50 protein-coding genes and 2 tRNA genes (1 of these 52 running past the window's edge) are annotated in these 57671 nt (G+C 33.3%); 20 read left to right on the top strand and 32 right to left on the bottom strand.

The window, feature by feature from the left end; genetic code table 11:
- The 3 genes from ACL9RH_RS02575 to ACL9RH_RS02565 form a co-directional block, all read right to left on the bottom strand.
- A protein-coding gene (locus tag ACL9RH_RS02575; protein WP_422691764.1) for an SDR family NAD(P)-dependent oxidoreductase crosses the window boundary here: on the bottom strand, positions 1 to 6176 show its 5' end (the start). The gene continues 19648 nt to the left of window position 1, outside the view; 6176 of the gene's 25824 nt are visible here — the first part of the coding sequence; the start codon lies at positions 6174 to 6176; the stop codon falls past the left edge of the window.
- A gap of 881 nt (positions 6177 to 7057) precedes the next feature.
- Positions 7058 to 8263: an MFS transporter gene (locus tag ACL9RH_RS02570; protein WP_422691763.1), complete on the bottom strand. Its 1206-nt coding sequence runs from the start codon at positions 8261 to 8263 to the stop codon at positions 7058 to 7060.
- 1 nt (position 8264) lies between these two features.
- Positions 8265 to 9101 (bottom strand): oxidoreductase, encoded by an 837-nt coding sequence (locus ACL9RH_RS02565; RefSeq protein ID WP_422691762.1) that lies wholly within the window; start codon positions 9099 to 9101, stop codon positions 8265 to 8267.
- Positions 9102 to 9384: 283 nt separating this feature from the next.
- Here ACL9RH_RS02565 and ACL9RH_RS02560 point away from each other — a divergent pair, with 283 nt between their 5' ends.
- On the top strand, positions 9385 to 10314 hold the full coding sequence (locus ACL9RH_RS02560; protein WP_422691761.1) for a helix-turn-helix domain-containing protein: 930 nt from the start codon (positions 9385 to 9387) through the stop codon (positions 10312 to 10314).
- A gap of 22 nt (positions 10315 to 10336) precedes the next feature.
- Here the strand turns inward: ACL9RH_RS02560 and ACL9RH_RS02555 are convergent, their stop codons facing one another.
- Positions 10337 to 11188 (bottom strand): AraC family transcriptional regulator, encoded by an 852-nt coding sequence (locus ACL9RH_RS02555; protein ID WP_422691760.1) that lies wholly within the window; start codon positions 11186 to 11188, stop codon positions 10337 to 10339.
- A gap of 90 nt (positions 11189 to 11278) precedes the next feature.
- On the opposite strand from ACL9RH_RS02555, the gene ACL9RH_RS02550 reads away from it, so the two are divergent.
- Entirely contained in the window at positions 11279 to 12445 is a 1167-nt protein-coding gene (locus ACL9RH_RS02550; protein WP_422691759.1) for an MFS transporter, read from the top strand.
- Between the two features lie 139 nt (positions 12446 to 12584).
- On the opposite strand, the gene ACL9RH_RS02545 is transcribed toward ACL9RH_RS02550, so the two are convergent.
- The gene (locus tag ACL9RH_RS02545; protein WP_422691758.1) at positions 12585 to 13499 is read right to left on the bottom strand and encodes a hydrogen peroxide-inducible genes activator; all 915 of its coding nucleotides are present in this window, start codon (positions 13497 to 13499) and stop codon (positions 12585 to 12587) included.
- Between the two features lie 109 nt (positions 13500 to 13608).
- On the opposite strand from ACL9RH_RS02545, the gene ACL9RH_RS02540 reads away from it, so the two are divergent.
- Positions 13609 to 15099 carry a catalase gene (locus tag ACL9RH_RS02540; RefSeq protein WP_422691757.1) on the top strand — a complete coding sequence of 497 codons (1491 nt, stop codon included), beginning with the start codon at positions 13609 to 13611 and terminating at the stop codon, positions 15097 to 15099.
- Between the two features lie 270 nt (positions 15100 to 15369).
- Here ACL9RH_RS02540 and ACL9RH_RS02535 read toward each other — a convergent pair whose 3' ends face one another.
- The 5 genes from ACL9RH_RS02535 to ACL9RH_RS02515 form a co-directional block, all read right to left on the bottom strand.
- Entirely contained in the window at positions 15370 to 16200 is an 831-nt protein-coding gene (locus ACL9RH_RS02535) for a thiopeptide-type bacteriocin biosynthesis protein (protein ID WP_422691756.1), read from the bottom strand.
- A gap of 5 nt (positions 16201 to 16205) precedes the next feature.
- Positions 16206 to 18425: a lantibiotic dehydratase family protein gene (locus ACL9RH_RS02530; protein WP_422691755.1), complete on the bottom strand. Its 2220-nt coding sequence runs from the start codon at positions 18423 to 18425 to the stop codon at positions 16206 to 16208.
- Between the two features lie 115 nt (positions 18426 to 18540).
- Complete coding sequence (locus ACL9RH_RS02525; RefSeq protein WP_422691754.1) at positions 18541 to 20784, bottom strand: CocE/NonD family hydrolase; 2244 nt, start codon at positions 20782 to 20784, stop codon at positions 18541 to 18543.
- 9 nt (positions 20785 to 20793) lie between these two features.
- A complete protein-coding gene (locus ACL9RH_RS02520; RefSeq protein WP_422691753.1) occupies positions 20794 to 20958 on the bottom strand; it encodes a hypothetical protein in 165 nt (54 codons plus the stop codon).
- 115 nt (positions 20959 to 21073) lie between these two features.
- Positions 21074 to 22807 (bottom strand): helix-turn-helix domain-containing protein, encoded by a 1734-nt coding sequence (locus ACL9RH_RS02515; protein ID WP_422691752.1) that lies wholly within the window; start codon positions 22805 to 22807, stop codon positions 21074 to 21076.
- A gap of 327 nt (positions 22808 to 23134) precedes the next feature.
- On the opposite strand from ACL9RH_RS02515, the gene ACL9RH_RS02510 reads away from it, so the two are divergent.
- The 6 genes from ACL9RH_RS02510 (at position 23135) to ACL9RH_RS02485 (ending at position 29554) form a co-directional block, all read left to right on the top strand.
- A complete protein-coding gene (locus ACL9RH_RS02510; RefSeq protein ID WP_422691751.1) occupies positions 23135 to 23320 on the top strand; it encodes a hypothetical protein in 186 nt (61 codons plus the stop codon).
- A gap of 444 nt (positions 23321 to 23764) precedes the next feature.
- Positions 23765 to 24070: a type II CAAX prenyl endopeptidase Rce1 family protein gene (locus ACL9RH_RS02505; protein ID WP_422691750.1), complete on the top strand. Its 306-nt coding sequence runs from the start codon at positions 23765 to 23767 to the stop codon at positions 24068 to 24070.
- 1 nt (position 24071) lies between these two features.
- On the top strand, positions 24072 to 25274 hold the full coding sequence (locus ACL9RH_RS02500) for a hypothetical protein (RefSeq protein WP_422691749.1): 1203 nt from the start codon (positions 24072 to 24074) through the stop codon (positions 25272 to 25274).
- A gap of 14 nt (positions 25275 to 25288) precedes the next feature.
- Complete coding sequence (locus tag ACL9RH_RS02495; RefSeq protein ID WP_422691748.1) at positions 25289 to 26080, top strand: tetratricopeptide repeat protein; 792 nt, start codon at positions 25289 to 25291, stop codon at positions 26078 to 26080.
- The gene (locus ACL9RH_RS02490) at positions 26071 to 28266 is read left to right on the top strand and encodes a peptidase domain-containing ABC transporter (RefSeq protein WP_422691747.1); all 2196 of its coding nucleotides are present in this window, start codon (positions 26071 to 26073) and stop codon (positions 28264 to 28266) included. Before ACL9RH_RS02495 ends, ACL9RH_RS02490 begins: the two co-directional genes overlap by 10 nt.
- Position 28267: 1 nt before the next feature.
- Entirely contained in the window at positions 28268 to 29554 is a 1287-nt protein-coding gene (locus ACL9RH_RS02485) for an HlyD family secretion protein (protein WP_422691746.1), read from the top strand.
- 285 nt (positions 29555 to 29839) lie between these two features.
- Here the strand turns inward: ACL9RH_RS02485 and ACL9RH_RS02480 are convergent.
- The 3 genes from ACL9RH_RS02480 to ACL9RH_RS02470 form a co-directional block, all read right to left on the bottom strand.
- Positions 29840 to 29924 (bottom strand) — tRNA-Ser (locus ACL9RH_RS02480).
- A 528-nt stretch (positions 29925 to 30452) separates the two neighbouring features.
- Positions 30453 to 31496, bottom strand: coding sequence for a hypothetical protein (locus ACL9RH_RS02475; protein WP_422691745.1), 1044 nt, complete (start codon positions 31494 to 31496; stop codon positions 30453 to 30455).
- Positions 31497 to 31545: 49 nt separating this feature from the next.
- A complete protein-coding gene (locus tag ACL9RH_RS02470) occupies positions 31546 to 31806 on the bottom strand; it encodes a hypothetical protein (protein WP_422691744.1) in 261 nt (86 codons plus the stop codon).
- 510 nt (positions 31807 to 32316) lie between these two features.
- On the opposite strand from ACL9RH_RS02470, the gene ACL9RH_RS02465 reads away from it, so the two are divergent.
- The 4 genes from ACL9RH_RS02465 (at position 32317) to ACL9RH_RS02450 (ending at position 37344) form a co-directional block, all read left to right on the top strand.
- Positions 32317 to 33123 carry a helix-turn-helix domain-containing protein gene (locus tag ACL9RH_RS02465; protein WP_422691743.1) on the top strand — a complete coding sequence of 269 codons (807 nt, stop codon included), beginning with the start codon at positions 32317 to 32319 and terminating at the stop codon, positions 33121 to 33123.
- A 202-nt stretch (positions 33124 to 33325) separates the two neighbouring features.
- Positions 33326 to 34729 (top strand): MFS transporter, encoded by a 1404-nt coding sequence (locus tag ACL9RH_RS02460; protein ID WP_422691742.1) that lies wholly within the window; start codon positions 33326 to 33328, stop codon positions 34727 to 34729.
- Positions 34730 to 35022: 293 nt separating this feature from the next.
- Positions 35023 to 35946, top strand: coding sequence for a helix-turn-helix domain-containing protein (locus ACL9RH_RS02455; RefSeq protein WP_422691741.1), 924 nt, complete (start codon positions 35023 to 35025; stop codon positions 35944 to 35946).
- Between the two features lie 432 nt (positions 35947 to 36378).
- Complete coding sequence (locus tag ACL9RH_RS02450; RefSeq protein ID WP_422691740.1) at positions 36379 to 37344, top strand: hypothetical protein; 966 nt, start codon at positions 36379 to 36381, stop codon at positions 37342 to 37344.
- Positions 37345 to 37596: 252 nt separating this feature from the next.
- On the opposite strand, the gene ACL9RH_RS02445 is transcribed toward ACL9RH_RS02450, so the two are convergent.
- The 4 genes from ACL9RH_RS02445 to ACL9RH_RS02430 form a co-directional block, all read right to left on the bottom strand.
- A complete protein-coding gene (locus tag ACL9RH_RS02445; protein WP_422691739.1) occupies positions 37597 to 38460 on the bottom strand; it encodes a GLPGLI family protein in 864 nt (287 codons plus the stop codon).
- A 173-nt stretch (positions 38461 to 38633) separates the two neighbouring features.
- Positions 38634 to 38720, bottom strand: coding sequence for a bacteriocin-like protein (locus ACL9RH_RS02440; protein WP_422692650.1), 87 nt, complete (start codon positions 38718 to 38720; stop codon positions 38634 to 38636).
- 550 nt (positions 38721 to 39270) lie between these two features.
- Complete coding sequence (locus ACL9RH_RS02435) at positions 39271 to 39819, bottom strand: hypothetical protein (protein WP_422691738.1); 549 nt, start codon at positions 39817 to 39819, stop codon at positions 39271 to 39273.
- A 579-nt stretch (positions 39820 to 40398) separates the two neighbouring features.
- A tRNA-Ser gene (locus tag ACL9RH_RS02430) sits at positions 40399 to 40483 on the bottom strand.
- Between the two features lie 291 nt (positions 40484 to 40774).
- Here ACL9RH_RS02430 and ACL9RH_RS02425 point away from each other — a divergent pair.
- Entirely contained in the window at positions 40775 to 41629 is an 855-nt protein-coding gene (locus ACL9RH_RS02425; protein ID WP_422691737.1) for a hypothetical protein, read from the top strand.
- A gap of 121 nt (positions 41630 to 41750) precedes the next feature.
- Here the strand turns inward: ACL9RH_RS02425 and ACL9RH_RS02420 are convergent, their stop codons facing one another.
- From ACL9RH_RS02420 to holA, 4 genes are all read right to left on the bottom strand, one after another.
- Entirely contained in the window at positions 41751 to 42128 is a 378-nt protein-coding gene (locus ACL9RH_RS02420; protein ID WP_422691736.1) for a VOC family protein, read from the bottom strand.
- Between the two features lie 204 nt (positions 42129 to 42332).
- Positions 42333 to 43274, bottom strand: coding sequence for a thioredoxin-disulfide reductase (trxB, locus tag ACL9RH_RS02415; RefSeq protein WP_167029263.1), 942 nt, complete (start codon positions 43272 to 43274; stop codon positions 42333 to 42335).
- Positions 43275 to 43464: 190 nt separating this feature from the next.
- Positions 43465 to 44364, bottom strand: coding sequence for a hypothetical protein (locus tag ACL9RH_RS02410; RefSeq protein ID WP_422691735.1), 900 nt, complete (start codon positions 44362 to 44364; stop codon positions 43465 to 43467).
- Between the two features lie 60 nt (positions 44365 to 44424).
- Positions 44425 to 45462 carry a DNA polymerase III subunit delta gene (holA, locus tag ACL9RH_RS02405; RefSeq protein WP_422691734.1) on the bottom strand — a complete coding sequence of 346 codons (1038 nt, stop codon included), beginning with the start codon at positions 45460 to 45462 and terminating at the stop codon, positions 44425 to 44427.
- 7 nt (positions 45463 to 45469) lie between these two features.
- Between holA and ACL9RH_RS02400 the strand changes: the two genes are divergently transcribed.
- The 5 genes from ACL9RH_RS02400 (at position 45470) to ACL9RH_RS02380 (ending at position 47670) form a co-directional block, all read left to right on the top strand.
- Complete coding sequence (locus tag ACL9RH_RS02400) at positions 45470 to 45901, top strand: type I restriction enzyme HsdR N-terminal domain-containing protein (protein WP_422691733.1); 432 nt, start codon at positions 45470 to 45472, stop codon at positions 45899 to 45901.
- Between the two features lie 94 nt (positions 45902 to 45995).
- Positions 45996 to 46418 (top strand): hypothetical protein, encoded by a 423-nt coding sequence (locus ACL9RH_RS02395; RefSeq protein WP_422691732.1) that lies wholly within the window; start codon positions 45996 to 45998, stop codon positions 46416 to 46418.
- 102 nt (positions 46419 to 46520) lie between these two features.
- On the top strand, positions 46521 to 46709 hold the full coding sequence (locus ACL9RH_RS02390) for a hypothetical protein (protein ID WP_422691731.1): 189 nt from the start codon (positions 46521 to 46523) through the stop codon (positions 46707 to 46709).
- Complete coding sequence (locus ACL9RH_RS02385; RefSeq protein ID WP_422691730.1) at positions 46696 to 46854, top strand: hypothetical protein; 159 nt, start codon at positions 46696 to 46698, stop codon at positions 46852 to 46854. The genes ACL9RH_RS02390 and ACL9RH_RS02385 overlap by 14 nt, the downstream gene beginning before the upstream one ends.
- A gap of 72 nt (positions 46855 to 46926) precedes the next feature.
- Complete coding sequence (locus ACL9RH_RS02380; RefSeq protein ID WP_422691729.1) at positions 46927 to 47670, top strand: dienelactone hydrolase family protein; 744 nt, start codon at positions 46927 to 46929, stop codon at positions 47668 to 47670.
- 37 nt (positions 47671 to 47707) lie between these two features.
- Here ACL9RH_RS02380 and ACL9RH_RS02375 read toward each other — a convergent pair whose 3' ends face one another.
- The 5 genes from ACL9RH_RS02375 to ACL9RH_RS02355 form a co-directional block, all read right to left on the bottom strand.
- Positions 47708 to 48079, bottom strand: coding sequence for a cupin domain-containing protein (locus ACL9RH_RS02375; protein WP_422691728.1), 372 nt, complete (start codon positions 48077 to 48079; stop codon positions 47708 to 47710).
- The gene (locus ACL9RH_RS02370; protein ID WP_422691727.1) at positions 48076 to 48603 is read right to left on the bottom strand and encodes a GNAT family N-acetyltransferase; all 528 of its coding nucleotides are present in this window, start codon (positions 48601 to 48603) and stop codon (positions 48076 to 48078) included. The genes ACL9RH_RS02375 and ACL9RH_RS02370 overlap by 4 nt, the downstream gene beginning before the upstream one ends.
- Before the next feature lie 2 nt (positions 48604 to 48605).
- Positions 48606 to 49208 carry a DUF2911 domain-containing protein gene (locus ACL9RH_RS02365; protein ID WP_422691726.1) on the bottom strand — a complete coding sequence of 201 codons (603 nt, stop codon included), beginning with the start codon at positions 49206 to 49208 and terminating at the stop codon, positions 48606 to 48608.
- A 178-nt stretch (positions 49209 to 49386) separates the two neighbouring features.
- A complete protein-coding gene (locus tag ACL9RH_RS02360) occupies positions 49387 to 50430 on the bottom strand; it encodes a bifunctional transcriptional activator/DNA repair enzyme AdaA (protein WP_422691725.1) in 1044 nt (347 codons plus the stop codon).
- A complete protein-coding gene (locus ACL9RH_RS02355) occupies positions 50430 to 51206 on the bottom strand; it encodes an isocitrate lyase/PEP mutase family protein (RefSeq protein ID WP_422691723.1) in 777 nt (258 codons plus the stop codon). The genes ACL9RH_RS02360 and ACL9RH_RS02355 overlap by 1 nt, the downstream gene beginning before the upstream one ends.
- Before the next feature lie 138 nt (positions 51207 to 51344).
- On the opposite strand from ACL9RH_RS02355, the gene ACL9RH_RS02350 reads away from it, so the two are divergent.
- Positions 51345 to 52202 carry a hypothetical protein gene (locus ACL9RH_RS02350; RefSeq protein ID WP_422691721.1) on the top strand — a complete coding sequence of 286 codons (858 nt, stop codon included), beginning with the start codon at positions 51345 to 51347 and terminating at the stop codon, positions 52200 to 52202.
- Between the two features lie 76 nt (positions 52203 to 52278).
- Here the strand turns inward: ACL9RH_RS02350 and arsB are convergent, their stop codons facing one another.
- From arsB to ACL9RH_RS02320, 6 genes are all read right to left on the bottom strand, one after another.
- On the bottom strand, positions 52279 to 53310 hold the full coding sequence (gene arsB / locus ACL9RH_RS02345) for an ACR3 family arsenite efflux transporter (RefSeq protein ID WP_422691720.1): 1032 nt from the start codon (positions 53308 to 53310) through the stop codon (positions 52279 to 52281).
- Between the two features lie 4 nt (positions 53311 to 53314).
- On the bottom strand, positions 53315 to 53929 hold the full coding sequence (locus ACL9RH_RS02340) for a low molecular weight phosphatase family protein (RefSeq protein ID WP_422691719.1): 615 nt from the start codon (positions 53927 to 53929) through the stop codon (positions 53315 to 53317).
- Between the two features lie 58 nt (positions 53930 to 53987).
- The gene (locus ACL9RH_RS02335) at positions 53988 to 54317 is read right to left on the bottom strand and encodes an ArsR/SmtB family transcription factor (protein ID WP_422691718.1); all 330 of its coding nucleotides are present in this window, start codon (positions 54315 to 54317) and stop codon (positions 53988 to 53990) included.
- Between the two features lie 143 nt (positions 54318 to 54460).
- Positions 54461 to 55516, bottom strand: coding sequence for an alpha/beta hydrolase (locus ACL9RH_RS02330; protein WP_422691717.1), 1056 nt, complete (start codon positions 55514 to 55516; stop codon positions 54461 to 54463).
- A gap of 668 nt (positions 55517 to 56184) precedes the next feature.
- Positions 56185 to 56682, bottom strand: coding sequence for a hypothetical protein (locus ACL9RH_RS02325; protein ID WP_422691716.1), 498 nt, complete (start codon positions 56680 to 56682; stop codon positions 56185 to 56187).
- A gap of 127 nt (positions 56683 to 56809) precedes the next feature.
- The gene (locus tag ACL9RH_RS02320) at positions 56810 to 57388 is read right to left on the bottom strand and encodes a hypothetical protein (RefSeq protein WP_422691715.1); all 579 of its coding nucleotides are present in this window, start codon (positions 57386 to 57388) and stop codon (positions 56810 to 56812) included.
- Between the last annotated feature and the right edge of the window lie 283 nt (positions 57389 to 57671).

Below are 57671 nucleotides of genomic sequence, written 5' to 3'. Positions count from 1 at the left end.
TCTCCACTTCTGATACTTTCACAAGCGTAATGTATGGCTGTTAACGAAGCTGAACAAGCCGTATCTATCGCCATACTAGGTCCTGTCCAGTTAAAGAAATAAGATACTCTGTTAGGAATACTGTATAAAAGTCCGCTTGGTGCGACAGGATTTCCCTTGGCTGTTTCTTCAACCCCAAGATTAACGTAAGGCTGCCATAATGCACCTACGAAAACACCTACTTTTTTAGATTGTTCCGTCAATTTTTCGCGGGTAATTCCGGCATCTTCCAATGTTGACCAAATGACTTCCAAGAATAACCTTTCCTGAGGATCGATTTTCTCAGCTTCTCTTGGAGAAATATTAAAAAATAGCGGATCAAATTTATCAACATCATTGATAAAGCCTCCCCAACGGGCATATAACAATCCATTCTCTCTGTCTTCATCAAAATGATCTTTATATTCAAAACGATCCTGCGGAATTTCTTCAATGCAGTCGTCTCCTTTTTTCATCAAATCCCAGAAATCGGAAAGGGTATTCGATTTTGGATATTTTCCGCTCACTCCAACAATTGCAATGTCTCTGTTGTTGCTTTTTTCTGCGGAATTATCAACGGAAACAATCTCTTCTATTCTTTCCTGTGTTGAGTTTATTTCCTCAGGTTCTCCCAGCAGATCTTTTAAGACTGCGGAATGTTTTTTCTGGAAATATCCTGCTAATTCATTGATATTACGGTATTCGAAAAACAGGGTTTTGGATAAGTTTCCGAAAGTTTTGGCTAATAATCTGTTCAGATCGATGATCATCCTTGAGTTGATTCCCAGTTCTTCAAAGGAAGTTTCAGCATCCATCTCATCTTCTTCCAACCCAACACCTTCATGTAGAAGTTTTTTTAAAAGGTTCTCAATCTTTTCTATTGCCAGCTCACCACTTTCGGCAGTTTTCACTTTCGGAGTTCCTGATTGCGCTGATGTATTGACATTGGCAGCATTGGTTGTTTCTTTAATGGAAAATCCATTAAGCCTGGCTATAATATTACCTTCAACATCCATCACCTGCGCATCAAATTTTCTGATGCCGCTTCTGGTTTTATTGGCTTCGTGCGCTACGGTATGTACGTAACACTCACCAGGAATCTGGCCTGTAAAAACAATCTCATCTATGGCAACCGGAATATATTTGGAGTTTTCCAAACCATTAGGCTTATTGTTAATAATTGCAGTCTGGAATACTCCTGTCAGCATACTTGGATGTAAAATATAATCCGGTAACGTTTCTGCCACGTGTAAAGGAAGGATCAGATGTCCTAATGCCTCTTCTTTGTTGGTCCATAGTTCCTTCATCGGCATAAAAGAAGGTCCTACATGCAAGCCTTCTGCGATGATTTGTTCATAAACGGTTTCCCTGCTTATGGGTAGGTTTAATTTTTCTTTGGCAGCCTGAATATCGAAAGTTCCCAGCTCACCAGGTTCAATAACGGTTTCCATGTTAACATCCCCCATTGCATGTACCGTTTTTCGGCCATTCATATCCTCACTGAATATTTCGTAAGCATATTGGTCTCCTTTCGGTACCATCTGAATAAAGGCATTGATGGCAGGCCCAGAAGAAGATAATACCTCTGGCCAGTAATTATTGGATAAGCTACATATTCTTTTCCCAAGCAATGTGGCGGCCTGTCTGCCCATTTCAATATAGCAGGCTCCCGGAACATTGTATTTTCCATCCACCACATGATCCTGCATGAAGAATTCTTCGTTGCTGTAGCGTTTTCTAAACAGTAAGTTGTTCAGGTCTGATTTTTCTGCATCTACCAGTGAAGTTGTTGCTAAATAACTTATTGTAGCGTTGTTGGCTAAAGATTCCGTTATTTTTTCAGGATCGAAAGAAGGAACCTCAGCGGCAATATTAGCTGCAAGATCTTTAATGGTATTATACTCGATCAGTAGAACCGGATTGATTGTCGCTCCAACATGTTCTGTCAATTTTGCAGAGAGCTTTACCAATCCTGCAGAATCCAATCCTAGTTTATTGAAACTGTCTGTATCTGTTATGACTGAATTTTTAGGCAAAATATCAGCAACCATATTCCTCAATACGGATGAAAAATCTCCTTTTTCAGCATCTTTGTTTTCACTTTGAACATTATTTAATACATGTTCTACGCTAAGGTGGGACTCTATTTTGGCAGCAATTCCTTCAATCAAAACGGCCTGACCGGATTTTGAGGTATTGTCTGCACTTAATAATTTCAGGAACCCTTTTAATGCATCTTCGTTAAGCATTGGTTTCATCCCGAAAACCTGCCATAAATGTTCTCGTTCTTCATCGGAGACGGTAATTCCTCCACTTTCCCACAATGGCCAGTTGATGGCCAGGCTGATTCCCTGATTTCCTTTTGCTGTTTCTCTTCTGTTTCTGATTTCCATCATATGATCGAGGAAATTATTAGCGGAAGCATAGTCACATTGTCCCTGATTAGGCATTAATGAAGCAATGGAAGAAAATACGATAAAGAAATCTAGTTTTTCTTTCTGAAGGCATTCGTCCAGATGAATGGTTCCATATACTTTTGGAGTGATTACTCTTTCAAACGAATCTGCTTTTTTGTTGATGATAAAAGAATCTTCAATCAGGCCCGCTGCGTGAATAACTCCATTGATGGCTTTCCATTTCTTTTTGACTCTGGAAAGCGCTGCCGAAAGTGCTCTCTTATCCGCCACATCCGCTCTGTAATATGCTGCATTTCCACCAAGCTGTTGCAGTTTATGAAGTTTTTCATCAATGATTTCGTTCTTCGCGCTTCGACCGATTAATACGATATTTGCTTTATAATGTTCTGCCAGATAAGCGGCGAATACCATTCCTAAGCCTCCAGTACCTCCAGTAATGATGTAGCATCCTTTTTCCTTTAACAACAGCTCTGATGAGGTGTTGTTAAATTGTTTTACCGGAACAATGGTTCTCTCCTGCCTTCTTCCATTACGGTAAATGACTTCAAGAAGAGGAGCCATAATATAATGAGTCATCTCCTGAATTATAATTTCCTGATAAGAAGATTTATCCTCTTCGCTGATCCCCAGTGTTAGAATGGAAATTCTTGGGTTTTCATACGCTAGTGTTCTGGCAAACCCTCCGGCCATTTGTTGTATCGCTGCAGATTTTGTATCGGTATGGTTGTAGGCAAACAGCAACTTAATTCTTCCTGAATATTCAGCGGTAATTAAAGCTTGTGAGAGATATAATAATGCATAGATGTCCTGCATATTTTCGGCTACCTGTTCGCTACGGCTCATGCTCCATCTGTAGATCCAGGTATCTGTAACGATTCCGTCTTCAGCAAGATCTTTAGTCAGACTTTTGAAAGAAGTGGCGTCTGTAACATCAAGCTGGTAAGTATATTGATCTTTTTTCTCATAAAAACTTCCCGGCAGAACTAAAACCGGTATTGTGTAAGGCTGTTTTTCTTTTATACTTTTATATAAGGATTCGTTCGTATCAAAAATAATAATGGAAGCAGGTCTTTCTGCACGAATTCCCAATGGTCTCTCCAGCCAGTCTGCTGTATAATGCAGACTTTCTACAACAGGTACAGCTGTTTCCTCGATGGTTGCTGTTCCCGACTTGTAGGATCTTTTTACAAATTCATTAAATTCCAGAATGATATTTCCCTGCTCATCACAAAGAAACATATCAAAAGAAAATCGGTTTCCGCTCTGATAGGTATCTGATTTTCTGACATAGGCGTAATGAGCGTCTGCCAGATTACCATAACAACGAACTGCCTTTAAATAGAATGGCAGTAATTGATGCTGATTGTCGACATTTCCCCAAATGCATAATCCTACCACTGTTTGAAAAACCCCATCAAATAAAGACGGTTCCCAGACTTTTGAGGAGAGCAGATTTTCTTTTGTAGTGGGTTTTATTACGCATATTGCTTCGTCATCTGTAAAGAAACCATGCGTTATCGTCTGGAAGGTCTCTCTGTAAGATAAGCCTTCTTTTTTGAACTCCTGATAGATTTCTTCTGCTGTCTTTTCAATGGAGCAACGTTGTTTTATTTTTTGTAAATCAATAGCTCCAGCAACATTGGTTTTACTTTTCAGCGAGATATTTCCATTGGAATGAACGCCTTCTTTTGTGGTGATTTCAAATGAAAATCCTGTATTTACCGGTGTAAGTTTGATCTGTAAAGGAACATTTTCCTCATATACTTTTACTGAATGCATCCAGCAAACATCATTCAATTCATGAACCGTGCGGCCACTTGCCTTCTCTGCAACAAATCTTGCGATTTCGAGATACGCAACTCCAGGCATCATGCATTCTCCCTGTACGACATGGTCATGGATGAAATAATCTGCAGGTTTTAAAAGTGTTTCATATTCCCATTGCTGTTGGTCTTTATTTGAAAACGGCATCAAAGGAACCTCAACCTCCTGAACTACAATTGAATTTGCAGCTACTGCAGACACAGAAGTCGCATCCATCCAGCATCTTCTTCTTTCAAAAGGATATCCCGGTAAAGAAATTCTCACTCCAACCGCTGATTGATCTTCACTATTGATCTCTTTCTTTTCAATTTTTTCTGTGGAAATATATTCTTCCAACTGGCCAATAAGATTTTCTATATCAGAAGCAACAAAAACAGCTTTAGCAGCCATTGCGTCTCTACCATTTTGTAAGGTAAATGCAATATCCTGAATGTGTAATGTTGTATTATTTTTTCTTATAAAGTCTGTAATTCTTTCAGCATATGCTTTTAATTGTTTTTCTGTTCTTGCTGATAATGGGATGATATAATTTTTTACTTTCTCATTTGTATTTCTGATTTGCTCTCCTTGATAAGCCTGCAAAATAACGTGTGCGTTTACTCCACCCATTCCGAAAGAACTCACCCCGGCTGTTAATGCTCCGCTTTGAATTCCGGCTTCAGAGGGTTTCCATTCTGTTGCTTCAGTGGAAATGATAAACGGACTTCCTTTTAAATCGATATAAGGGTTTAGCTTTTTATGATGTAAGATTCCCGGTGTTTTCCCATGCTGCATACACAGTAAAACTTTAATAAGTCCGGCAATACCGGCAGCACTTTCAAGGTGGCCGATATTGGTTTTTAATGCGCCCAGAGTACAATGGATGTTTTCTTCTGTTCCGTATTGGCTGAATACTTTTTTCAAAGCACTGATCTCGATGGGATCTCCCAAAGGAGTAGCAGTACCGTGGGCTTCAATATAGCTTACATTTCCGGCTTCCAGTGCAGCATCTTCCAAAGCTGCATTTACCACTTCAGCCTGTGCGCGTACACTTGGAGATGTCAATGAGTTGGATCTCCCGTTATGATTAACTGCAGTTCCTTTAATCACTCCGATAATATGATCATTATCTGCTATGGCCGCCGTTAAAGGTTTTATAAAAATACAGCCTACACCCTCTCCCCGTACATATCCGTCTGAGCTTTCATCGAATGTTTTACATTTTCCCTCGGAAGAAAGCATTCCGGATTTTCCGTGAGACAAATACATGGTAGGGGTGATCAATGCATTCACTCCTCCAACCAGTGCCGATTCGCAATTTCCTGAACGGATATCACGAATAGCGTTATGCAATGCCACAAGAGAACTTGAGCATGCTGTATCTACTACTTCACTTTTCCCCCTGATATCAAGAAAGAAAGAAACCCTGTTCGCCAAAATAGAATGCACCGTACCTGTAGAAACAAACGAACTGATCTCCTGATGGGTAGACTGGAGCATTTCTGCATAATCATTTTTGGAAACGCCCACATATACTCCTACTTTTCTGCCTGATAAACTTTCTGTGCTATATCCTGCATCCTCTACTGCATGCCACGCCGCTTCTAGAAACACCCTGTGCTGGGGATCAATATATTTGGCTTCCTTAGGCGATATATTAAAAAACAAAGGATCGAATTTATCCATATCATTGATAAATCCGCCCCATTTGCTATTGGTTTTAGGTATATCTGAAGCGGGATCACCATAGTAATCGCGCCAATCCCAGCGAGACTCAGGAATTTCTGTTACGCTAAAGGTTCCATTCATGAGGTTTTCCCAAAAATCATGGTAATTATCCGCCCCGGGAAATCTGCATGACATTCCAATAACAGCTATATCATTATTCTTAAGCTGATCGTCCAGCTGAAGATGAGTTTTTGAATTATTATCTTCCATGTTTTTATATTTTTAAAATAGAAATGAGCTATCCTGCCCAAGTGATTATACAATCATTGGGTATGGTGAAAAAATAGTCTCACCCTAGGTGAATTCTATTGTTTGTTTAGGAATAAATGATCAATGCCTTTTTATACTTAATAGTTGGGAAGAGCCGATTTGGTAAGTAAAGGAAATTTTGATTAGGTTGGGATTAAAAATCTCATCCATCCTGAACAGGTGTTTAAGATTTTTGTGGGTAGGCACATTTTTCATAGAAGTTTAATTTTGTTCATTTAGTTTTAATATACGAATCCCCTATGGTTAGGGGGTTTTAATAGTTTTTCGTTATCTATGTCTCAATTTGGTGATATGCTAATGTAAGTCTTTTATTAATATAAACATCATTAAAATAATATTAATTTATTAGGATGTTTAATTAAATTACCCATAACAAATCAAGAAATATCACTTATTTTATTCATTATAAAGCTTTTACATTGATGCTATTCTAAACATAATAATAATCACATAAACGTGAATTTCACACCCTTTGTAAAGCACTAGTGTTTAATAAAATAAAACGAAAAAAAACTCTTCGAAAATTTCCCATGGAAAATCATAAATCTAATAAAAAAGGTACATTTTGATTTTTAATCTTTATTAATATAGCCTCCTTCTTTTTCTTAAAAATGCTGAGAGGTCAATTCACAAAACAAGGAGCTATTTGGGGTAAATTGAAATTTTATATAAAAATTTATAGGATCATGATGCGTGAAAAAATTTATTATTCCTGTCAAATTTTATGAACCTACAAACTAAAATACCCCATAAAATTCTTTGTAAATTTTATGGGGTATTCTAATCATCTAAATAAGGCGACCTAGCCGTTACATTATTATTTAGTGTGCCAACTGTTCTGGACTTAAATAAGATTCTTCATTTTCTGATAAATTATTTTCCTGATACTTCCCTCTTACTCTGGGATGAATAAACGTTAAAGCAAATGCAGACAGCAAAAATGCTGCGCTAATCCAGATGATGTTGTGAACTCCGGTAGATTTAATAACCCACCCACCGGCAATGGTTCCAAAGGTTACACCTAAATTAAAAAAAGACGGTACAAAACTATTCGTAAACTCCAATGTTTCTCTGGGTATTTTATATGCGCCTCGAGTATTACCAATCAGAAATCCTGAGGTATGAACAAATCCCCAAATAAAAATAATAACCGTCATTGGGATAAACCAGGTTCCAAAGAAATACGCTAAAACTTCTACAAGAATAAGAGCCACAGGAAAATAGCGAAATCCTAAATGTACATTTCTACTTACGATTTTACCTACAATCCAATTTCCCAGAATACCGGCAATTCCAAACAGCAATAACATTAAGCTTACTTGTGCACCATTCATGTGTGTTATTTTGGTAAAGTAATCGGCAAGGTAGCTATAGGTGGCAAACATTCCTGCTATTTTCAGCAGTATATATAGATAATTGATCCACACAAAGGGCTCTTTCAATATGGCCAGGTTTTGGGTATTGCTCTTCTTTTTTTCAACCGGAGTAGACGGTACAGCTAAAAGCAAGCTCAAAAAAGCAATAATATTGACAATTCCGGAGATGATAAATGATGCCTTCCAATTGAACAAGTCAGCAAAATAAGTCGTCAGCGGTACTCCTATCACCGTGGAAATACTAAGCCCCATCATGACCACAGATATAGCCTTCGGAGCATCTTTTGGAGCGACTTGTTTCATTCCCAACGTAAGTGCAATAGCCCAAAAAGCAGGGTAAAATATGGCTGGTATGATTCTGGAGATTAATAAAACTGTAAAATTGGTTGATAACGCGGACATAATATTAGAAATCACAAAAGTTGCAAGAACGAGAAGCAATATTGTTTTTCTGTTGATATTCTTTGTCAGTGCAGTAATAAAAGGACCGCAGAGTGCTACTGTAAGTGCAAAACCACTCATCAGCCAACCTGCCGTATCAATAGAAACATTAAACGTTTTGGCCAAAACAGGTAATATTCCTATGACACAAAATTCACTTGTGGCTACGCCAAATACACCAAGTGAGAGTGCATAAATTGTTTTATTCATTTTAATTTATAAAATCTGTTGAAAATGTAATTTCCTTATATCGTTCAAACTCTTCATTGAGATGTTGAATCTTAGTTTGAACCCTGTTATAAGCATCAGTTCCTAAAAGTAAGCGCAATGGAGGTTCTTCCATTTCTGTAATCTTTACGATTGCTTCCACTGCTTTTTCCGGGTTTCCGGGTTGTTTTCCATTATTTCCCAAGAAAATATTTTTATACTTCCCTGCAGTGTCTGCATAATCTGAGATTTCATTTTCTGCGATACCCAGGGAGCTCCCTAAAAAATTGGTACGAAATGCACCAGGCTCTATTAATGTAACCTTTATTCCCAGTCCTTCTACGTCAAGCTTTAAAGCCTCTGTTAATCCTTCAATAGCATATTTACTTGCATTATAGATTCCAAATCCTGAAGAACTTACCAAGCCTGAAGCAGATGAAAAATTGATGATATGCCCGTTTCTCTCCTTGCGCATAAAAGGAAGAACATAACGCAAGAGATTAAGCGTTCCCATTACATTCACGGCAAAAACCTTTTCTATTTCTGATGAAGAAGCTTCTTCAACAGCCCCAAGGAAGCCATAACCGGCATTGTTGATCAGAACATCAATTTTTCCGTATTCCTTAATAATGGTATTCACTGCGACTTCTACATCATTTTCTTTGGTAATATCGAGACTGATTACTGTTAGATTATGATGTTCTAATAGAGATGAATCAAATGTATTTCGGTCCCTTGTCGTTGCAATCACAATCTGATCTTTTTCTAAGAGATATTTCACGGTTAGCAATCCCAATCCTTGTGAGGCTCCTGTAATAAGCCATGTTTTTTGATTTTTCATATTTTTATTGTATTTAAATTATTATTGTGTTTTAGGATCATCATATATCCTCAACTTGACAGGTCAAAATTAGGCAGTTTAAGATTTCTAGACCTTATTAAAAACATGAGATCATTTATGAAAATCAAACTGTAGTATTTTAATCTGAATGCACGAATATATTTTCGTCTCATCTTGAAACAGTTATATAAAATCAATTTGATTTTCATAAATTATACAACATTATTCATAAAAAACTACAGCCGGCAGTTTTTTATCTTTGTAATTATTAAAATAATAGATCATGGCGCAATCTTCTGAAAATAAAAAAATAGATCTGCTAAAAAATATGAGTGATATTTTACCCGTATTTCATGAATCTTTTAACAGCAGTAATATACAGGTCGTAAGCCGAAGAGACGATCCCTGCAAAAATTACCTTTCTCCTAACCGTAGAGATTTCTATAAGATTCTTTATTTTTCAAAAGGATTAAGTGTCCTTACCATTGGTATGAATACCTATTATCTGGACCAACCGGCCATTGTTTTTTTGCATCCTAACGAGATCGTGTCATGGAAAAATCTAGGAGAAGAAGCTGAGGGTTATTTCGTTCTCTTCAAAAAGAAATTTATCGAATCAAAACCGATACTGAAACTGGCAATGGAACAATATGAACTATTCACAAAATCTGAAAAAAATGTTATTCAGCTGAAAAATGAGCATATTCCATTATTCGATCGCTGGCTTGAGGAGATGATGAGCGAAATGAAAACAAATGACTCTTTTACTGAAGACAGGCTTCAAACTTATATACAAATGGTGATGATTGAAGGTGTTAAAGTCGGTAATTTTCCTGCTCCAAGTATGGTATCTCAAGAGTACAGACACGTTCATGATTTTTTTCAATTGCTGGAAGATGAAACTTCCCAGATCAATGTCAACAATCCTATTAAAATTAAAACAGCAAAAGAATTTGCTAACTCCCTGTCTATACATCCTAATCAACTGAATACGCTTTTAAAAAGACATACAGGCCAGAATGTGAGTACCCATATTAAAATACGGCTTCTGGAGGAAACAAAGGCTATGCTCATACAAACCGATCTAACGCTGCAGGAGATTGGATATAGTATAGGTTTTGCTGATCAGCCCAATTTCACCCAGTTTTTCAAGAAAAATATAGGTGTTTCTCCACAAGCCTTTAGAAAAAATTATCAACAGACAGCCGGATAGCATATTTTTTATTCTTTTACAATCAAAGGTTACTAATAAGGTTCTCTTTACGGTAAAACATAGGAGTATATCCCGTATGATGAACAAAAAAACGGTGGAAATGACTTGGATCTGTAAACCCGAAATCACGGGCTATCTCGGAAAAGGTAGAACTGCTGTTAACGATGCGTTCTTTAATAAGCTGTGTCTTCAAAGAATGAATATATTCCCGCAACGGAATGCCCATTTTCTTTCTAAAAGTGATTCTTAGCCCTGATTCTGACATTTTAAAAACTTCGCTCAACTCTTTTACAGAAAGTTTATCAGGATAACAGATGTACGCGTGGATATAATTCTGTATCCTGTCTATGAATGAATCTCCTAATCTCAGGATATCTTTTTCTTTGTTATCTTCAAAAGAATTATTCAGAATCAATAAAATACTGCGCAAAAGATGAGTATGTAATTCGCCTGTTTTTTCGCCGCGCTGTCTCCAGTCTAAAATAAGAACTTCAATAACAGATCTAAGCTTTTCCAACTGAAATGCCGGAATAGGGGTTTCATAATTCAACTTTAATTTTCTCGCCAGGCCGTGCAAAAAATTATCCCAAAAATCTGTATTGTTGGTATTTATTCCTCCTTTTAAAATACCGGGAAGAAATTTTATCACACTAAAATGGGTTTCTTCTTCAATCTGAAAATCGTGTTCATCTTCAGGAAGCAGAAAAAATACCGAATCGGAAAAGTAGTTTGATTTTTTACCATTTAAAATATGGACTCCTCTACCCTTCCTTATATACATCAGTTCAAAATGATTATGACTATGTAAAGGAAATGGCCAAAGTTCTGTACTAAAATCTCTTATAAATAACGCTTCAAACTGAATGAGCTTCATTGTTATATTTTATCTAAAATTACAAAAAATATATCGAAACATACAATTTTTGATTTTTTACGGAATGTAAGTTTGCAGATAAAAAATGTAATGAAAACAATTCAAAAAAGTGGACTTGTTATTCCTGTAATGGCTTTCTCTGCAGGGGCTATTGTTGCCAATGTTTATTATAGCCAGCCCATCCTGAAAGATATTGCAGACAGTTTGGGAAGCTCCGAAAATGCGGTTGGAAAAATTGCCATGCTTTCACAACTGGGTTACGGACTTGGAATGTTTTTCCTTCTTCCTCTCGGGGATAAAGTCAACCGAAAGAAACTAATTTTGTCTATATGTGCACTGTTAGTGGTTATGCTTTTGATATTAGCAAACTCGACTCAACTTTCTGTGCTTCTCCCATTAAGTTTTATCATTGGGGTATGTTCAACTCCGGCACAAATAATTCTTCCTATGGCAGCTACTTTAGGAAAGGAAAACAGAGGTAAAAATGTCGGAATTGTTTTCAGCGGAATTCTATGTGGCATACTAGGTTCCCGACTCATCAGCGGATGGCTTACTGATCTTTGGGGATGGCATAGTGTTTTTATTTTCTCAGCCATTCTGGTATTCATCAGCAGCGTACTGTTATATTTTATATTACCTGAAGTTCCCGTTAAGTTCAAGGGAAACTATGCTGGTCTTTTGAAATCTACAGTTTCCTTAATCGGAAAGTACAAAACACTGAGACAGGCATCTATTTTAGGCTCTCTGACTTTTGGGGTATTCTGCTCTTTCTGGACAACTCTAACTTTCCGTCTGAGTAGTGAGCCTTTCCATTATACTGCCTCGAAAATAGGTTTGTTTGGCATTATTGCGATTGGAGGTGCTTTGGTTGCTCCTTATTTTGGAAAATTAGCAGATAAAGGACAAGTCTTCAAAAACCTTTTTTTAACAGTGGGTATGGTGTTTTTAAGCATTTTAGCGATGCGTATATTTCCCAGCTCTCTGTATGTGCTTATCGGTGCTATTTTATTTCTGGATATCGGTGTGCAGGCTACACAGATCACCAATTTTACACGGATCTATTCTCTGGATGAAGAAGCTCACAGCAGGCTCAATACCGTTTATATGACTACCTATTTCATTGGCGCAGGAATAGGAACTTTCTTTGGACTTCTCAGCTGGTCATTGGGAGGCTGGAATCTTGCGTTGATCCAAATGTTATGCTGGAGCGGAGCCGCTTTACTGGTCGTTTATCTTTCAAGTAAAAATTCTCTCTAAATGACAAACTATAAGGTGCTTCTATGAGGAATAATCTTCGTAGAAACACCATTATCACATTAGGGATTAGGGATTAGGGATTAGGGATTAGGGATTAGGGAAAAATACTTTATGACAGGAAGATTATTTGTACGCTATATCAATTATTAATATCTATATGCTTGCGAACTGCATCTAGGATCTCTTCCTTAATGATTTTCAGGAGTTTTTGCTTCACAAAATGTTTATGCGTCAACAAACCGATTTTTCTGGCAGGCACAGGATCCATGAATGAAAATAAATATTTTTTCTCTTCTTCCGTAAAATCAATCGTAGACAAATAGGGTAAGAGAGTAAGGCCTTTGGTCTGCTTTACAAGTCTTATCAGGGTATCTATACTTCCAGCTTCATAATTTAAGTTTTCCCACTCCTTTACTTCCCGGTTCATTGAGCACAGTTCTTCAATTTGAGTACGCATGCAATGTCCTTCGGCCAATAACCAAAGCTTTTCTTTGTTAATATCTCTAAGGTCTATCTTTTCCTTTTCTATCACTTCATTTTCCACATAACTATACAGTTTATAATGTTCGTCATACAATGGCGTCTGTACAAGGTCGTTACTATCGATGGGTAGAGATAAAAAGCCAATATCCAACGTTCTGTTCAGAAGATCTCGTTTTATGTTCTCGGTGACATCTTCACGAATTGTCAGAGTTATCATCGGAAATTTCCTCGAAAATTCATACAGAAATAACGGAAAAACAAAGGGAGCAACAGTAGGAATCACTCCAATCTTAAGTTCTCCCGAAAGTTCTCCTTTTAATTCTTTAACTACTTCCTTAAAATCATCTACCTCCCTGATAATCAATTTCATTTTCTCTACGAGAAGACTTCCCTCTTTTGTCAGCTGCACAGGTTTTGTCTTTCGGTCAAAAATTGAGATTCCGATTTCTTCTTCCAGTTTCAAAATCATTGTACTCAAGGTCGATTGTGTCACATTACACTTCTCGGCAGCCTCCATAAAGTTTTTCTCTTCACACACTGCCATCACATATCCTAACTGATGAAAATTCATAAAAACAACAATTATCTATTCCATCAATAAAGGTATTGAAATATTCGTTTTTATCAATTATAATTTCTAAATACTTTTGACAAAAGTTTTAACAAAAAAGATAAACGTAATGAAAAGCAATTCAAAAATAACAACCAATGCCGGTGCTGCAGTTGAAGGATACCAAGACTCAAAAACAGTGGGCCCTAGAGGCCCCGTATTATTGGAAGACTATTTCCTTCATGAGAAAATGGCTCAATTCAGCCGAGAAAGAATTCCGGAACGTATTGTTCATGCAAAAGGTACCGGAGCATTCGGAAAATTCGTAGTAACCCATGACATTACGAAATATACCAGAGCAAAAGTATTCTCAGAAGTAGGAAAAGAAACAAAAATGTTTGTGAGATTTTCAACTGTAGGTGGCGAAAAAGGTTCAGCAGATGCAGAAAGAGATCCCCGTGGTTTTGCAGTGAAATTTTACACTGAAGATGGCAATTGGGATATTGTTGGTAATAATACCCCCGTATTTTTTATCAAAGACCCGAAGAAATTTCCAGATTTCATCCATACTCAAAAAAGAGATCCTCATACCAATTATAAAAGTGCTACCATGACTTGGGATTTCTGGTCTCTAAACCCCGAATCATTACACCAGGTACTGATCGTGATGTCTGATAGAGGTACTCCTCGTTCTTATCGTCATATGCACGGATATGGCAGCCACACCTTTACGATGATCAATGCGGACAATGATCTTGTCTATGTAAAATTCCATTACAGATCTGCTCAAGGGATACAAAATTTTACAAATTCCGAGGCTGTAAAAATCAAGGGGGAAGATCCTGATCATGCGCAAAGAGATCTCGTCAATGCTATCAAACAGGGCGATTTTCCGAGATATAATATGTTCATCCAGGTTATGACAGAAGAACAAGCCGAAAAATTTCAATGGAATCCATTTGATGTGACAAAAACCTGGTCACAAAAAGAATATCCTTTAATTGAAGTAGGCTACTTTGAATTGAATCAGATTCCTCCCAATTATTTCAGAGATGTTGAACAGGCTGCCTTTGCCCCAGCAAATATAGTTGACGGGATTGGCTTTTCTCCCGATAGAATGTTACAGGGAAGAATTTTGGCATATCCTGATGCCCAACGCTACAGAATAGGAACTAATTATCAGGATTTACCTGTAAATGCTTGCCCATTTATGGTCAACAATTATCATAGAGACGGTGCCATGAAATTTACTGATAACGGAGGAGATTCTCCGAATTATTTCCCGAACAGCTTTGATGGAAATTTTGAAGATCCATCATACAAAACAAGACCACAGGTGCTCCAAAGTAATGTTGCCGGGTATTTTGACAGAAACGAAAATGATGACGACCATTACACACAACCCGGAATTCTGTTTGATCAGGTAATGAACGATACGAATAGAGCAAATACAATCCATAATATTGTTGAAGCCATGAACGGAATAGAAGGACCTAAAAGGGATGAGATTATATTGAGACAGTTGTGCCACTGGTTCAGAGCCAGCGTACAATTAGGAATGGGCGTTGCCCGAGGATTGGGGATCAATATGAACGAATTACAAAAACATATGCCAAGATAGTTTTCTAATTAAGATATGGAATAACTGCAAGAATAATTGCAGCCTCCATCATCCAACATTTATTTTATATTTTTTTTAAATTTGTATTCAATGAATTGATACAAATTATACCTGGGCAGCTTTGTTGTCCAGGCTTTTATTTTAGTTTTGATTGATATGAGATATTTTGGATGAGATAGCCTCTTTTTTAATATAAAGGCTCATAATATACTGTATTTTTAACTCCGTGAGATAATAAAAGAAGCTATATTATTGGTCACCAGAAATTTATCAAGGAATGTACAATTTCATTTTATAATACCTTACTAGATAATCATAAATGAGCATCTCAAATAAACGCTGGTAAGAGACAAAAATTCTATTGATATTCATATGAAATATACTTTGAAAGAAACTTTGTAAAGTTTGGCCTTCGCAATGAAAAATAATATTCTGTATTACAGGATTACTTTTTTCAATATTAAAAAGAATAGTATTTCTCTCTTCTAAAAATTCTTCAGATGTAAGAAAATCTATTAATTTTGGTTTAAAATCTCTGTATTTTTTATCCAATTGGGAACTAAGTTTTTTATCCGTGTTAAATTCCTTTTTAAAAGTGATATTAAAATCTTTGATCCAATCTAGTTTTTCCTGAACAGAAAAATTGAGTTTGTTTAAAAGTTCATCAATATAAAAAATAGAAACGATGATTTTTTCTTCATCATCATAACATAAACATTGTAAAGCATATTCACTATTTATGTAGAATAATGTCTCAGCATGTTGTATCGTATTCTCACCATAACGTTCAATTTCTCTATTATAAGTATCAATTACGATATTTGAAACTTCACCACTTTCTATATAATTTTGTAAAACTTCCTTGGTTCTTTTAAGAATTTTGCTGTAATCATCAATATTATCCAATTTAAACCTTATCCTCAGATGCGGTTTGGGATCATTATAACGAATAAAAAACCATTTTGAAATATATTTATTTTCTTGGAAATATTCTATCAAAGGCTGTAATGCTTCTTCTAAAATAATATCACAAGTTTTCACACCCGTATAAATTTTCAGATACAGCCATTCACTTCCAGGAATAAACTTTCTTTTCATCATAGCAGCTATTTATGTTTATACATAGGAAAAATAAATTCATGTTTAAAATCATCGTTTTTATTAGATAAAAACTCTTCAATAAGAATTGATTTTTCACTTTTTACTGTTTGGATAAAGAGCTTGGCCATATCATAATTTTCCAAATTCATAGTTAAAGTATTGTCGAACTTTATCCATTGAATCCATACAGGAATTTTTCTTTTATTTCTCCAGTTTTTTAGTTCCAGTAAAAAATCTTTCTTTTCCGAAATTAATAAACTTAAAGAAGAAATATCTTTTTCTAAAACCTTCCATCGCGCCTTTGAAAGAATAATACCCTGACATTCTACCCTTGGTAAGAATTTATAGATATGTTCTAATCCACCCCAACTGAAATGAAGTCCAGATCTTATATTCTGAGAATATAAATCAGATAGAAAATGATAAACAGGAAGAGTATTTATAGAGTAATTATGGGCATTTGTTAAATAAGGAATAATCTTCTTCTTCAATTTCTTTGAACGTAAAATAATCTCATCGTTTCTCAAAGAAATATACAAATCATCCACTGGTATTTGGTTTTCTGCTGGTAAAATCGATTGAGCCAGATAAGGAATTTCATATTGTCGTAAAGTTGGTCTTCTTATTACATTCCCTATTCTTGCTTCTGGTAAATGGATAATTTCCGCCAAAATCCAATCAGGATTCAGCTCTTTCTCTTTATCAGCAATGGTCTTTGCTAAATTCTGAACTCCCAATTTTTCAGAACAAAATCTCCCTAGAAGAATGGCTGCGCTACTTCTCGTAGTTCCGTTTAAAAATAACTTTTTCTGATTATTATCTGAAATGAGTTCTGTCATTATGGAAATTGTATCGGGTAAATCATCCCATTTCTCGTCAAAATCTTTAAAATCTTCGTCTGATAATTCAATACTGTATTGATTATCTAATAAGGCTTCCTGTACCTTTTCATTAAGGATTTGATGAACCGAAGTAAGCTCAATATTCTTATCTTGGCTTTTTTGTGAAACCGGAAGTATCAGGTCTTCTAAATATGGATGAATACCTTTTGTAGAAACATTTTGTCTATACCCAATACCTACTTCTTTATCTAGGACATATAGTAATGGTAATTCCTGTGTTTCGAATCTTTCGGTAAATGCCTTTTTAAATTTTGAAAACTCATTTTCTCTTTGGCTCAAAGTAATCTTATTCAAAAAGCTTACTCCTTTTTTTAATTGTTTTTTCCATTCAAATGACAAATGAAACAAAGTTTTTTTATAAAGATCGGTTTGGAAAAGATACTTTGGATCATATTCTATTTCGAAGGATTTTATTAACCCTTCGATTTCAGCATACTTAGAGATTGGATTACTAATATTTTGGTCTATTTCATCCAGTTTATTTTTTATCAAAATTAAAATTTCGGCTTCGTTTTTAATTTCTCTTCTTCCTAAAATAGTAATAATAGTATCCAAGAAATCATTTCCTGAAACATTAGGCTCCAACTCGCTTACAAGTATTTGATTATTGATGAGTTCCTCCACAAATTCTATGGCTTCTTCTTGTGTGATTTCTTCATCAATCAAAATTTCTGCAATTTGTTGTATAGTTTTTCCTTCTTTTGAAAAATTCAATATTTGCTGGAGTTCCTCAGAAATTGGTACTAAAGAAATAATATACTCCCTTTTTCCTCCGGTGTACTGATATTCTATATATCGAATTTTATTACCTATTTTATAAATACTGTTATTAGGATAAAATAAAAGCCTGTTTCTTATCTCTGGTTGCTGTGTAAAATGTTGGGCTAAAGAAACAAGAAAGTACATGTCCAATTTTGTATCGCGCAAGAGATCATCAGTTGAGAATTGATGATTTTTAGTTTTGTTACTGAAAATGTTTTGAATGTCCAAACTGAAGTTTCCCAACCCAACAGATGAAAATAAGCCGAATGGAGTACAGCGTGTACTTATTCGACTATAGTATTTTAATATGGTCTGTTTTAGTTTTTGAAGTTCTTTTTTGGAAAACTCTTTTTCTGAATTAACCCATTTAACGAGCTCATCATGTAAATTTGGTGAAGCTAAATAAATAGCTTCCTGAAATATTGGATTAGAGATGATTTTTTTCAATTCTAAATCCGTAATTTCATCTTTACTACTTATTGCCTGTTGAAAGTTTTTGCGTGAAAATAAAGGAGTACGCACTACATACTCATTAAAAAACTGGTAAGGAAAGCGTGACATTTATTTTCTTTGGACTGGTAATATGGAGGTTATTCTCTGTTGAAATTATTTGTACGGCCTCCTTTAGTTGAATTTAGAATTGGTAGTTTTTGATTAATTGCAATTTTTTAGATGGCTATTCCTGAATAATAGGAACATCTATATAGCTATCATTATATAATTTAACTTCCAGTGGTTCTTTTGCATCAAGAATAGTTTCATCACTTACGTCTTTTCCTGTACCATAATTTATTTGATAATATGGGGTTTTCACAAGCCCTACCATCGCAACGAGTTTACTTCCTTTTTCTATTTTTTTACTTATAAATTTATTATTTGATATTGATATTGTTTCTTTTTTATTAGGGGTAAGTAAATTTCTTTTTTCGTTATTTTTATTATAACTAGCTCTTTCTAAATAATTTGATAATAAAAAATATCTTCCATTGGGCATTAGCTCATATAAATAAATATAGATATCTATATCCTTTTTATTAATTGAAAATCTAAATTTTCCAGAAAAATTACCTGAGAATTCAAAAGACTTCTCAAATGTATTACTTGTGAATATTAAACTGTTCTTAGTGTATATTTTATTTTCAACTATATCATTCTTTAGATTTAATAATTCATCGGCATCAGATCTATCTTTGAGATCTACTTTTAGGGATGAGAAACTTTCATCATTTATTTTTACATCTGATAATAAACCGTTATTTTCTAAATAAAATTTTAATTTATTTTTATTAAAATTCTCAACAGAATTTACATTTTTCCATTGATTAGTACCCATAACCTGGTAATTAATCTTATTCTTCAAAAAAGAAGGTTTTTTACCATCTTTTAAAATATAATCAAACCAATCAATCCAAATCTTACTAAAATCTATATTTGCAACAGAATCAATTGTATATCCTTTTAGTTCGCTCTTTATGTATCCTTGTGCACCAGAATGGTCATAAGGGCCTATTATTAGATAGTGATCAGCACTTGTATTGTATTTATAATGATTTTTGAGATAATATAATGCTCCCAATTGGTCAGCATCAAAATATCCTGTAATAGTTAATATTGGAATATTAATTTTAGAAAAATCTTTTTTATAAGGAATCATATTTTTCCAGTAACTGTCAAAGCTTGGATGATTAAGCCATCTTTGGAAAATGATACTAGATTTTCCACTTATAGAATCTAGTTGCCTAAATGGCTTCCCAGTTATATACCATTGCTTGTATGTGGAGTTCCATTTTTTTACATCACTAAAGTCTGCATAATCAGTCATTTTTGAATTCACTACATAATTTAACCATCGTATAGCATAAGATGTAAAGATATTATTATTCATGGGAAAATCTTCTGTACCTATTCCTACAGCAGCCTGTGGTATTATCGTTTTTAATGCGGGATGGAGTTTTTTTGTAGCTGCCCATTGGCTGAATCCCAAGTAGCTCCCACCAATCATTCCCACTTTTCCGTTACTCCAGGGCTGCTTTATAATCCAATTGATCGCTTCATTAATATCTTCAACTTCATGTTCAAAAGGCTCTATACTATTATTGCTTAAATATTTCCCTCTTGTATTTAGAATAACTCCAATATAATTATCTGAAGCTAACTTCTTAGCATCATTAATATTTTTTGGATCTGAATATATGGTATTTATAAGTATTGTGCTTTGAGATTTTGGAGCTTTATTATTTAATACAACGCTTAATGTAAGAATTCCATTATCTTTTGTGGTAATTTTTATACTATCATATATTGTAAATACCTCTTTTTCAGATTTTTTAATTAAATATGCCCCTAATTTGAATGTTTTATTTCCTACATCATATATATTGTATTTTCTACATAATTTTATAGCATCCGAAATATCAATACTATCCTGCTTTATATTATTTGTAACGATTCCATTAATATCTTTTTTTAAAGATATTGGATCATAAGTAAAATATTGGGATAGAATAATTTGTGATTTTAAAGGTAACTTTTCATACTTTTTTTTGAATTCTTCTTCATATATTTTATCAAAATTGTCTTTATTAGGTGCCCGTTTAACGGTATTAATATAAATTTCAAATTGACTTCCCATTGCGCTAGCTATCATAGAATTATTTTTCATTGTAATATTTCTAAGAGAATCTAGCTGTGAAAGAGATAAATTATAATTTTCATTAATAATATTTATTCTGAAAAGATCATCATAATAAATACCCTTATCTTTTTTTTCGATATATCTATCTTTAAGTTGATTGGCTAAATATTTTACAATATTTTCTGTATTTGATACATTTTTAATATCAATTTGTTTTAAGCTTATTTTTTGGCACCAAACAAATTGTAAGCAAAAGACAAAATATATAAAGAAGAATTTTTTCATTCAAAAAGATTATCCGTTATTATTACCAAGAATAGTCTGCTCTACAATTGTTTGATTGTCATCTCCTACATAAGCAGCACGTCCCCCTTTAATAGAATTCAAACCATTTGTAATTTTAACTAACTGTAATTTTTTTAATGATAATTTTTTTTCTGTTTTTTGTTGTTTTTTCATTTGTGTAAAAATTAATAATTAAAGTTGCAAATTAAATTCCTTCGTTTCGTTTGTCAAAAATAATGATATCGAAATTGGTCAATTTCTTATACAAAATTTTACAAGATGCTCATTATCATTCATTTTGTTTTTCTACTTGTTCTTGTAATAACTTAATATAATAAGAAGGTAAAGTACCCGTGATCTTCTTAACAGCATTTGCAAAAGACTCAGAATTATTATATCCTATATCATTAGCAATCGATAAAATAGTGTGTTTTCTTAATTTTTCGTTATCCTTTAATTCTTGTATTATATAATTAATTCTCACTTCGTTCAAATATTGTGAAAAATTCTTTCCTTTCAATTCATTTACTGATTTTGATAGGTAGTCACGATTTGTTCCTAAATCTTTTGCTAAACTATCTATAGTAATATTTTTTCGCAAAAATTTCTTACTTTTTTCAAACTGCTCTAATTTTGTTTTGAGATCCTGTAATTTATCATCTGGCAATAAACCTTTAGTTTTTTCTTCTAAAGAAATCTTTAGTTTTTTGGTTTCAGAAGATGGAACAGATGAAATTATAGAAGATGTTGACTTCTTAATTAATAGATCTGCCTGCTTTTGGTATTCTTTAATTCTTTTTTTATATACATATATTAAAGAAAAAATAACTAAAATGCCACTTCCTAAAAACCAATATAATATTGAATTTTTATTATTCAAATCAGATATTATTCTTTCTTTATCCTCTAGAAGAATAGGAGTATCGTATTTTTTATAAATTTCCTTGGATAAATATTGCTTGCTATTATTAATAATGCTGTCTGCATAAAAAAGTTTATTAATGAACTTTAATTGCTTTTTTTCATCTCCAGTCTTTTTATAATAATCAATTAAAATTCCATATTGGTCTCTTACTATGGGTACAAAATCATTAGATTTGAATGACAATGAGTCAGATTTTATAAAATATTGTATTGCTACATTTTCTTTATTAAGTTCGTAATTAATTTTTCCTAAATAGTAATATAAAATTGATAAATTAGCATAGTCTTTATTTTTTAGAAGATCTTTCTCTATTCCTTTTAAGTCTGCATACGCAATAGCATAATTTTTCAGATAGTATTCTGCAATACCTTCAGACATAATAAAATAAACATATTGGCTATAATCATTATATTTTTCACATTCGGCAATACCTATTTTATTATAAAGTTTGCTTTCCTTATATTTTTTATTTTTACTATAAGAATTTGATACAGAAAAAATTGAACCTATATAACTTTTAATGTCTTTATCATTGGTTTGCATTTTCCCCTTTTGATATTGGTAATATTCTAAAAAAAGAGGAAGTGCTTCATCATTTTCATCGGTAGCAGTCTTTAAAATTCCAACTAATTTTTTTATATAGTAAAACTGGTCTGAATTTTTATTTTTAGATAAACTTTGTGCTTTTATGTATTGATTTAATGCATCTTTATATTTAAATTCATTATTCAGTAAAATTCCTTTGATAATATATGCTTTTGCAGGGTATTCTTTTGTATTGACTTTTTGTGTTATTTTTATTAAAGAGTCTGCATAAGTAAGTCCATTTTTGGAATTCAATCCTTTTGCATGAGCTAATTTATAATAACCATCATATATCTGATCATCATTTTTTTCTTTTTTTGCTTTACTAAGAATAATATTTGCGTACAATTCTGCCTTCTCATTATCTATTCTGAGGACTTTATTGTAGTCATGGATCAATTGTTCAAAGCTTTTTTTTCTTAAAGAGTCCGGTATACGAAAACCATCCATACCCTGTGAAAAGAATAAATTTTTCCAAAGGAAAAAAATAAATAATAAAGTTTTTTTTTGCATTGTGTGTTTTCTGCCACAAAAATACAAATTCTAATACTTATTCTCTAATGAGAAATCATTGCTTTTTAAGCAACTTATAATCAACATTTTAATCATATTTATTTTGTCGAATTTGATCAATTACGCATTATAAGAGTATTAAATTTGATCAATTCCGATATACTTTTCTTTTATTAACAAAAAAGCTACTGCATCTTTGCTCCAGATAAAAACACAAATGTTTGTTTTGTATGTGCGCAGTACAAAATATAATATGAGGTGTTCATGTTGAAGCCCATGTCAGGGTTATATGACAAAGTAATATTAATCATCATAAAAAATCAAAAGATGGAAAACAAAAAATTAAGCCTTGATGCTTTCAAAGCAATGGCGGAAAAAGTACAAACAGAAGAAGTAATGCAAAAGATTGAAGGAGGAGATGCCGCTGAATGCCATGGTTTTGCTGGACAGGCTAGAAAAGTTGCTAGAGAAATATCTAAGGCTATTCTTAGGTCTCAAGGTATTAATCTTTAATAGGAAGGGCTTATAAGCCCTTCTTTTTAATTGAATTTATTTTAATGATTTGATGATTTATATAAAGAACTTCGTATACTTTTATTTTAAGCCATATAAAGAAATAGTATTTTCACTTACAATTAGATCAAAAATAATTTCTTCAACTGTACTACTGGTATTAAATTATTTGATACTTTTTTTATTTATAAGTATAAGATATTTTCTACAAACCAAAGGTATTCTTGAGCCACTTAAGAATGATGAAGAAATGAGGTCTATAACAAACTCTATATTTCTTTCAGTATTGCTAGGTCCCTTGCTAGAAGAAATTATATTTAGATTATGGATTGTATATAGTAAAATTAATGTTAGTATTTCAATTACATATTTGCTAGTTTGGATGGTTTCCTTAATATTTAACATTGAATGGTTTAAGAGTCAGATATTTATATTTTTTTTACTGTGATATTTTGCTCAATATTTTTTCTTTTATTTTTTCTTTTAAAAAAATATGAAAATGAAAAACTAATCAACTTTTGGTTGAATAATCAAAAAAAGTTTATTATTATATCCAGCATTTTATTTGGTGCTATTCATTTTGATAACTACACGAATACTGATAATTCTATACTTTACTACCTGATAACATTCGCGCCTCAAATCTTTGCTGGATTTATTCTATGCTATGCGAGAGTTAGAATGGGTTTTCTTACTTGCCTTGCAATTCACTCTTTAAATAATTTTATCCCGTTAATTCTTTCTAAATAATATGAATAATCCTTTACAACCTATATTGCTACCTTTTCTCGAGCAGGGATTGGAAACACAGAATCAAAACATTAAGCTTTTACTTTACAAAAAAGATGCAGATATTTTTAATTCTTTAGATTTTGAAAGTGAAACAATTTATCAGGAACCTTTGTTTTTTGCTTATTTTAATAATAGTGACAGTAGTATTGTACAATTAGAACAAATACTGGCCGGATTTTCTAGTGGAAATAAATTTCAAATACAAACTGATAACTTTGGGAGATTTTATATACCCAATATAGGCTGGTTTATTACTGATAAAAGTGATACAAACCTTGTATTTTATAAGAATGAAATGCTTTTAGAAGAGAACGGTATAAAAGTAGACTTCACATTAGATACTATTTCTTTAATAGAAAACACTTCAATAGAAGTATTAAAGTATCCTATTCCTCTTTTGGAACAATGCTTTTTTAATGTGGATAAAAAATTAATAGAGGTAGAAATAGAAAAAGTAACGAAAGAGCATTTGGAGCATCTTACTACAGCTTATCAACTCATTAAGAAGAATATACCGACACAATTTCAGTTAATTGAAAAATATGCTAATAAATGCATGATTTTCAATGTGGATACTTACGAAAGGAATTCTTTTGCAACTCAGAAAGCTGTTGGTATAGGTTTTTATAATGCATATCAAGAAGATTATGATGAAGTTTTTTTTATAGATGATATTGCACATCAAACAGGTCATATTATCTTTTATACCTTGCTGTCCAATATTGAAGATTTTTTCAAAATTCCTAAAGAAACAGTTTTAGAAACTCTTGAATTGTCAGATGGAACTTTTATTGAAAATAGAGACTTCTATATATTATTCCATGCTCTTTATACCTATTATACGAGCTTTATATGTTTAAATGCTTGTCTTGATGCTGGAGATTTTAATAAAAGACAAACTCACGAAGCAAAAGGAAGAATTGCATTCTATATTAATAAATGTTATAATGATTTAATTTTAATTGATCATGACCCATTTAAAGCAGAAGAAAATGCATTAAAATATTTTACTGAAAATGGTTTAAGTATATACAAAGAAATTAAAAATACTTGGTTAGAAATGTCAAAAAAATGGTTTGATGAAGTTAAAGTCTATGATTTAAGCAATCAGCCCTATAATTTTACCTACTCCAAGTTTATAGAGCTAAATCCATTAACATAAATAAAAAGGACTTAATGAAGGTAGCATTTTTATTTAGTTTTTTCGTCTTTTCTTTATTTTCATCCCAAGAAAAAGATGCAAGAAAAATTTCACAACAGGAAATTATAAAAGAACATTTAGAAAATGGTGCATGGAACCATATGCTTTTTTCTAAAGAGTGGCAAGATAATATTGATGCTGGTCTGAAAAAAGACAGTACAATCGCTTACCTATGGCAGCAAAAAGCAATGCCTCTGTTTAAGCAAAGAAAATATGAACTAGGCATGCCCTTTATAAATAAAGCCGTGCAATATGACGCAGAAAGTTATCAGGCATATCGAGCTTTTATCCTGTGTATTTTTGTCAAAAATTATTCTAAGGCTATAGATGATTTTAAAGAATGTGTAAAAAAGTATGGAAATCAATATGAAATGGATCATACTTATAACTTTTACATTGCTTTGTGTTATCTTCAGTTGAATCAGTTTGATAAAGCAGAAAAATTATTATCGGATGATATTAAAACAATGGTCAATAAAAACGGTGAAGATTGGGTAAATCCAGTTACTTTATTTTATTACGGTATTACAAAATATGAACAACAAAAATGGAAAGAAGCAATTGTAGAATTTGATAGAGCTCTAAAACTATATCCTAGATTTTCAGATGCTAAATTCTATAAAGCTATATGCCTAAAATATTTGAATGATAATATTAAAGCTAATATTCTTTTAGCTGAAGGTAAAAAAGATGCAGAAGAAGGTAATACAATTAGTGAAAGTAATGCTATTTATGAAAAATATCCTTATCAGGTAATATGGCGATAAAAAATAAGTTCCCATTTTATAAACAACTAGACAGCAGGGATTGTGGCCCTACTTGTTTACGAATGATTGCTAAATTTTACGGCAAAACATTTTCTAGAGAATTTTTACGAGAAAAAGCCAGTATTACAACAACAGGTGTGACAATGGCAGGTATAGCAGAAGCTGCGGAGGCTATTGAAATGAGGGCTTTAGGGGTACGAGTTTCAATGGAAAGCCTAGTTAGTGAAGCGCCAACTCCCTTTATCGTGCCCTGGAGGCAAAAGCACTTTGTAGTAGTATACAAAACCGATGGAAATAAAATTTCTGTAGCAGACCCAGCGCAGGGTTTGCTAAGCTATTCTCATGAGGATTTTAGATTAGCCTGGACGAATGCAGCAGATGAAACTGGATTTTGTCTTTTACTAGAACCTAATACAAAATTCGATAGTCAAGAGGACAATAAAATACAACCTAAAGGTTTTTCATTTTTATATCCTTATTTTAAACCTTATAAAAAACTGATCAATCAACTATTTATCGGTTTGCTAGTGGCTACTGTTATTCAATTTATTTTACCTTTTCTAATGCAGACGGTTGTGGATGTTGGGGTAAATAACAAGGATATTCCATTTATATATTTGATTTTAGCATCACAATTCATTCTTATATCAACTCAAACGTTGGTCAGTATTTTTAGAGAATGGGTACTTATACATATTACAAGTAGGTTTAATATCAAAATGATTTCTGATTTTTTGTATAAAATGCTTAAACTTCCGGTTAATTATTTTGACACCAGAAATGCAGGAGAACATTTACAAAGAATCAGTGATCATACTCGTATTCAAAACTTTGTTTCTTCTTCAACGCTCAATATGTTGTTTTCGATAGTGACTTTTATTGTTTTCAATGGCATCTTAGCATATTATAGTCTTAAAATATTTTTAGTTTTTCTAGCTTCTGCTATTTTATATACAGGTTGGACTTTCTTTTTCTTAAAGAAAAGGGCGGAATTAGATTTTAAGCGTTTTGACCAAACTTCACAAAGCCAAAACAATTTATTGCAAATAATTAGTGGTATAAAGGAAATTAAGCTAAATAATTCACAACGTAAAAATCGATGGAAATGGGAATTTACACAAATTACATTATTTAAAACCTCCTTAAGTTCTTTAAAATTATCACAATATCAAAGTGTTGGAGCAAGTACGATTAATGAATTTAAAAATATTTTCATCACTTTTCTTTCTGCAAAAGCAGTAATAGATGGAGATCTTACATTAGGGATGATGACTTCGATACAATATATAGTAGGACAACTGAATGTTCCACTTACTAACTCTATAACTTTCATCCAGAACTGGCAAGATGCTAAAATTAGTCTAGAAAGACTTTCTCAAGTACATACCAAGGAAGATGAAGATGTAGTATCTGAAAATAAGCTAAAGGAATTACCTAAAGATAAAAGTATTATTCTTCGAGATGTATCTTATAGATATGGTGGTAAATCTACACCATTTGTGTTAAAAAATATTAATTGTGTAATTCCTGAAGGAAAAACTACAGCAATTGTAGGTGCTAGTGGAAGTGGAAAGACAACTTTAATGAAGCTTTTGTTAAAGTTTTATGATATTACACAAGGAAGTATTGATATAGGAAGTGTTGATTTAAAGGGGATAAATAATGATTTTTGGAGAATGAATTGTGGTGCGGTAATGCAAGACACTTTTATGTTTAATGATACTATTGCTGGTAATATATCTGAATCCGAACAAAATGAAATTATTGATAGAGAAAAACTATATCATTCTGCTTTTGTTGCTAATATTGATGAGTTTATACAAAATTTACCCAATAAGTATAATACAGAATTAGGAACATCGGGTATTCGGTTGAGTGGAGGGCAGGAACAAAGAATGATGATTGCAAGAGCTGTATATAAAAACCCGTCTTATGTTTTTTTTGATGAGGCAACATCTGCTTTAGATGCCAATAATGAAAAAGTGATAATGGAAAATCTCAATCAATTCATTAAAGGAAGAACATCAATTATAGTCGCTCATAGACTGAGTACAGTTAAAAATGCAGATCAGATTATTGTTCTTGAAAAAGGAGAAATTGTAGAACAGGGAAATCATGAAGATTTAGTCTCGATACGTGGTAAATATTATCAGTTAGTAAAAAACCAATTAGAATTAGGCAATTAATATGGACGAAATAAATGATGGTCTAAAAATTTATAGTGAGGAAGTCAGAGATATTTTGACAGATCCTCCAAAAACTATTTTGAAGTGGGGGAATACAATATTATTAAGTTTTATAAGTATTTTACTTCTTATCTCTTGGTTTGTTAAATATCCAGATATTATAACTTCCCAAATTATAATAACAACAGAAACTCCACCCCAAAAATTAGTTGCTAAAAATTCAGGGAAAATAGATGCTATACTTGTAAGGGATAAAGAAATTATTTCAAAAAATACTCCTTTGGCTGTTATTGAAAATTCTGCTCATTATAAAGATGTTTTTTTATTGAAAAGTATTGTAGATACAATTAATTTAGATCAATCAAATTTTCCTTTTGAAAAGTTAAAATCTTCACAGCTTGGAGATGTTGAAAGTGCATTTTCATCATTTCAAAAAGAATACATTGCTAATCAGCTCAATATTAATTTTAAACCTTATAAAGTAGAAAATAATGCACAAAGCTATGAAGCTATTCAACTCAAAGAAAGGTTAAGTTTATTGGAATCTCAGAAAAGTATTAATGAATCAGAATTGAAATTAAAGCATAGTGATCTTACCAGAAGTGAATTATTATATAAAGAAGGAGTGATTTCAACGCAAGAAATTGAGAAACAAAGGGTTTTATTTCTTCAAGATCAAAAAAACTATAAAAATATATTAAGTAATATATCACAATTACGATCATCCATAAACGAGCTTAATAAAAATAATAAAGTCACAGTTATAAATGAAAATAAGGAAAATATAAACTTAGAAAGAAATGTGCTTCAATCTTTTTATCAATTAAAAAAATCTATAAAAGATTGGGAATTAAACTATGTTCTTCGCTCAGCAATAAATGGTAGGGTTAACTTTTTACAATTATGGTCAGTTAATCAAAGTATAAATATTGGTGATAATGTATTTTCAATTATTCCTATCGGAGGTAATCAGTATATAGGAAAAGTAAAGGCTCCTGCACAAAATTTTGGAAAGGTTAAGGTAGGTCAAACTGTTAATATTAAATTAGCCAATTATCCTGATCAAGAATTTGGAGTCTTAGATGGCGTTATCAACAATATTTCTCTAACTCCTGACAAAGATGGCAATTTACTACTTGATGTCTCTTTACCCAAAGGACTACAAACTTCTTATAAAAAAAGAATTACATTTCAGCAAGAAATGAATGGTAGAGCAGATATAGTTACAGATGATTTACGTTTAATAGAAAGATTACTTTATCAATTTAGGAGTATATTTAAAAGATAATATAAAAATTTTAAACGGCTATAATAAGCCTATTAGTTTTCTATACTTTGAAATACAATACCTAAAAATATAAAAATTAAGTGATATCATTATTGATTCTATACAAGATTATCTTTGAAAATTTTGAAAAGATTTTTCTCTTTTTATATGAGTTATCTTCAAAGGTAAGAAATGTGCATAATCTGGGGATATCTTTAAATACAATTGAGAAGTAAGTTAAGCACCTATATTAGTTAGTTTATCAAACTAAAATTCTCTGTAAATGATTATTTACAGAGAATTTTGCGGAGAGTGAGGGATTCGAACCCCCGGACCTGTTACAGTCAACAGTTTTCAAGACTGCCGCAATCGACCACTCTGCCAACTCTCCTTAAACCCCGATCCGATCATTGTTTTCAGTGGTGCAAATATAGTGTGATTTTTAATTTCTACAAAATTTTTAAGACCAATTTGCTATTTTTAAAGCCAACTCACTGTATTCTAAAAAAATAAATTCATGAGATTTTTTAAAATCAGCCGGACTCCATGTCAGTTTATTCAATATTTTATATTTTTTGTAAAGTAACTTACAATTATCCTTCAAAAAACAGCAGATTTTATTTTCCGACTTCATCTTTCATTCCATAATAATCAATTGCTTTTTGCTTCAGAAGATTTGTACTCCATTCTTCCCATTCGCCTGTATAAGGATTATAACCAATTCTCTTTTATAAATTTAAATACTTCACTATAATATTTAAAAACGATTGAGATTTCATTGATACTGGAATCATTAAAATACTTAATACTTTGAAGTACTTCTAATATCTCTTCCAATAAGATTTCTTTTGAAAATCTGATTTGTAAATGCTTTATTTTTAAATCAAATATTTGTTTACTTAAAGTATCATTGAAAACACTAATGAAAAGTATCATCCAACTTGATTAAATACTTTTTAAATAGTTCAGCATCCTTATTATTATTAAACTGAAAACCTTCTATCACGATATTTGAAAAAGGATATGTCTTATCACTTAGAAAAAAGATATTTTTATGAACTTCTTCTTCAGTTGTTGACAAACCTATTAATTTCCTTTTTCTGCTAATCTCATTTATTTTAACACCTACTTCTGCTGTTCTTTTTTCAGGTAAAATTGCTTCAGATATATAACAACAATCTAATTTTTCCTTACTCAGAATAAATTGATGAATCCTAAAAAATGAATAGTTCTGTGTTCCATTATTCAGATCAAATAAATGCCCTGCTATATCAGGCCTTATTTTGCCTTCATTAAGAGCTTTCATTATTTCTTCAGAAAAATTAACTTTTTGACTGCTATAATGATTATTTGCTAATTGATGCCATATAATATAATAAAACTTCTGATAAAACATGTTATCTGCTGAAGTTAGTCCTATATTATACTCGTTAGGAAATCCTTTTTTCTGAATCAACTCAATTAATTTTGTAGATGTAATACTATCACTTTTTGTAAGCTCGTTTTTATACGCTTCATAGTTTCCTCCAGATAATTTCCTGTAATATTGGTCAATTTCATATAAGGAATCCAAAGCTTTTTTATAACTTAAATCAATAGTATTTACACAAGGTTTTATTTTATATTGCTTATCATTTTTGAAATTTTCAGAAAAAAAATCATCATTAAAATCTCTCCCCAAGCATTTCAATGACTGATAGTTAGAAAAAGCTTCATCAAGGTCTTCTATTTTTAAAGCTACATTCATACTATTTTGCAAATCTTTTGCATGAGGATATTTAAACTCCTTAAAAGCTTCTTTGTAGAGATTATTAGCACTTGATAAATCAATATTAACAATTTTTTCTTCGGCTTTATTTATTAATTCGTAATATTTAATGAGATGCCGATTAGTCAATTCAAAATCCTGAGCTTTAGCTGCCCAATTTCCTACTATAAGTAGAAATAAAAATATTTTCTTCATTAACATTATATAATTGTAAAGAGAGAAGCATAGTTACTTATCTTTTACTTTAAGGGTTACAAGGTTTATTTATTGAATATGTTCCATTATATCCCATGCCCCCGTTATGAAAGTCCAAATCACTTGTATAACCAGTACATACACAAGCACCACCTGGTCCTGAAGGCAGTTCTACTTCCCCTCCTCCAGTAACTGTTGGCGCTATTCCAAAACTTGGTTTTGCAGGACCTCCTTGTCCCTCTACAACGGTTGTCAATTTTTCATTTTGAAGTCTAAAGCTTCCTAATTTTTGTAATGATTTTGTTTCCATCAAATAAATTTTAAAATGTTATTACTTTTATTACAAATCAATTATTCAATAATGAATCACATAGCAAACAAAGACAATTAATAAAACAAAATCAAATTATATTAAACTTTATTGAAAATTTATGTTTTTACATTAATTTATAAAATCAATATAAAAAGATCATAAAAGCTTTCGTTTATTGTAAAAATAAATATTATCAATATTTTATCAATGAACAAAGTGACTTTCAATCTAAATTTTTAATATTCATTTTTTTCTATCAAAATCAATATCTTGAAATAAAAATCTATATAATCATTAATAGTAAGAATTTATTTTATAACAAGCTCATTGTAAATACTTTACAAATTCAGAAAGAGTTGGTTTCAAAGTCTCAGAGCCTTTATTGATAAATACGGGAATCATTTAATAAAAAAGGATTGTCGATTATTTTAAACAAGTTTTTTTAACATACACTATCTCTATCCCTTATAAATATTTTTAATTTTGTTCAATATTGAGATACGGATTATGATAAAATATTCAGAAAAAACAGATAACTTACGATGGATTAGCCCCATAAAAAACACTCATTATACCGTTTTAATCTGTTCTGAAGGGAGTGCCATGATAAAAATCGGCTTTCATCATTTTGAAATTGTTTCCGGAACAATTACTATATTGCCTCCTGAAGTCCTCATTTCTACTCAAAATGTATCTGATAACCTAAACGTAAAACAAGTGTTTTTTACAAAGGTGTTTTTGCAGAAAATAATTCTCAAAGAAGGTATTATTGACGAATTACTTTTACTTAATAACAAATATCCCCCAATGTATGTGTATGAACTCAACCAACGATTTAATTCGGTAAAAGAAAAGTTTGTACAGATAAAAGGAGAATTACATTCAACATACGCCTATCATTTAGATATTATCCGCTTAATCATCATCGAAATCCTGTATGAATACAATAGGGCTTGCGAATATTGCTTACTAGGATTTGAAAAAACGATGAACCGAAACTATCAGCTTACCTACGAATTTAAAAAACTGGTAGATGAACATTTTTCAACATGGAATTCTATAGGTCAATATGCTTCACATCTTGGAATTTCGGCTAAGCACTTAACAGAGGTCATTAAAGAAGAAACCGGAAATACAGCTTTGCAAATTATCCATGAAAGAATACTACTGGAGAGTCAATATCTTTTAAAACATACAACCTGCTCCATTAAAGAATGTGCCCATCAATTAGGATTTGAAACAGCGTCTTATTTTTCACGTTTTTTTAAACGCTATTTGATGATTTCTCCAAATGATTACAGAAAAAGTCCATAAGACAGCTGATTATTATAGGGTTAAAATAGACTTTAAATAAGTGTTTATCATTATCAGACTGATCGCTTTTCATTTCATTTTCCCATATCTCTACTCTCCGAAATGATCTAATCCGTAAAATTTGAATCTTTTACCGAACATACGATATTGCATCACCTTCCTACTCTACCGAATTTTGTAGTATTATTTTAATGCGATTGATATGAACAAAAATGATACAACATGGAAACATCTCTTTTCAAATGGAAATGGATTAAAGACGATAACATTGGCTTTGGGAGTGATGCTGCATGCCACAAATGTGTATTTGGCAACCACTATAATGCCATCAATAATTAAGGAAATCGGAGGTTTGGAATACTATGCCTGGAATACAACGATATTTATTGTGGCCTCTGTAATCGGCTCTGTAGTTTCGGCCAATCAAATGGGAAAATCAGGTCCTCGAAAAGCTTACCAAATAGGCATTTTATTATTCTCAATCGGCGTATTAGTGTGTAGTTCCGCTCCGACAATGTATGTTTTACTGGCCGGACGTTTTATTCAGGGGTTTGGAGGCGGGTTGCTGTTTGCATTATCTTATGCCATGATAAGATTGATTTTTTCCGAAGAATTATGGTCTAGAGCAATGGCTTTAGTTTCCGGGATGTGGGGAATCGCTGCATTTTCAGGCCCTTTTATTGGAGGAATCTTTGCGGAGAATGGACATTGGAGAATGGCTTTTGGCGTACTGCTGATATTTTGTATTTTTCTGCTGATCATATCTTCCAGAACCTTACCCAAAATAAAAAATCAAGAAAGGGTTTCCCCAATACCTTATCTTAAATTAGCATTACTGGGATTGGCAGCTTTAACGGTCTCCATAAGCAGTATTCAAAAAGACATCACCGGAAGTCTAATAGGTATTTGTACTGCATTTTTCCTGCTCGTTCTTTTAGTTATTTCTGAGAAAAAGTCAAAAAACCGTCTGCTCCCGACGGGTGCCTATACAATATCCACCCCGCTTGGAACAACTTATAGTATCATGGCATTGCTCACCATTGCGACTTCAATTGAAATTTATGTTCCTTACTTTGCACAAATTATTGATGGACTATCTCCCTTGCAATCGGGGTATCTTACTGTACTCATCGCCATTGGATGGACGTTATCTTCTCTATTATTTTCCGGATTAAAGGAAAATCGAGTCAACAAAGTCATCCCTATTGGGGCATTTATTATGCTGCTTGGTTTGATAGGGCTTTGTTATTTTTCCGTTATGGCTTCGCAGACATTCACCATCAAACTCATCTTAACATGTATTTTTCTGTTACTCATTGGTATCGGTATAGGAATGGGATGGCCCCACTTACTAACCAAAGTATTTTCGCTATCACCATCAGGCGAAGAGGATCTTGCTTCATCATCGGTAACCACCGTACAACTCATAGCGACATCATTCGGGGCTGCCATTGCAGGACTTGTTACTAATTTTGGAGGAATTACCCATCCGGGCGGAATTATTGGTACAGCGCAAGCTTCTGTATATCTGTATGGTTCTTTTGCAGTCGCTCCCCTTATTGCGATCATCCTCTGTTTCCTTTTAAAAATGAATCAATCAAAGTAAGACATTGGATGATAAATTATCTCTTGGTAATAAACATAACCAAATTCGTAAACCAATCAGCCCTATAAAAAAGTAACCTATTTAAGTTTTCAAAATGGCAGGTATTTCTATGAAAATACCTGCCATTTTGGATGAACTTATCTCTCTGCTGAAGGATGAAAATACAATAATATCAGTATAACTTTTCTTCCCTTGTATTTTTTGCAACATATGTTTTATTTTTTGCAATTTTTATGAAAAACTTGTATGTAAATTTGTAATATAAAATGACTATTCATTGAAAATCAATTATTATGAAATCGAATCAGGAAGTCATCTATTTTAAGAACATCTACGAAGTTTGCAGCTTTTTGAGTCTTGAGCCCCCTAACTGCGCAGATATTTGGCTAGATAAACTGGAGAAGGATTGGGTTAATCCCAACCTTAATAATATACCGCTGAAGTCTGAACTGTATGTTATAAATCTTTTTATAGAGGGCGGCGGGACCATAAAAGTAGCCCATTGGGAAAAACAAATGGAATTTCCGAGTATTTATATGGTTCCTCCCAGACAAGCGGTTTCCTGTGAGTTAACAGAGACCAGATTGGTGAAATACGGCATCTATTTCTCAGAAAACTTTGTGGAAGAATATCCTTTCTTAAAAGAATTATTGATACATTACCCTTATTTTCAGGCGGATAAATCGATTCCGATTAAGATTTTGCCCGAAGAGATCGCAGATTTGGCTACACTTTTTGAATTTTTTAATAAAGATTATAAAAATTACAGCCTGAGAAACAGACCTGTTTTAGCAGCCTGTTTATATATTATTTTAATGAAAGTGAATGATTTATATGACAAATATTATTATGAACAGTTTTCTGGAAGTTCTATTCATGTTGAAGAGAATTTGGTATTATCATTTTTAAATTTAATCAACAAGGAGAAGAGAAAGAATGATTTGGCATACTCAAAATCGGTAGGCTATTATGCAGATGCGTTGAACGTAAACGCCAATTATCTGAGCCGAAAACTGAAACAGGAAACCGGAAAAACCATCAAAGAGCATCTTCACCATCTGATGATTCATGATGCAAAATCTATGTTGAAGCAAACGAATTTATCGGTAAAAGAAATATCATTCCGGTTAGAATTTAATGAACCTGCCCATTTTGTGAATTTCTTTAAAAAAAATGTAGGCTGTACGCCAAAACAATTCAGAAACCCAAGTTCCTGATAGCCAAAACAAAAAAATACATCACTCATAAAAAACTAAATCTGGATGGCCGAATTTTATTAGAATACTGAATCAAATGTAAAATACCCAACGAGAACAACAATATGATTATCAGGCAATAAAATTAAAAGAGTATTAGTAGAGTATCAAAATTTTCACCTTTGAACTGAATTACTATTTTCTTTGCCCCCTCATTTTGGAGAGGAAAAAATGAACTAAAAACACAATAGAAAAAGATGGAAATTACCTTGACCTTTTTAAATCTTATCCGGATTTAAAAGCAAAAAAACAATCAATTTTAACGGAATATATCTTATAAACAGCTTATGACAATCTGTTATAGGATATCTGTTTTCAAAATCTGACAGGAAATCCCACCTTCAAGATTGAAATTTTAACAACAAAAAAACAACACATTAATCTTTAAAAAAAATGAAAAAGTATTTATTAACACTGAATTTAGCTGTGTCTGGCCTTTTATTTTCCCAGGTAGGAATTAATACAGCTACACCAAAAGCCACACTGGATGTAACAGGATATCCTGCAGACACTTCAAAATTAGACGGCGTCATCGTTCCCAAAATTTCGGGAGACCAGCTTGCCGCAAAAATATATACTGCGGAACAAACAGGAGCCATTTTGTATACCACATCTGCCGCCTCTTCTTTAACGGGACAGGTAATTAACGTAGATGCAGCAGGGTTTTATTATTACGACGGTACAAAATGGATGAAAGCAGGTGCATCTGCAACCGCACCCAATATTTATAACTCAAATGGAACTCTTACAGGACCGCGAACGGTTAGTTTAAACGGTAATTCTCTCAATTTTTCAGGCACTGGAAATGTGGGAATTGGTGGAGTAAGTACTCTTGCAAAACTGAATGTAAACGGATTTATTCAGTTTGGTCCTGTCGATTCGCATTATGGGGTAGGCAGAGTAATTAATGATAATTTAGGAGAAAAATACGGATTGACGCAGCCCGGATATTTTCCTGCAATAGGCGTTGATGGAAGTTCTCCCGGAACCCGAATTTACACCTCAGGAAGAAACGGAGTGGGAGGGCATATTTCGTTTGGTAAATATACCAATGCGACCTCTTTTACAGAATGGGGAAGATTTGCTTATGATACAGGATATTTCGGACTCAACACTTATGATCCTAAAGCAACTTTTGAATTGGCTTCTTCACCTGCCGATCTTACAAGAGCTGATGGTTTAATTGGTCCAAAACTTACCGGAAACGAACTGAAAGCGAAAGATGGTCTCTACGAAATTAACCAAACGGGAGCTATTGTTTTTGTCACGGCAGCAGCCAGTCCTACGACTGCCAAAACTGTGAATGTAACCAAAATGGGATATTATTATTTCAACGGAACAGTCTGGGTAGAAATGTAAATATTATATAAAGGACCAAGAACATTATTAAAAATCAATTCCGGAGGAATCACAACATCTCCGGTAGATAATTTCTAATGAGTAAATGAGATAAAGCATGGAAATAAACCTTTAATTTCTAATGAAAGCAGTTCTGCACTTTGGGAGTATATCCCTTCAAATTATATAAAAAGGATAATCGTTGTAGGTTTTGATTTGTTTTCAAACTGCACCGAACTTATTTGTTTATTTGGATTTGAAATTAGTAACCCATTACTCAGACAATTCTAATGGATTTTCATGAGTCCGATTTTCTTGTCTTTCTTTTTCTCTTTGTCTTACCATCTCCTGCCCTTTTATGATTGTAGTTCCATAACTTGCAAGCACAGCAGCAGCGTTGACATTAGCATTTATTAGTGCCTGTTTAAGCTTCGGCTGTGTTGTTTCTATTGCTTCAGTATATCTGCTTTTCCTGATACTAAGTAGCTTTCCTTTCAATTGAACATCAGATATGGATTTGACAAGTTCAAAATCATAATCTTCTTTGTCATCTGTTATTTTAATAATTAAACCTGGTAATCCACTAAATTTATACGGACCATAGAGCAACGGAATATCAGGAGAATACCAAGCAATCCAATTTCTTCCTTTAAAAGTAACTTCTGCTTTTTTACAATGAATGGTATTGATGACTTTTGTTTCATCAATAAGTTTCCAATTCCTTATTACGGGCTCTTTATAGGTAAGTAATGACATGACAGCAGGTGCAAAATACTGTACAGTTTCATTGGATTGTATGATGGTAAAGTGAAAATTCGTTTCTGGAGTTGATGTTCCATTTTTAATACTAAGAGTTATGCTTCCGTCCGGATTATTTGTAGTTACTCTTGAATGATCTAATATAGAATCTTTTTTAAGAGAATTCTGACTTGCAAAAAATGCACGGTCTTCTCCTATCAATAAGGTAAAAAGTTCTTCATGTTTATAATTACTATGTGAATTAAATTTAGCTTTTAACCGATAAGCGAACTCACCATGCAAAGTATCCTGTTTATATGATTGAGCAAAGGATAAAGCACTATAAAATAAAATGAATAGTTGAAGTACATTTTTAGAGCAATACATAGATATTTTCATTATAAGATAGCACTTATAGTGAAAATTATCCACCATAAGTGCATGAATTTAGAGTATTTAAGCTAAGCTATCGCTAGAACCGATATGAGTTGGCGCTCCACAATTAATAGCTTCAACCCTATCACGCCATTCACTGGCTTGTTGCGGGGTCCAATCCTGAGTAGTTGTGGCAGTTATACCACATTTAGTTTCGGCATACCAAACTTGCCCCCATTTACTGTTTTAAGATTTTCACGAGATAATTTTTTTAATTTCTTCATTGTATTAAAATATTTAAAATTTGAATGGCGAAAATAAGCACATAAATCAAGTGAAAGAGAAAATTTTTATTATGTTAACAAACTCACTCACTACTGTTTACATGCCTATTTGTGCATTTTTAAGCAGCCTTTTTATGCTAAATTTCTATTTTAATTCCTTTTAGAATTCTATTTTGAGAACTTTAATTTTATCAAGAATTTGAAGAACAATTGAACCCGCTTTATATATGGAGACCGACCACTTGTATAAATAACAAATCCTTACCTTGGGCATAGCTTGGTAATGCCTTTTTTGAAATTGAATAATAGAAAAACTACTGGTAATCAGTAGTTTTTTATTCTTACGGAGAAAGAGATTCAATCTCAGCTTGGCGAAGAGTCGTGTTGAAGTACAAAAAACGTAACAGATTCTCTCCTTTTGATACCAATCTTTCCTTAGATTTCTTATAAACTGAGGCAAATCACCCTGATCAAAACCTTGATACCGATAGATCTGGAAGATCAGATTTTTCTAACTTCTTTAATTAAAAATCATTTGTGCAACGCTCCCTCAAAATATACAGATCGCTTTTTTAAAATCTTTTGCCGTTCTTGCTTTGATCAGCTGATAACCACGTGTAAGCGCATCTGTAAATTTACTGTCCGCAGCAACAATCTTATCACCCTCCAGCTGACGTAATGCTTTATCATCTTTTGCATAATAGCGATATTCTGTCTTGGTTTCGGGACCCATCGCAGGACCACCAACGATTACCTCCAGGGCAAAAATAAATTTCCCGTCTTTAAAATAGAATTCCGTAGCGCTGTAACCATCCCCTTTAATAAATTTTTCAGTGATTTTCCGTACGTTACTCCCTTCCATAAAATAGTTGGTCACCCCTTCATCTACGCAAGGCAAATCCTGATATTTGAAGTGTTGAATTGTAAGCTTTAGCGAATTGATCTTTTTATATTCGGCTCGGATCGCATCAATATTTTCAAGCTGAGAAGTAACCTTATCGGTTGCAGGTTTCTTTCCGGCAAACTGCTGAGCAGATATACTTTCACCTGTAGCAATAATCAGAAAGACGAAAACGATCGCTCGATGGAATTTGTTCATTGGTTGGGTTTAGTTATTTCAACAAAAATAAGAAGTTCTTTCTGAACTTACCTTATTTCTAAGTTCTACATGATCCTATTTTCATTAAAATAGTTGGTGCATTTTTTTAAACGTTCCCTATCATTAAAACATCTGCATTGATAAAAAGAAGCATTATGCTATTATAGTATCGAAAAGATCCTGACCTTATAAGCTGAAAAATTTCATCATATTAACAAACTCATTTACTACTACTTGTATGTCTGCCTGTACATTTTAAGCAACCTTTCTTCAACTCAATTTCTATTTTAATTAATTTTTAGAATTCTATTTTGAGAACTCGATTTCACTCAGAATTTGAAGTCTATATTAACAACTGAACTAACTTTTGATATGTAGTTTGGTAACCTATCTGAATAACAACTACTCCTTTATCTATCTGGAAAAAATATTTGTAGTTTTTTGGGGTCGAGAAATATAACAGCCAGTTCTACTCTTGAAAATTGACCAAATGAGGAACCAGAATAAGTAATTATTGCAAAAGAAATGTAAAAAAAACAAAGTCTACTGATAATCAGTAGACTTACATTTAATATTCTGCGGAGAGTGAGGGATTCGAACCCCCGGACCTGTTACAGTCAACAGTTTTCAAGACTGCCGCAATCGACCACTCTGCCAACTCTCCTTAAACTCCGGCTATACCGTTGTTTTCAGTGGTGCAAATATAGAACGATTTTTAATTTCTGCAAAACTTTTTCAAAACAAATTTTAACAAAACTTAATAATAGACTAGAAATCAAGAGAATTATTTTACTGAAAACTTCCGATAACTATTGTATTCTTACCTAAACACAGTCGCATTTTCTCTTATGTCTGTAAAGCATCCTAAATAATAATCAACCTATGTAAAAGAATACATTATCTTTGTAAGATTCATTAATGAATACAACCGACTAAAAACTATAACTCTATTTTCATGATTATCGCATCTTTTCTAAAAAAAGCAGCTGTGGCTACCTCTGTTTTTCTTTATTCATCTGTTGTTTTGGCACAGAAAACTCCTCTCACCATAATTCCATCCGGTCATTTGATCGTAGAAGCTGAAATAGAAGGCAAAAAAGGAAACTTTATTTTGGATACCGGTGGAGGTATTAATCTTTTTTTGGGAAGTTTTCCGAAAAACCTCAGCCAAAAAGAGTCTTATAATTTCCTTACAGCATACCGCGCAACGGGTGAAAAAATGACGATCCCTTTATTCAAATCCAAGGAAATTGTTTTTAATGGCAAAAAGTTCAAGGATATCTGGTATTCTACCCACGAAATGGAAATTAAAGGTATAGACGGGCTCATTTCTCTGCCCATGCTTTATGACACAGAGTTTATTATTGATTATACCACTAAAGAACTGATTTTTCCAAAAGAAAAGCTGAACGGTAAAAAGGTAATGGATATTCAGCTGTCAACAAATACTGATCAGTCTTTAGATATTACAACGTATGTTCTTCTTAATAATCAATATAAAATCAATGTACTTCTGGATTCCGGAGCAGGTAATAATTCTTTCTGGCTGAGCGATCGTCTTATGACTATTCTGGGCAGCAAAAAAGAGGATCTGCAAGTGATGAAAAAGAAAAGTGAATTTAATCCCGAAGTGACTAATACATTCTATACAGGAGAGATTGGCTCTATTGCTACGCCTTTTGCAACCGTTGAAAAGCCTAAAGTTTCTTTTGTAGAAGGTCTTATTTATGAGGGTAAAACAAGTATTAACTGGCTTGGAAAAAGACTCGGATTCAATCTTAAAGAAAAAAAAATCTACATTTTAGATTAAAAAATAATACGAAAAATCGGCCGTACCAAAAGTCAGATCACGAAGCTTTTGATACGGCCGATTTTGTATATCCTAATATGACAGGAAAATTCTAATTTATAACAAATTATATCCGAATAAACTACTCCCCTGCGGGTTCAAACAATTCAATTTTATTTCCTTCCGGATCCAGGATATGGGCAAACTTTCCATATTCGTAAGTGGTTACTTCACCCAAAACAGTTACTCCTTCTTTTTTCAGTTCTTCTACCAAATTCTCAATATTCTCAACGTGATAATTGATCATAAATTCTTTTTTTGAAGGCTCAAAATACTCTGTAGATTCTTTGAAAGGACTCCATAAAGTATATCCTTCTTTATTGGTTTCAGCATCTTTCCAGTCGAATTTTGCTCCGTATGGACTTGTTTTTATTCCAAGGTGGGTTTTGTACCATTCATTTACCTGTTCCGGATTTTCACACTTAAAAAAGATTCCTCCAATAGCTGTTACTCTTTTCATTTTTTATTCGTTTTTATTCAGTTTATCGTTTCTTTATATGCATATTGCAATTTCACAAATATATCAATGTTTTCGTTATACAATTCATTATTTTGTTTGATTTTTCTGACAAGTTATTATCTGAACCAACGATTTTAATAGAACTGGAAAATAAAAAAGCGCACCCATTGGGTACGCTCTAGTATATTGTAAAACTGAGTATTCTTAGTGTAACTCAGCTAAGTATTTCTCTGCATCCATCGCAGCCATACACCCGCTTCCTGCCGCTGTAATAGCCTGTCTGTAGATATGATCCTGAACATCTCCTGCAGCAAATACACCCGGAAGATTTGTTCTGGAAGAACCTTTTTCAGTAACGATATATCCATTCTCATCAAGATCTACCTGACCTACAAAAATATCTGTATTAGGCTTGTGACCAATAGCAATGAAAATTCCTTCAACATCTACAGTAGATTTCTCCTGAGTCTGGTTGTTGATAATCACCGCTCTTTCTACCAAGCTGTTTTCTCCTTCAATCCCAATAAGCTCGTGGTGGAATTTCACTTCGATATTTGGAGTGCTTTCTACTCTGTGAACCATCGCCTTGGAAGCTCTGAAAACGTCTTTTCTTACCAATAAAGTCACTTTCTTACATAATTTAGCAAGATAAGTTGCTTCTTCAGCAGCGGTATCTCCTGCTCCTACTACCACAACGTCTTTTCCTCTATAGAAGAACCCATCACAAGTAGCACATGCAGAAACACCTCCTCCTGCGTATTTTTTCTCGTCCTCAAGACCTAAATACTTAGCGGTAGCTCCTGTAGAAATAATTACTGTTTTTGCAAGAATTTCTTTATTTCCTGCATATAATTTGTGAACACCACCAACTTCCTTAGAGAATTCGGCTTTTGTGATCATTTCGTAATGTACTTTAGTTTCAAATCTTTCTGCCTGTTTTTGCAGATCCATCATCATTTCAGGACCTGTAATCCCGGCTGGATACCCTGGAAAGTTATCAACTTCAGTAGTGGTTGTTAATTGCCCGCCCGGCTCCAAACCTGTATACAATTCAGGTTTCAAGTCTGCTCTTGCTGCATAGATAGCAGCGGTAAAGCCAGAAGGCCCAGATCCAACGATCACACAATCTAAAATGTTTTGCTCCATAATTTACTTTGTTCGAAAAGATTTAATTAAATTAAGACTGCTAATTTCGGAATTTTTACCGGCTTTTTAAAGTAATTTTAATGATACTTGTCAATAAGAGATATGTGAGTTTTCAATTGGGAATAATGTTATCTGAGTAGAATTTACTTTAGCTTTTAAATAGAATGCTTAGCTACACTTTCTATTGTCATCATTTTTCTGAACTCAATATCCATCTTATAAGACTTTCTCTTTCCACAATATTCCAGGAATGCGGATGTTTTTGACCATTGGCTCTTATTCCTCTGTTTTGGGTTTCTATATATTCTGTATTCCGACTGCCCAGGTTGTATAATGATTGATGGACTTTTTTAAGGAAAAAGGCATTCAGGTCTTCAAATTTTCTGTTTCTATTTTGCTGCTGCCATTGAAGATCGGGTTCACAATAAAACCGTGTTTTGATTTCTTTTAAATACTGAAGATTTTCAATGGAATTCGAAGACATGAGAAAAGGTGAAGCGCTTTGATACTTTTGACCATTCTCAGACGGTTTTCCTAATTCTTTTTCAAAAAGCTGTATCAGAAATTTTCCTTCTTCTACTGCCTCGGGATCAGCATTAGCGGTAACATCTTTTTGTGCATTTAGATACAACTGTTCCAAATCTAGAGGAGAATCTACGACAAACAGACCTTTGGGTTGAATAGAATTTCCACTTTTCATCAAATAACTTGATAATAAAAATGCGACATTTCCACCGCTTGAAAAACCTCCGATAAAAACATTCTTTTTATCAATAAGGTTTTGATCCAATATAGAATTTATCGTCTTTGAGTACTCTTGTTTTTCACTTTCTGATAAAAAAAGTCTTTGATTATAGTCTAAAAGTAAAGTTGTGATTCCCTCTTTTTCCAAATCTTTCAGAAAACCGGCTTCCGTTTTTGTATTTTCGATATCACAAGGAAAACAGGGAAACAAAATCAGAACAGCCTTTTGATCTTCGGATCTATTCAATTCATAATGTTTTCCCTTAGCAACATTAGACTCTGATTTTTTTGCCGTACAGCTCAGAAAAAATACAGAAATAACAATCAGAAAAATTCTTTTTAGCATCAAAAAATCTTTTAAACCAAGCTTAATTCTTCATTTGTCCTTCTACATTTTCCAAGCTTATTATACTTTCATTTTAATTTTATCAACATTGATGATCTTATACACCAACTCTTTAATCAGTTCAGCTTCACTCATGTTTACAGCCCCTAAACCTTTTCCTTTCATATCAAATTCTCTTAAAATAGAAATGACTCTTGTAGCGTGCTTCAATGGATAAAGTCTTGCACTTTCTGCATAGTCTTTAATAAAATAAGGATTTACGCCCATTTGGGAAGCAATAGTTTGTGGAGGCTGCCCAGCCATCGTCTGATAAATGATAACGTTGGAAAAATAGTTGTAAAGACTTGCCAGCATCATTACAAAAGGATTATTTTTAGGGTTTTTACCCATAAAATGAGCAATTTTAAAAGCAGTATTGGCATTTTTAGTTCCTAAAGCTTTCTGAAGCTCAAAAACATTATATTCTTTACTGATGCCAATATGATTTTCAATGATCGTTCCGTCCAGGATTTCTCCTTCTTTAAGAATCATTTTTAATTTGTTCAGCTCATTGGCGATTCTCGAAAGATCGTTTCCTAAGTATTCGGCTAAAAGGTGAGAAATATTGGGTGCGGTTTTAATCTTAAGGCTTACACATTCATCCGCGATCCATTTGGGAAGATTGCTCTCCTTTACAGATTCACTCAGGAAAAGAGCTTTTGCCTTATCCAAAGCTTTTGCAGCCTTTTTTCGGCTGTCCAGCTTTTTATGTTTATGAGCAAAAACCAATACCGTGGAAGGTACAGGATTTTCTACATATGCTTCCAAAACTCTGTTTTCTTCCTCATTGAATTTTAGATCCTGAGCTTCTTTCACAATAATCAGCTGCTTATCCCCCATCATCGGAAACTGTCTGGCTAAAGATAAAACCTCCTGATAAGATGTATCTTTTCCATAGGTAACAGTTTGGTTGAAAGCTTTTTCATCTTCTTCCAAAAAGTTGTGTTCAAGGGCTTTCACAGCAACATCAATAAAGTAGGCTTCTTCTCCGTGGAAAAAATAAATAGGTAAAACTTCTTTATTTTTAATATTTTTGAGGATTAAATCTAATTCTTTCATCTTATTAATGGAACTTCCAAAACTGAATTTTCAGGAAACTTTTGATTTTAAATTCAAGAAAGACAAAGATAAGTTTTTTATTTATGATTTGGTTCGCAAAACTTATCTTCTGCTCACTCCCGAGGAATGGGTAAGACAACACTGGATTCATTATTACCTTACTGTAAAATCTTATTCTACATCGGCATTAATCACAGAAAAAAAGATTGTTCTGAACGGTTTGACCAAAAGAGTGGATCTGCTGGTTACAGAAAAAACAGAACCTGTTGTGCTGATTGAATGCAAAGCACCACAAGTAAAATTAACGGAAAAAACATTTGAGCAAACCGCAAGATACAATTCTATTATTGGAGCTAAAGAGATCATACTGACCAATGGTTTACAGCATATCAATGCTTATTATGAAGATGGGCAGTACAGATTTTACCGACCTGAATAAAATGCATAAACACCTATTGAAATTGTACTAAAAAACATTTGAAATGGTATACTTTTGGGTATTTCCTACTTAGTTTTAAAATACAGTTTTAGTCATGAAAAAGTTATTAATTGTGACCGCCTTAGGTATATTCACATTAGGCTTTTCACAAAATTATTACAATGATTACAGAGGAAGCATCGCTTCCATCAATTGGGGACAGGTAGCCATCTACCTTGGACTGAATAAAGTACAGATCAATCAGCTGACTCTACTGAACAACCGTTATCCTGACTATAATTCCTGGAACCGCATCTATGGCAGAGAGCCCAACAGATGGTATGCAGACCGTTATTATGCCATGGAAAAAATAATGACCCCTGAGCAATACAGAAGATTTTATGCAAGGTATTACGAGGGGCAAAATCCAAGATTGAAATATGATAATGATTACAGAAAATACCGTGGCAGACCAATACCTCACGACAGAGGATTCAATGACCGCCACGATGGTCATCATGATGGACATCACCGATAGAACAATAATTTGAGCCGGAAGACATCTTCCGGTTTTTTTATGATCAATAGTAAAGTTTGCTTCACAAAGAAAATACAAACAAAAATTAACTCCATTTATAATATGAAGATTAATAACATTATATTCGATTTCGGAGGTGTACTGATGGATTGGGACCCAAGATATTTCTTTAAGATCTATTTCAATGATGATGAAAAAATGGAATATTTTCTGAAAAACATTGCCTATTCTGAATGGGACGAGGAACAGGACAAAGTAAGAAACCTGCCATATTCTTATGAACTGTTATAATATACAGGCTGATGAATCAGTTTTTATTGATGACAACCCTAAAAATATTGAAATGGTAAAGTCTTTAGGTTTCATTACGGTTCAGGTAACTCCTGAAACAGATCTGGAGGATGAATTACTCCGCTTAGGAGTACAAGTTGATTAAATATATACTCCCCATCCTTATGATGAGTTATTTTTATTAATTTAGATGAGGATTACTTTATAAAATAAAAATATGATACGCTCAATCTTATTCACCGCATTTATAATGACTTCAGGATCTCTATTCAGTCAAAAACTTAAAACAGTTTCCTATCAGGACGGGGCTCAAAAACTGAATGGTTTGGTTACCTCCAATGCAGGAAAAAAACTTCCGGGAGTTCTCATCCTTCCAGCCTGGAAGGGAATTGATGAAGAAGCAAAGAACACTGCTCTTGAACTTGAAAAGCAAGGCTACATTGCTTTCATTGCCGATATTTACGGCGAAGGAAAAATTCCAGCAGATAATGAATCTGCTGCGAAAAGTTCCGGCTATTACAAACAGAATTATAAAGAATATCAAAAAAGAATTTCTTTAGCGCTGGAACAATTGAAGAAAAATGGAGCTCTGTCTGACAAAACAGCTGTCATTGGTTATTGTTTTGGAGGTACGGGCGCTTTAGAGTCCGCAAGAGGTGGTCTTCCTGTAGTAGGTGCTGTTTCTATTCATGGAAGTCTGACTAAAGATCAAAGCAGAAAAAATGAAACACTGACCGCTAAGATTTTGGTTGAAAACCCTGCAGACGATAAAAGCGTAAGCCAACAGGATTATGACAACCTCATCAAAGAAATGAATGAAGGTAATGCAGACTGGCAGATTATTACCTATGCGCATTCAAAACACACATTTACCGATCCTAAATCACCGGATTATAATGAAGTAATGGCCAAAAGAGCCTGGAATCATACACTCATGTTTCTAAAAGAAATTTTGAAATAAAATAAAAGGCAAATCTACAGATTTGCCTTTTATTTTATTAATTTGTTCCTTCTTCTTCCCTGTTCACCAACTCCATAGAGAAGGCCGGCAGACAGATCGCCATGTATTCGCAAGGCTCTGAAAACGGATTGCTGTAACGGATTCTTGCTCCTTTTTCAATAAGAATGCTCTGTCCTTTTTCTAATACAACAATTTCTCCATCAATTTCAAATTGCTTTTTTCCTGAAATAATATAGGTAAATTCATCAAACTCTGGCGTCTGATGGGGCTCACTCCAATCTGGAGGAGCAATCATATGAGCAATAGAAATATTAGAATTTCCTGTAGAGTTTCCCCAATGCTCTTCTATAAGTTTTCCATCAGTAGTAGGAACTACAAATGGCGATTGCTGAATTCTATATTTTTTCATACCCAATCTTCTTTCCTGATTTCGTATACAAAATTTGTTCGTGTAGGTTCTCCAAAATAAGCCACCTCTTCTTCGGCAATTTTCTTACCTCCGATTCTTCCCAAAGCTGTTTGAGAACGGAAGTTTTCTTTGCCAACATGAAAATGTACTTTATCTACATACTGGAAAATATAATCCAACATCAGCTTTTTCACCTGTGGATTAATTCCTTTTCCCCAGGATTTTGTCCCATAAAAAGTATATCCTATGAAAATATGGTTGTCCTCTTCATCAAAATTATAATAACGGCTGCTTCCCAATACATCTCCTGTCGTTTTTTCAATAATTTTAAAAGCTCCTTTACTTTCCATTGCTCCTTTAAAGAAATTTTCAAAAACCTCTCTTTGATAGCGGTCTTTATTCGGATGCTGTTCCCAAACTTTAGGATCGGAAGCCACTTCGTACAAAGATTCAAAATCCCCTTGCTGTAAGGGGATTAATTGATATTCTTCATTCTCTAAAACGGGCTGAACAGAAAAATTCATACTTATCCTTTTTTGTTAGAGTCTGATTCTATTCTCTGGATTTCTTTCAACTTATCAGAAATCTTGATTACAGTATCTAATTTTGCTGGTTTCAATGGAATTTCAGCCTGATTGGTATCCCATTTGATCACAAGGTTTCCAGAGTTTTCATCTGTTGGATTCAGGGTAATTTCAAACCATTCCTGCTTGTCGGTCAATTTATTCACCGGTACTGTAACATCTACTACGTCCTGTTTAGGATCATAAGTATAGGCACCCCATTGCTGGAAATCTTTATTCAAAATTATTTTCCATTCTTTTTCTGTAGGAACAATGAATAATCCGTAAGTTCCTGCCGGAACACTTTTCCCTCCAAAATTAATGGTCTGTCCGAATGTAATTTTTGTAGAAGAGTTAGCTCCTGCTCTCCAAACTTGGCCATAAGGAACCAAATCTCCGAAAATCTTACGCCCTTTCACTCCTGGTCTTCCATAGTCTATTGAAATTTTAGACATAGAAAACTGCTGTTCCACCTTCTGACGCGGACTTACTGCAGGTACAGAATAGTCCTGTGCAAAACTGAATGCTGAAATTGAAATGCAAACTGCTGCTATTAAATTTTTCACGTGTAAATTTTTGCTTAAAATTACGAAAATCAAAATAAAATATCTTTCTCCGGTTTTAATATTTTTTCGATTTTTTTCGATCTGATTCATAGTAAAATGATCATCCAATATAGATTTTCAACGGTTAAAGAGATTATTTTTTTGATTGTTTTCCGTTTTCCAGGCTTGACGGCATGATTTACAACAAAATTGCTTTTTCCAGTTCCAATAGTTTTTGTTTTCTCCAGATTCCTCCTGCATATCCCACCAATTTACCATTTGAACCAATCACTCTGTGACAAGGGATCAAAATAGCAATTTTATTAATTCCATTAGCAGTTCCTACTGCTCGGATCGCTTTAGGATTTCCTAGAAATTCTGACTGTTGTTTATAGCTTCTGGTCTCTCCTACCGGAATTTCGAGTAAAAGCTGCCAAACATTTTTCTGAAATTCTGTTCCGGTTATAAATAATGGAACGTCAAATTTCTGTCTTTTTCCTTCAAAATATTCTTTCAGTTCCTCTTCCAGTTGCTTGAAATATTTGTTTTCACCCTGTACGATTTCTGCATTAAGAGCTTTAGATAATGAACTGAATTGCTTTTCGATATCCTTTCGGTCGGTAAATTCAAGTAAACAGATTCCTTTATCTACAGCGCATGCAAACATGGTTCCCAGGGGAGTTTCAATTCTTTTAACATCAATAATCATTTGTATTTTGCTCTTTTTGGGTGAAATTCCGAGAATATTTTTAAAACTTTCATTAAAACCACTTAAACTTTCATATCCTGAATCTAAAGCGGTCTCCATAATACTTTCACCATTTTTTATTTTTTTGAAAGCCGTATTCATCCTGAATTCTCTCTGAAAAGCATGAAACGTCATTCCGTGATTTTTCAAAAACCAACGACGGATCGTTACCGGTTCAATATTTCTTCTCAGGAGATCTGCATCTTTGATCTTCACAGATTCATTTTGCGTCAATTCAGCCAGTAATTCCTGAATGTATTGAGGTGTTTCATTTAGTTTTTCAAGAGGTTTGCATATTTTACATGCTCTGTACCCTTTTTCAATGGCCTCTTCTGCATTTAGAAAGAATTCTACATTTTCTTTCTTAGGCTTTCTTGCAGTACAGGTCGGCCGACAGAATATTCCGGTAGTTTTTACAGCCATCCAATAAGTTCCTTCAAACGAAGAATCTTTATCTAGCGATGCCTGATACATTCTTTCTGCTGTAAGTTTCATTATGATTCAAAAATGGGTAAAAAACTTTGTTTTTTTATAATTTCACTGCTTTTTTCTTCTAAATTCCGATAAATATATCCATTTAGAAAATTACCTGATGATATTCTTTTTACGCCTAGGTTCTGAAGAGTTTTAAAATCGGGCAACCCGGGCATACACATGACATTTACAGGAAGTTTTGTTGAATTTACAATGACTTCGATATCATCTTCAGAAGTAATGCAGGGAACAAAAATACCATCAACTCCAGCTTCTTCAAAAAGTTTAATTCTTTGTAATGCTTCTTCGACAGGGTTTTCCAGTCCTAATAAAAAAGCATCTGTTCTTAAGTTAATGAAAATGTCAACTTTATTCTCTTTTAGCTTTGAAACAATAGATTTCAGCTTTTTAAAAAACACTTCTTTATCTAAAATCTTTCTGGTTCCACTGGTGATAACACTATCCTCTATATTAATACCAACCACTCCCATCTCAGCAAGTTTGGAAATATTGGATACAATTTCATCAGAAGTTTTTCCATAGCCACCTTCTAGATCTACTGTTAATGGTATTGATACTGATTGTAAAATTCTTTCAACAATATAAAGATATTCATCAAAACTCATATTTTCTCCATCTTCATACCCTAAACTGTTGGCAACGGCTGAACTTGAAGTAGCCAACGCTTTATACCCTTGTTTTTCATAAAGTTTAGCACTCTGCGGATTCCAGACATTCCCCAATAATAGTGGTTCGCTATTTTGATGTAGTTCTTTAAATATTTGAATATTTTTCATTCTATTTTTTTGATAAAATTAATCTTTTAGGCCATTGGTGAACAACCGAAAAATGGACAAGTATTTTTCTATCTTATTATGTCAAAAATAAAAGGTAATTTACTTATCTCAAATCATCAACCGATATCCCAAGCACCCATGTTAAAAAAAATAATTTTTCTATTTCTTGTTTTCATAAGTTCTTCCCTTGTAAAAGCACAGCAAACAATCCCATTCAGAATTACCCAACACAATAATATTATTGTAAAAGCACTGATCAACCAAAAAGATTCTCTGGATCTGATGTTCCAGATTGCGATGAAAGACTGCGCTATATCTCCTGACCGTAAACGAAAAGCAGATCATATTATTTTTAACAAAGAAAAAGTAAGCGACCATAATACACTGAATATCGGCAAAATGTCATGGAAAGATATTCGTTTTATAGATAATCAGCTAACGGGTCATGAAGCAGATGGAAAAGTGGGAACAGCCATTTTTGAAGGAAAAACATTTATGATTGATTATGACAACAACAGATTTGTTATTTATGATGAAAAACAAAAGCCTGATCTGAAAGGATTTCTTCCTGTGAAAACGATTCTGGATCATGAAGCTCTTTATATTGCTGCAGACAATGTTGTTGAGAGCCATCAAAAGGAATCTTATTTTGCGCTTCAATCCGGCTATTCGGGCGGAGTTTTATATAGTAATGATTTTGCAGATCAACAGGAATTAGACAAAAAACTGAAAATAACCGGTGAGAAAACGCTGAAGAACTCTGAAGGAAAAAGTGTAATTACCAAACAGGCAATTCTTCCTTTTTTTAAGCTCGGCAATTTTGTGTTTAAAGATGCTTCCATAGGCTTTTTTGCAGGAGACCTTAAAACACAGAATGTAAGTTATCTAGGAGCCGATATGCTGCGTAGATTTATCTGGATTTTCGATGCAGACAGGGAAATGGCATACATAAAGCCCAGCAAGTACTATTCGGAACCTTATTATAAAATACATTAACATCTTATTATTAATCCTTCTCTTTTAAAAAACATAAAAGGTGAAGATTGCCTTCACCTTTTGAATTGAAATGTCATTATTGATCATACTTTTTCCTGAGCCACAAACTTGCTTTCACCAACAGGATTAAAACAGGAACCTCAATCAAAGGACCGATAACCCCAACAAAAGCCTGTGGAGAATGAAGCCCAAAAACAGCGATGGAAACAGCAATGGCCAGTTCGAAATTGTTTCCTGTAGCGGTAAAGGCTATTGAGATATTTTTATCATAGGGAACTTTTAATGTTGTATTGATCAGAAAACTTATAAAAAACATCAGAACAAAATAAATGGTCAGAGGAATGGCCACTTTCAATACATCCATGGGTAATTCCAGAATCTGACTCCCTTTCAGGCTGAACATTAAAATAATGGTAAACAGCAATGCATAAAGTGTAACAGGAGATATGGCCGGAATAAATACTCTGTTGTACCATGCCTCTCCTTTTCTTTTAATCAGGAAATATCTACTCAGAAACCCACTCAGAAAGGGAATTCCCAGATAAATCATAACACTTTGGGTGACTTCTTGTACGGATACTTTTACATTAAAACTTGCCAAGCCCAGTTTTTCCGGCAGCACATTAATAAAAATCCATACAAAAAAGCTGTAGCTTATCACCTGAAAAACAGAATTCAGAGCGACCAATAAAGCAGCATATTCACGGTTTCCTCTGGCCAGGTCATTCCAAACAATTACCATGGCAATGCATCTTGCCAGGCCTATTAAAATTAAGCCCACCATATAATCCGGTTCATTTTTCAGAAATATAATAGCTAGAATAAACATCAAAACCGGTCCTATAATCCAATTGAGAAATAATGAAATACTGATCACTTTTTTATCTTTAAAAGCGATGGGCAGTAAAGAATAATCCACTTTTGCCAATGGAGGATACATCATGAGGATCAACCCTACAGCCAGGGGAATATTGGTGGTTCCTATACTGAACGTATTGGTGACATCGAAAATTCCAGGAAATATTGCACCGAGGCCAATTCCGGCAAGCATCGCCAGAAAAATCCAAAGAGTTAAATATCTGTCGAGAAGTTTTAATCGGGGATTCATTTTTTTATCTTTTAATCATTGAAAAAACATACAACATTTCTGAAGCGATCTCAATACTTCGCTGATAATATACCTCATCTTGTTCCGGTAGGTTGTCCGATGACTTCGGATCTTCAAATGTGATGGGAATTCTTACTTCTGCACCGGGTATAAAAGGACATCCGCCATCAGCCTGTGAGCAAGTCATTACCGCGGCAAATTCTGAAACTGGGTTGAACAGGCTGTCATATTTTTTAGAAAACCCCACAATAGCAGGAGCATTATCGTCATATTTTACCGCATACACCGGGTTGTCGTTTTCAGAGATTTTAAAGATTGAAAAACCTTGGCTGGTGAGTGTATCGGCAACTTTTGGAAATAAAGCGGTTTCTTCAGTTCCTCCCGAGTAGCAGGAAACCAGATCAATCCCGAAATGAGCCGCTGCGGTCTGCGCCCAAATCTGAGCAAAATGGCTACGACGAGAATTGTGAGTACAGATAAAATTGATGGAAATTTCTTGTTGCTGATCTCTTTTTTTCTGAATAAAATCAATCAGAGGTTTCAGAATTTCTTTTCTGTTTTCGCTTACAGGTTTTGAAAGTAAGACCTGTTCAATTGTTTTGGATAGGTTTGGATTCATTGTATTTATTATTTACATATTGCAATATAACGATATTAAAAAGTATAAAAAAAATGCTTTAACAGCATTGATTGGTACTGATTTCCTGATCAAAGAAAAGGTTGAATTGAGATTGTATGGTCTTCCAGATTTTCTCATCTATGCAATAACACACAGATTTCCCTTCAATGGAACCTTTGATAATTCCGGTATTCTTAAGTTCTTTCAGATGTTGTGAAATCGTTGCCTGGGCCAATCCCAGCTCTTCCACCAAATCATTACAGATACAAGCTTTCTGATTAATGATATGCTGAAGAATGGCAATTCTTGCAGGATGTCCCAATACTTTAAATAATGCAGATAATCTGTTTTGTTCTTCTGTAAATATTTCGGTTTTAGTAAGTCCCATTTTTCATATTTATATATCGCAATATTACGATATGTTTTTTTCATGGACAAGAATTCTGAAAACTTTTTTCTTCTTCATCAAAATAGGACGAACTGTATGTCTACAATCCGCCCTATCCCCCAATAATTAATAATCAAAGTCTACTATTTCACTTTAGGATAAAGCTTATTTTTAAAATTTATAAAGTAGGTTTCTGTTTCTTTAAAGTCGTTGTTTTTCATAAACTTCACCACTGTATTCAGGTAAGTTTCTGAAGGAAGGAATTCTGTTCCTGCTCTGTCAGACAGTTTCCGGTAATCTGCTTCAAGCTGTCCTGGTTTTTTGGCAAGCTGTTTAATATCGGTTCTAAATCCTTTAAATACGAATTTCAATGCTTCATAATTTGCCGGGTAAGAAACAGTACCATGAACTTCACCTACAAAAAAGCGATGTTGGTAATATAATGAACCGTTTTGTTCAATAATTTTTTTAAAATCCTCGATAGCCTGAGTCATATCAGAATTCCAGTTTTTCTGCTGTTCTTCATTATCAGCCTGAGAAACATACAAGACTTTCTTTTTCGGAAATTCTTTATTTTTCTCCAGATATTCTTTCGTTTTGGAAATCATTATTTTATTGTCCCACCACAAACTTGGATCATTGGCTACATAAGCATTGAAGTATTCCGGATGGGTAAGAAGCGTATTGATCGCAAACAAACCACCGAAAGAGTGTCCCACCAGAACCGTATACTCCTGGATTCTATAGTTTTTGTTGATGAACGGTTTTACTTCTTCCTGAAGAAATCTCACAAAATTCTCACTTTCACCGCTCTCCGAGAAAAGCATAATATTTGGATTTACGGGACTTTTCTTCTGAGATTTTGTAGGAGTAAGATCTCTTGTTCTTTCCGTATTTTTAATTCCGATCACAATGCATTCCGGGATATCAGCATAAGGAGTTCTTGCGAGAAAATCGCTCATTCCTGTATAATACTCAAAATTGATTTCACCATCTAAAACGTAGATAACGGGATATTTTGCCGGGCTTATTGTATGATCATTGTAGGTTTTGGGAAGATGAATCCATATTTCTCTGTTTTCATTCAAAATCTTAGAAAACAAAGCATGCTTCTCTCCTATTACTATTTTTTCCTGGGCTCTTCCTGAGGTAAAAAATAATAACAGAATACATGAGAAAAATTTAAACCCGCTATTCATTATATCTTTCTTTTCGATGTGGACATTTTTATATTTACTTTTTTCGATGATTGATTTTCGCTAAGTAAAGATTGACGCTGGATATACGCAAAATCGCAAAAAGTGGTATTGGGTTTTTGAGTCTTAAGAAGTAAGAATTTGAAATTGATCAAATTTATGGATGCGTGTTAAAATCTAATTACTAAATATATTTACTTTGTTAAAAGTATTCGATTTTCCTACCTCTTAGAAAACGTTTTAATCCTTTTAGTGACCTTGCGTTGTCCAGCAATTAATTATTTTTTTTTAAATCTTTTTTATCTTGTGGAAATCATTTTTCCATTTGTATAATAAAGTTTGATGATGCAAAACTACATTATTTTTATTAATTCTAAATAAAAATATGATGAAAATCATGAAAGATTTATCTTCTAAAAGTCCATAAATAAAGGGTTCCCGAAGATCGAAAACCCTGATATATCTACTATTAGACTATTTTTTAAGTATTAAATTAATTTTAAAGAATTTATTGTATTATTAATGAAAACTTATTTTTATCATTCATTCTGAGGTTAGAAAACAATATTTCAAGGCCATTTTACAGTCCGAAAAAACATGAGTATCCAATAAAATAGTATACCTTTATTTGGAGATAAAAACCTATGTTAATTTTGTAGAGGTAAAGTTCTTTACACAATCGCAGCTACCATCATCGACATATAGTAGTTGGCACAATGTAACGCATTGATGAGTACTATTTCTTTATTGAGAATGGTTTCAAAGTGATCTGTTGTGGTAATTTGATATTCATAATTCATGGAACTCCATTTCATATGAGGCTTCATGACAAAAAGTTCTACACCCTGTTGGTCTGTAAGTACAAATGCTTCTTTGAATATTCCTCTGTGCTTAAAAAGATACCCTTCTTTGAGCCCATCAAAATAAGTCTGAATAACAATTTCACCATTCCAGTTCATACGGAATTTCAAAAATACTCTCTCCTGATCTTTCAATTCTATGGTCGTTCCCCAAAAACCTTTGGGCTCAATTTGAAACGTGTGACCTAAGGTTTCTAACTCAGCATTAAATGTAAACCAGCTTCTATAGGTAAGTTTCCCTATTAACTGATCATCTTTGGTTACTTCAAAAGATAAAGAATTACTGGATTTTGCGTAATATTCCGACATGGCTGTTTTTGTTATTATAGCTTTTATTTGTAACGCTCTAATTTATAAATATTTCCGCAAAAAATAAGATAATTTTAGGGGAACTCCTTATAATCTATCCAACTTTGCTATTGATAACTCCTTTTTCTTACCTTTTTGATTTCCAACGTTTATATATTTCATCTGAAATCATTTTGGATAGCTCATACAATTCTTTTTCAAGTTTTTGATCGGAAACCGTAAAAATACGGCTCGAACTAACAGTTAACAATACTTCATCTTTTCTGTCGATGGTAGTTCCAATAGTACAATAAACCAATGATCTCCAAGCACTTCCTCCGGAATAAACTTTTTCTTTATGTTTATTGATTTCGAAATTCCTGATACCATCCATGGGAAATGACTTGGTTGAAAAAACCGTCCGTTTTAACAAAAGCCTGTTGGCCTTCTTATCAATGATCAAAATGTTCTTTGCCGGCTGAATAAGTAACGAGATGCTCATTGTCAACTGATATAAAGTCAACAATGTCATAACGAATGTCGAGGCTATTGATTTGAAACTTTTAATCTCAAAGGTTTCCATTAAGAAAAAGTAAGTAACAGAGGAAAAAAACAGCCCCAAAGCAGCTGCAGTAAGGATATCAAACCAATGCTTAAAAGTTTTTCCGCGGTTAACAATCACTTTATCGGGAGTAGAAATAACAGTAAAATTGGCAATTTTCTTCATCAAAATAAAATGTTTAAGCGAATAGTATGTTGTGTGTTCCTTTTCGGACACTTCTGAAATGGTATTGACCTTTGTCAGCTGTCCTGTAAGGGTTGATAGATATTATTGAGCAATTATAGTAGGGATAGTAATAGCAAGGCATGCTAAGAACTGATAAAAAAAGAAGCATCATCTTTTTTGAATTTTAATAATTTTATCCTTGACCAGAACCAAATTAAAATAGGTATAAAAGAGACTCCGAAAGGAATTCGGAATTCTATAATATCTTTTTTTAAAGAAATAC

It is taken from the genome of Chryseobacterium sp. Mn2064 (assembly GCF_049319685.1).
Taxonomy (GTDB): Bacteria; Bacteroidota; Bacteroidia; order Flavobacteriales; family Weeksellaceae; genus Chryseobacterium.
Note: the sequence above shows the minus strand (reverse complement) of the source record. Positions and strands in the feature narration are given on the sequence as shown.

Bases quoted from the DNA above. Each gene is read 5' to 3' on its own strand.
- ACL9RH_RS02570 (WP_422691763.1), bottom strand. From the start codon at position 8,263: ATGAATAAAACAATTTATGCACTCTCACTTGGTGTATTTGGCGTAGCC.
- ACL9RH_RS02565 (WP_422691762.1), bottom strand. From the start codon at position 9,101: ATGAAAAATCAAAAAACATGGCTTATTACAGGAGCCTCACAAGGATTG.
- ACL9RH_RS02560 (WP_422691761.1), top strand. From the start codon at position 9,385: ATGGCGCAATCTTCTGAAAATAAAAAAATAGATCTGCTAAAAAATATG.
- ACL9RH_RS02555 (WP_422691760.1), bottom strand. From the start codon at position 11,188: ATGAAGCTCATTCAGTTTGAAGCGTTATTTATAAGAGATTTTAGTACA.
- ACL9RH_RS02550 (WP_422691759.1), top strand. From the start codon at position 11,279: ATGAAAACAATTCAAAAAAGTGGACTTGTTATTCCTGTAATGGCTTTC.
- ACL9RH_RS02545 (WP_422691758.1), bottom strand. From the start codon at position 13,499: ATGAATTTTCATCAGTTAGGATATGTGATGGCAGTGTGTGAAGAGAAA.
- ACL9RH_RS02540 (WP_422691757.1), top strand. From the start codon at position 13,609: ATGAAAAGCAATTCAAAAATAACAACCAATGCCGGTGCTGCAGTTGAA.
- ACL9RH_RS02535 (WP_422691756.1), bottom strand. From the start codon at position 16,200: ATGATGAAAAGAAAGTTTATTCCTGGAAGTGAATGGCTGTATCTGAAA.
- ACL9RH_RS02530 (WP_422691755.1), bottom strand. From the start codon at position 18,425: ATGTCACGCTTTCCTTACCAGTTTTTTAATGAGTATGTAGTGCGTACT.
- ACL9RH_RS02525 (WP_422691754.1), bottom strand. From the start codon at position 20,784: ATGAAAAAATTCTTCTTTATATATTTTGTCTTTTGCTTACAATTTGTT.
- ACL9RH_RS02520 (WP_422691753.1), bottom strand. From the start codon at position 20,958: ATGAAAAAACAACAAAAAACAGAAAAAAAATTATCATTAAAAAAATTA.
- ACL9RH_RS02515 (WP_422691752.1), bottom strand. From the start codon at position 22,807: ATGCAAAAAAAAACTTTATTATTTATTTTTTTCCTTTGGAAAAATTTA.
- ACL9RH_RS02510 (WP_422691751.1), top strand. From the start codon at position 23,135: ATGGAAAACAAAAAATTAAGCCTTGATGCTTTCAAAGCAATGGCGGAA.
- ACL9RH_RS02500 (WP_422691749.1), top strand. From the start codon at position 24,072: ATGAATAATCCTTTACAACCTATATTGCTACCTTTTCTCGAGCAGGGA.
- ACL9RH_RS02495 (WP_422691748.1), top strand. From the start codon at position 25,289: ATGAAGGTAGCATTTTTATTTAGTTTTTTCGTCTTTTCTTTATTTTCA.
- ACL9RH_RS02490 (WP_422691747.1), top strand. From the start codon at position 26,071: ATGGCGATAAAAAATAAGTTCCCATTTTATAAACAACTAGACAGCAGG.
- ACL9RH_RS02485 (WP_422691746.1), top strand. From the start codon at position 28,268: ATGGACGAAATAAATGATGGTCTAAAAATTTATAGTGAGGAAGTCAGA.
- ACL9RH_RS02475 (WP_422691745.1), bottom strand. From the start codon at position 31,496: ATGAAGAAAATATTTTTATTTCTACTTATAGTAGGAAATTGGGCAGCT.
- ACL9RH_RS02470 (WP_422691744.1), bottom strand. From the start codon at position 31,806: ATGGAAACAAAATCATTACAAAAATTAGGAAGCTTTAGACTTCAAAAT.
- ACL9RH_RS02465 (WP_422691743.1), top strand. From the start codon at position 32,317: ATGATAAAATATTCAGAAAAAACAGATAACTTACGATGGATTAGCCCC.
- ACL9RH_RS02460 (WP_422691742.1), top strand. From the start codon at position 33,326: ATGAACAAAAATGATACAACATGGAAACATCTCTTTTCAAATGGAAAT.
- ACL9RH_RS02455 (WP_422691741.1), top strand. From the start codon at position 35,023: ATGAAATCGAATCAGGAAGTCATCTATTTTAAGAACATCTACGAAGTT.
- ACL9RH_RS02450 (WP_422691740.1), top strand. From the start codon at position 36,379: ATGAAAAAGTATTTATTAACACTGAATTTAGCTGTGTCTGGCCTTTTA.
- ACL9RH_RS02445 (WP_422691739.1), bottom strand. From the start codon at position 38,460: ATGAAAATATCTATGTATTGCTCTAAAAATGTACTTCAACTATTCATT.
- ACL9RH_RS02440 (WP_422692650.1), bottom strand. From the start codon at position 38,720: ATGAAGAAATTAAAAAAATTATCTCGTGAAAATCTTAAAACAGTAAAT.
- ACL9RH_RS02435 (WP_422691738.1), bottom strand. From the start codon at position 39,819: ATGAACAAATTCCATCGAGCGATCGTTTTCGTCTTTCTGATTATTGCT.
- ACL9RH_RS02425 (WP_422691737.1), top strand. From the start codon at position 40,775: ATGATTATCGCATCTTTTCTAAAAAAAGCAGCTGTGGCTACCTCTGTT.
- ACL9RH_RS02420 (WP_422691736.1), bottom strand. From the start codon at position 42,128: ATGAAAAGAGTAACAGCTATTGGAGGAATCTTTTTTAAGTGTGAAAAT.
- trxB (WP_167029263.1), bottom strand. From the start codon at position 43,274: ATGGAGCAAAACATTTTAGATTGTGTGATCGTTGGATCTGGGCCTTCT.
- ACL9RH_RS02410 (WP_422691735.1), bottom strand. From the start codon at position 44,364: ATGCTAAAAAGAATTTTTCTGATTGTTATTTCTGTATTTTTTCTGAGC.
- holA (WP_422691734.1), bottom strand. From the start codon at position 45,462: ATGAAAGAATTAGATTTAATCCTCAAAAATATTAAAAATAAAGAAGTT.
- ACL9RH_RS02400 (WP_422691733.1), top strand. From the start codon at position 45,470: ATGGAACTTCCAAAACTGAATTTTCAGGAAACTTTTGATTTTAAATTC.
- ACL9RH_RS02395 (WP_422691732.1), top strand. From the start codon at position 45,996: ATGAAAAAGTTATTAATTGTGACCGCCTTAGGTATATTCACATTAGGC.
- ACL9RH_RS02390 (WP_422691731.1), top strand. From the start codon at position 46,521: ATGAAGATTAATAACATTATATTCGATTTCGGAGGTGTACTGATGGAT.
- ACL9RH_RS02385 (WP_422691730.1), top strand. From the start codon at position 46,696: ATGAACTGTTATAATATACAGGCTGATGAATCAGTTTTTATTGATGAC.
- ACL9RH_RS02380 (WP_422691729.1), top strand. From the start codon at position 46,927: ATGATACGCTCAATCTTATTCACCGCATTTATAATGACTTCAGGATCT.
- ACL9RH_RS02375 (WP_422691728.1), bottom strand. From the start codon at position 48,079: ATGAAAAAATATAGAATTCAGCAATCGCCATTTGTAGTTCCTACTACT.
- ACL9RH_RS02370 (WP_422691727.1), bottom strand. From the start codon at position 48,603: ATGAATTTTTCTGTTCAGCCCGTTTTAGAGAATGAAGAATATCAATTA.
- ACL9RH_RS02360 (WP_422691725.1), bottom strand. From the start codon at position 50,430: ATGAAACTTACAGCAGAAAGAATGTATCAGGCATCGCTAGATAAAGAT.
- ACL9RH_RS02355 (WP_422691723.1), bottom strand. From the start codon at position 51,206: ATGAAAAATATTCAAATATTTAAAGAACTACATCAAAATAGCGAACCA.
- ACL9RH_RS02350 (WP_422691721.1), top strand. From the start codon at position 51,345: ATGTTAAAAAAAATAATTTTTCTATTTCTTGTTTTCATAAGTTCTTCC.
- arsB (WP_422691720.1), bottom strand. From the start codon at position 53,310: ATGAATCCCCGATTAAAACTTCTCGACAGATATTTAACTCTTTGGATT.
- ACL9RH_RS02340 (WP_422691719.1), bottom strand. From the start codon at position 53,929: ATGAATCCAAACCTATCCAAAACAATTGAACAGGTCTTACTTTCAAAA.
- ACL9RH_RS02335 (WP_422691718.1), bottom strand. From the start codon at position 54,317: ATGGGACTTACTAAAACCGAAATATTTACAGAAGAACAAAACAGATTA.
- ACL9RH_RS02330 (WP_422691717.1), bottom strand. From the start codon at position 55,516: ATGAATAGCGGGTTTAAATTTTTCTCATGTATTCTGTTATTATTTTTT.
- ACL9RH_RS02325 (WP_422691716.1), bottom strand. From the start codon at position 56,682: ATGTCGGAATATTACGCAAAATCCAGTAATTCTTTATCTTTTGAAGTA.
- ACL9RH_RS02320 (WP_422691715.1), bottom strand. From the start codon at position 57,388: ATGAAGAAAATTGCCAATTTTACTGTTATTTCTACTCCCGATAAAGTG.